At 45.0% G+C, this 57,671-nt stretch carries 57 protein-coding genes (2 of these 57 running past the window's edge); 21 read left to right on the top strand and 36 right to left on the bottom strand.

The window, feature by feature from the left end; all coding sequences use genetic code 11:
• Both bamC and dapA read right to left on the bottom strand, forming a co-directional pair.
• On the bottom strand, positions 1-519 hold the start of the coding sequence (gene bamC / locus AB4493_RS07320) for an outer membrane protein assembly factor BamC (protein WP_017060703.1). Its footprint begins 528 nt before the window's first position; only the first 519 of its 1,047 coding nucleotides appear in the window; the start codon lies at positions 517-519; the stop codon falls past the left edge of the window.
• A 48-nt stretch (positions 520-567) separates the two neighbouring features.
• Positions 568-1,446, bottom strand: coding sequence for a 4-hydroxy-tetrahydrodipicolinate synthase (gene dapA, locus AB4493_RS07315; RefSeq protein WP_017060704.1), 879 nt, complete (start codon positions 1,444-1,446; stop codon positions 568-570).
• Between the two features lie 374 nt (positions 1,447-1,820).
• Here dapA and AB4493_RS07310 point away from each other — a divergent pair, with 374 nt between their 5' ends.
• Together AB4493_RS07310 and bcp are read left to right on the top strand one after the other, a co-directional pair.
• Complete coding sequence (locus AB4493_RS07310; RefSeq protein WP_017060705.1) at positions 1,821-2,363, top strand: glycine cleavage system protein R; 543 nt, start codon at positions 1,821-1,823, stop codon at positions 2,361-2,363.
• Positions 2,364-2,375: 12 nt separating this feature from the next.
• Positions 2,376-2,846 carry a thioredoxin-dependent thiol peroxidase gene (bcp, locus tag AB4493_RS07305; RefSeq protein WP_017060706.1) on the top strand — a complete coding sequence of 157 codons (471 nt, stop codon included), beginning with the start codon at positions 2,376-2,378 and terminating at the stop codon, positions 2,844-2,846.
• Positions 2,847-2,982: 136 nt separating this feature from the next.
• On the opposite strand, the gene AB4493_RS07300 is transcribed toward bcp, so the two are convergent.
• Both AB4493_RS07300 and AB4493_RS07295 read right to left on the bottom strand, forming a co-directional pair.
• Positions 2,983-4,059: an AI-2E family transporter gene (locus AB4493_RS07300; RefSeq protein WP_372136847.1), complete on the bottom strand. Its 1,077-nt coding sequence runs from the start codon at positions 4,057-4,059 to the stop codon at positions 2,983-2,985.
• Positions 4,052-4,291 (bottom strand): sulfurtransferase TusA family protein, encoded by a 240-nt coding sequence (locus AB4493_RS07295; protein WP_017060709.1) that lies wholly within the window; start codon positions 4,289-4,291, stop codon positions 4,052-4,054. Before AB4493_RS07295 ends, AB4493_RS07300 begins: the two co-directional genes overlap by 8 nt.
• Positions 4,292-4,469: 178 nt before the next feature.
• On the opposite strand from AB4493_RS07295, the gene AB4493_RS07290 reads away from it, so the two are divergent.
• The 4 genes from AB4493_RS07290 to AB4493_RS07275 all read left to right on the top strand — a co-directional run bounded on the left by AB4493_RS07290 (position 4,470) and on the right by AB4493_RS07275 (position 7,431).
• Complete coding sequence (locus tag AB4493_RS07290) at positions 4,470-5,924, top strand: M48 family metallopeptidase (RefSeq protein ID WP_017060710.1); 1,455 nt, start codon at positions 4,470-4,472, stop codon at positions 5,922-5,924.
• A gap of 122 nt (positions 5,925-6,046) precedes the next feature.
• On the top strand, positions 6,047-6,397 hold the full coding sequence (arsC, locus tag AB4493_RS07285; protein WP_017060711.1) for an arsenate reductase (glutaredoxin): 351 nt from the start codon (positions 6,047-6,049) through the stop codon (positions 6,395-6,397).
• A 6-nt stretch (positions 6,398-6,403) separates the two neighbouring features.
• Entirely contained in the window at positions 6,404-6,997 is a 594-nt protein-coding gene (gene wrbA, locus AB4493_RS07280; protein ID WP_372154731.1) for an NAD(P)H:quinone oxidoreductase, read from the top strand.
• Positions 6,994-7,431 carry a DUF2069 domain-containing protein gene (locus AB4493_RS07275; protein WP_017060713.1) on the top strand — a complete coding sequence of 146 codons (438 nt, stop codon included), beginning with the start codon at positions 6,994-6,996 and terminating at the stop codon, positions 7,429-7,431. The genes wrbA and AB4493_RS07275 overlap by 4 nt, the downstream gene beginning before the upstream one ends.
• A 110-nt stretch (positions 7,432-7,541) precedes the next feature.
• Here the strand turns inward: AB4493_RS07275 and AB4493_RS07270 are convergent, their stop codons facing one another.
• Positions 7,542-8,801: a DUF2066 domain-containing protein gene (locus tag AB4493_RS07270; RefSeq protein WP_065583984.1), complete on the bottom strand. Its 1,260-nt coding sequence runs from the start codon at positions 8,799-8,801 to the stop codon at positions 7,542-7,544.
• Positions 8,802-9,078: 277 nt separating this feature from the next.
• Here AB4493_RS07270 and AB4493_RS07265 point away from each other — a divergent pair, with 277 nt between their 5' ends.
• On the top strand, positions 9,079-10,317 hold the full coding sequence (locus tag AB4493_RS07265; protein ID WP_017060715.1) for a uracil-xanthine permease family protein: 1,239 nt from the start codon (positions 9,079-9,081) through the stop codon (positions 10,315-10,317).
• A 141-nt stretch (positions 10,318-10,458) separates the two neighbouring features.
• Here AB4493_RS07265 and upp read toward each other — a convergent pair whose 3' ends face one another.
• Positions 10,459-11,085 carry a uracil phosphoribosyltransferase gene (upp, locus tag AB4493_RS07260; protein WP_017060716.1) on the bottom strand — a complete coding sequence of 209 codons (627 nt, stop codon included), beginning with the start codon at positions 11,083-11,085 and terminating at the stop codon, positions 10,459-10,461.
• A gap of 169 nt (positions 11,086-11,254) precedes the next feature.
• Between upp and purM the strand changes: the two genes are divergently transcribed.
• Both purM and purN read left to right on the top strand, forming a co-directional pair.
• On the top strand, positions 11,255-12,295 hold the full coding sequence (gene purM, locus AB4493_RS07255; protein ID WP_017071054.1) for a phosphoribosylformylglycinamidine cyclo-ligase: 1,041 nt from the start codon (positions 11,255-11,257) through the stop codon (positions 12,293-12,295).
• A gap of 132 nt (positions 12,296-12,427) precedes the next feature.
• Positions 12,428-13,102 (top strand): phosphoribosylglycinamide formyltransferase, encoded by a 675-nt coding sequence (gene purN, locus AB4493_RS07250; RefSeq protein ID WP_372122443.1) that lies wholly within the window; start codon positions 12,428-12,430, stop codon positions 13,100-13,102.
• A 109-nt stretch (positions 13,103-13,211) separates the two neighbouring features.
• Here the strand turns inward: purN and AB4493_RS07245 are convergent, their stop codons facing one another.
• Positions 13,212-14,057, bottom strand: coding sequence for a class II glutamine amidotransferase (locus tag AB4493_RS07245; protein WP_136973718.1), 846 nt, complete (start codon positions 14,055-14,057; stop codon positions 13,212-13,214).
• 67 nt (positions 14,058-14,124) lie between these two features.
• Positions 14,125-14,700, bottom strand: coding sequence for a D-sedoheptulose 7-phosphate isomerase (gene lpcA, locus AB4493_RS07240; RefSeq protein ID WP_017063379.1), 576 nt, complete (start codon positions 14,698-14,700; stop codon positions 14,125-14,127).
• A gap of 329 nt (positions 14,701-15,029) precedes the next feature.
• On the opposite strand from lpcA, the gene fadE reads away from it, so the two are divergent.
• Complete coding sequence (gene fadE, locus AB4493_RS07235; RefSeq protein ID WP_372154730.1) at positions 15,030-17,495, top strand: acyl-CoA dehydrogenase FadE; 2,466 nt, start codon at positions 15,030-15,032, stop codon at positions 17,493-17,495.
• Between the two features lie 128 nt (positions 17,496-17,623).
• Here the strand turns inward: fadE and AB4493_RS07230 are convergent, their stop codons facing one another.
• Positions 17,624-18,871: a TIGR03503 family protein gene (locus AB4493_RS07230; protein ID WP_372154729.1), complete on the bottom strand. Its 1,248-nt coding sequence runs from the start codon at positions 18,869-18,871 to the stop codon at positions 17,624-17,626.
• Between the two features lie 9 nt (positions 18,872-18,880).
• Positions 18,881-19,648 (bottom strand): DNA polymerase III subunit epsilon, encoded by a 768-nt coding sequence (gene dnaQ / locus AB4493_RS07225; protein WP_017060722.1) that lies wholly within the window; start codon positions 19,646-19,648, stop codon positions 18,881-18,883.
• Between the two features lie 56 nt (positions 19,649-19,704).
• Here dnaQ and rnhA point away from each other — a divergent pair, with 56 nt between their 5' ends.
• Positions 19,705-20,169 (top strand): ribonuclease HI, encoded by a 465-nt coding sequence (gene rnhA, locus AB4493_RS07220; protein ID WP_017060723.1) that lies wholly within the window; start codon positions 19,705-19,707, stop codon positions 20,167-20,169.
• A gap of 98 nt (positions 20,170-20,267) precedes the next feature.
• On the opposite strand, the gene AB4493_RS07215 is transcribed toward rnhA, so the two are convergent.
• The gene (locus tag AB4493_RS07215; RefSeq protein ID WP_017060724.1) at positions 20,268-21,050 is read right to left on the bottom strand and encodes a class I SAM-dependent methyltransferase; all 783 of its coding nucleotides are present in this window, start codon (positions 21,048-21,050) and stop codon (positions 20,268-20,270) included.
• 53 nt (positions 21,051-21,103) lie between these two features.
• On the opposite strand from AB4493_RS07215, the gene gloB reads away from it, so the two are divergent.
• The 3 genes from gloB to AB4493_RS07200 all read left to right on the top strand — a co-directional run bounded on the left by gloB (position 21,104) and on the right by AB4493_RS07200 (position 24,190).
• Complete coding sequence (gloB, locus tag AB4493_RS07210; RefSeq protein WP_017060725.1) at positions 21,104-21,862, top strand: hydroxyacylglutathione hydrolase; 759 nt, start codon at positions 21,104-21,106, stop codon at positions 21,860-21,862.
• A gap of 70 nt (positions 21,863-21,932) precedes the next feature.
• Positions 21,933-23,507: a LysM peptidoglycan-binding domain-containing protein gene (locus tag AB4493_RS07205; RefSeq protein ID WP_017063374.1), complete on the top strand. Its 1,575-nt coding sequence runs from the start codon at positions 21,933-21,935 to the stop codon at positions 23,505-23,507.
• Positions 23,504-24,190, top strand: coding sequence for a YIP1 family protein (locus tag AB4493_RS07200; protein WP_017060727.1), 687 nt, complete (start codon positions 23,504-23,506; stop codon positions 24,188-24,190). Before AB4493_RS07205 ends, AB4493_RS07200 begins: the two co-directional genes overlap by 4 nt.
• A 99-nt stretch (positions 24,191-24,289) precedes the next feature.
• Here the strand turns inward: AB4493_RS07200 and AB4493_RS07195 are convergent, their stop codons facing one another.
• The 21 genes from AB4493_RS07195 to rpsB all read right to left on the bottom strand — a co-directional run bounded on the left by AB4493_RS07195 (position 24,290) and on the right by rpsB (position 47,000).
• Entirely contained in the window at positions 24,290-25,132 is an 843-nt protein-coding gene (locus AB4493_RS07195; protein WP_372154728.1) for an endonuclease/exonuclease/phosphatase family protein, read from the bottom strand.
• A 61-nt stretch (positions 25,133-25,193) separates the two neighbouring features.
• Positions 25,194-25,532 (bottom strand): nitrogen regulatory protein P-II, encoded by a 339-nt coding sequence (gene glnB, locus AB4493_RS07190; RefSeq protein ID WP_017063373.1) that lies wholly within the window; start codon positions 25,530-25,532, stop codon positions 25,194-25,196.
• Positions 25,533-25,662: 130 nt separating this feature from the next.
• A complete protein-coding gene (locus AB4493_RS07185; protein WP_170791809.1) occupies positions 25,663-25,986 on the bottom strand; it encodes a cytochrome c in 324 nt (107 codons plus the stop codon).
• Between the two features lie 46 nt (positions 25,987-26,032).
• Complete coding sequence (gene tilS / locus AB4493_RS07180) at positions 26,033-27,367, bottom strand: tRNA lysidine(34) synthetase TilS (RefSeq protein ID WP_017060730.1); 1,335 nt, start codon at positions 27,365-27,367, stop codon at positions 26,033-26,035.
• A 125-nt stretch (positions 27,368-27,492) separates the two neighbouring features.
• Positions 27,493-28,452 (bottom strand): acetyl-CoA carboxylase carboxyl transferase subunit alpha, encoded by a 960-nt coding sequence (gene accA / locus AB4493_RS07175; RefSeq protein WP_017060731.1) that lies wholly within the window; start codon positions 28,450-28,452, stop codon positions 27,493-27,495.
• A 45-nt stretch (positions 28,453-28,497) separates the two neighbouring features.
• On the bottom strand, positions 28,498-31,977 hold the full coding sequence (gene dnaE, locus AB4493_RS07170) for a DNA polymerase III subunit alpha (RefSeq protein WP_017063372.1): 3,480 nt from the start codon (positions 31,975-31,977) through the stop codon (positions 28,498-28,500).
• 96 nt (positions 31,978-32,073) lie between these two features.
• Positions 32,074-32,694, bottom strand: a complete 621-nt coding sequence (rnhB, locus tag AB4493_RS07165) for a ribonuclease HII (RefSeq protein WP_372154727.1) — start codon at positions 32,692-32,694, stop codon at positions 32,074-32,076.
• Between the two features lie 33 nt (positions 32,695-32,727).
• Positions 32,728-33,924, bottom strand: coding sequence for a lipid-A-disaccharide synthase (lpxB, locus tag AB4493_RS07160; protein WP_102320145.1), 1,197 nt, complete (start codon positions 33,922-33,924; stop codon positions 32,728-32,730).
• A gap of 129 nt (positions 33,925-34,053) precedes the next feature.
• Positions 34,054-34,842 (bottom strand): acyl-ACP--UDP-N-acetylglucosamine O-acyltransferase, encoded by a 789-nt coding sequence (gene lpxA / locus AB4493_RS07155; RefSeq protein ID WP_017069381.1) that lies wholly within the window; start codon positions 34,840-34,842, stop codon positions 34,054-34,056.
• 1 nt (position 34,843) lies between these two features.
• Positions 34,844-35,296, bottom strand: coding sequence for a 3-hydroxyacyl-ACP dehydratase FabZ (fabZ, locus tag AB4493_RS07150; RefSeq protein ID WP_009847408.1), 453 nt, complete (start codon positions 35,294-35,296; stop codon positions 34,844-34,846).
• Positions 35,297-35,389: 93 nt separating this feature from the next.
• Positions 35,390-36,421 carry a UDP-3-O-(3-hydroxymyristoyl)glucosamine N-acyltransferase gene (gene lpxD, locus AB4493_RS07145; RefSeq protein ID WP_372154726.1) on the bottom strand — a complete coding sequence of 344 codons (1,032 nt, stop codon included), beginning with the start codon at positions 36,419-36,421 and terminating at the stop codon, positions 35,390-35,392.
• Positions 36,422-36,426: 5 nt separating this feature from the next.
• Positions 36,427-36,927 carry an OmpH family outer membrane protein gene (locus AB4493_RS07140; protein ID WP_017056311.1) on the bottom strand — a complete coding sequence of 167 codons (501 nt, stop codon included), beginning with the start codon at positions 36,925-36,927 and terminating at the stop codon, positions 36,427-36,429.
• A 27-nt stretch (positions 36,928-36,954) separates the two neighbouring features.
• Positions 36,955-39,360 (bottom strand): outer membrane protein assembly factor BamA, encoded by a 2,406-nt coding sequence (gene bamA, locus AB4493_RS07135; protein ID WP_372154725.1) that lies wholly within the window; start codon positions 39,358-39,360, stop codon positions 36,955-36,957.
• A gap of 48 nt (positions 39,361-39,408) precedes the next feature.
• The gene (gene rseP, locus AB4493_RS07130) at positions 39,409-40,767 is read right to left on the bottom strand and encodes a sigma E protease regulator RseP (protein WP_372154724.1); all 1,359 of its coding nucleotides are present in this window, start codon (positions 40,765-40,767) and stop codon (positions 39,409-39,411) included.
• Positions 40,764-41,972, bottom strand: a complete 1,209-nt coding sequence (ispC, locus tag AB4493_RS07125) for a 1-deoxy-D-xylulose-5-phosphate reductoisomerase (protein WP_017060737.1) — start codon at positions 41,970-41,972, stop codon at positions 40,764-40,766. Before ispC ends, rseP begins: the two co-directional genes overlap by 4 nt.
• A 51-nt stretch (positions 41,973-42,023) precedes the next feature.
• Positions 42,024-42,866: a phosphatidate cytidylyltransferase gene (locus tag AB4493_RS07120; RefSeq protein WP_017063365.1), complete on the bottom strand. Its 843-nt coding sequence runs from the start codon at positions 42,864-42,866 to the stop codon at positions 42,024-42,026.
• A 15-nt stretch (positions 42,867-42,881) separates the two neighbouring features.
• Positions 42,882-43,634 (bottom strand): isoprenyl transferase, encoded by a 753-nt coding sequence (locus tag AB4493_RS07115; RefSeq protein WP_017063364.1) that lies wholly within the window; start codon positions 43,632-43,634, stop codon positions 42,882-42,884.
• 98 nt (positions 43,635-43,732) lie between these two features.
• Entirely contained in the window at positions 43,733-44,290 is a 558-nt protein-coding gene (gene frr / locus AB4493_RS07110) for a ribosome recycling factor (protein WP_017060741.1), read from the bottom strand.
• 98 nt (positions 44,291-44,388) lie between these two features.
• Positions 44,389-45,120: a UMP kinase gene (gene pyrH, locus AB4493_RS07105; protein WP_017060742.1), complete on the bottom strand. Its 732-nt coding sequence runs from the start codon at positions 45,118-45,120 to the stop codon at positions 44,389-44,391.
• Positions 45,121-45,281: 161 nt separating this feature from the next.
• On the bottom strand, positions 45,282-46,127 hold the full coding sequence (gene tsf, locus AB4493_RS07100; protein WP_017063361.1) for a translation elongation factor Ts: 846 nt from the start codon (positions 46,125-46,127) through the stop codon (positions 45,282-45,284).
• Positions 46,128-46,268: 141 nt separating this feature from the next.
• Entirely contained in the window at positions 46,269-47,000 is a 732-nt protein-coding gene (gene rpsB, locus AB4493_RS07095) for a 30S ribosomal protein S2 (RefSeq protein ID WP_032546326.1), read from the bottom strand.
• Between the two features lie 457 nt (positions 47,001-47,457).
• Here rpsB and map point away from each other — a divergent pair, with 457 nt between their 5' ends.
• From map to AB4493_RS07080, 3 genes are all read left to right on the top strand, one after another.
• Entirely contained in the window at positions 47,458-48,336 is an 879-nt protein-coding gene (map, locus tag AB4493_RS07090; protein WP_372154723.1) for a type I methionyl aminopeptidase, read from the top strand.
• Between the two features lie 138 nt (positions 48,337-48,474).
• On the top strand, positions 48,475-51,096 hold the full coding sequence (gene glnD / locus AB4493_RS07085) for a bifunctional uridylyltransferase/uridylyl-removing protein GlnD (RefSeq protein WP_372154722.1): 2,622 nt from the start codon (positions 48,475-48,477) through the stop codon (positions 51,094-51,096).
• Positions 51,097-51,314: 218 nt separating this feature from the next.
• A complete protein-coding gene (locus tag AB4493_RS07080; RefSeq protein WP_004734354.1) occupies positions 51,315-51,698 on the top strand; it encodes a DUF3461 family protein in 384 nt (127 codons plus the stop codon).
• 125 nt (positions 51,699-51,823) lie between these two features.
• Here AB4493_RS07080 and truC read toward each other — a convergent pair whose 3' ends face one another.
• Both truC and AB4493_RS07070 read right to left on the bottom strand, forming a co-directional pair.
• Positions 51,824-52,573, bottom strand: a complete 750-nt coding sequence (gene truC, locus AB4493_RS07075) for a tRNA pseudouridine(65) synthase TruC (protein WP_372154721.1) — start codon at positions 52,571-52,573, stop codon at positions 51,824-51,826.
• Entirely contained in the window at positions 52,573-52,887 is a 315-nt protein-coding gene (locus AB4493_RS07070; protein ID WP_017063358.1) for a YqcC family protein, read from the bottom strand. The genes truC and AB4493_RS07070 overlap by 1 nt, the downstream gene beginning before the upstream one ends.
• Positions 52,888-52,974: 87 nt before the next feature.
• Here AB4493_RS07070 and AB4493_RS07065 point away from each other — a divergent pair, with 87 nt between their 5' ends.
• Positions 52,975-54,015 carry a DUF3549 family protein gene (locus AB4493_RS07065; protein WP_017060747.1) on the top strand — a complete coding sequence of 347 codons (1,041 nt, stop codon included), beginning with the start codon at positions 52,975-52,977 and terminating at the stop codon, positions 54,013-54,015.
• 84 nt (positions 54,016-54,099) lie between these two features.
• Entirely contained in the window at positions 54,100-54,408 is a 309-nt protein-coding gene (locus AB4493_RS07060) for a DUF3301 domain-containing protein (RefSeq protein WP_017060748.1), read from the top strand.
• On the opposite strand, the gene AB4493_RS07055 is transcribed toward AB4493_RS07060, so the two are convergent.
• The gene (locus AB4493_RS07055) at positions 54,374-54,892 is read right to left on the bottom strand and encodes a GNAT family N-acetyltransferase (RefSeq protein ID WP_372154720.1); all 519 of its coding nucleotides are present in this window, start codon (positions 54,890-54,892) and stop codon (positions 54,374-54,376) included. The genes AB4493_RS07060 and AB4493_RS07055 overlap by 35 nt on opposite strands.
• A 768-nt stretch (positions 54,893-55,660) precedes the next feature.
• Between AB4493_RS07055 and AB4493_RS07050 the strand changes: the two genes are divergently transcribed.
• Positions 55,661-55,948: a hypothetical protein gene (locus tag AB4493_RS07050; RefSeq protein WP_017069390.1), complete on the top strand. Its 288-nt coding sequence runs from the start codon at positions 55,661-55,663 to the stop codon at positions 55,946-55,948.
• 54 nt (positions 55,949-56,002) lie between these two features.
• The gene (locus AB4493_RS07045) at positions 56,003-56,446 is read left to right on the top strand and encodes a YaiI/YqxD family protein (protein WP_017063355.1); all 444 of its coding nucleotides are present in this window, start codon (positions 56,003-56,005) and stop codon (positions 56,444-56,446) included.
• A gap of 112 nt (positions 56,447-56,558) precedes the next feature.
• Here AB4493_RS07045 and AB4493_RS07040 read toward each other — a convergent pair whose 3' ends face one another.
• Positions 56,559-57,671, bottom strand: partial view of an AbgT family transporter gene (locus tag AB4493_RS07040; protein ID WP_372154719.1) — the 3' portion only. It continues 474 nt past the right edge of the window; the window shows 1,113 of its 1,587 coding nt (coding positions 475-1,587); its start codon lies off the right edge, out of view; it ends in the stop codon at positions 56,559-56,561.

Here is a 57,671-nt window from a genome sequence, read left to right as displayed (position 1 = left end):
ATCAATCAGATTAATCTTGAAGCCATGACGGTTGTTTGCTTGGAAGCGAGAGATAGAGTAACGACTACCAATCTCTACGTCTTCATCTTCAGAAACCCAAGTTACCCAATCGGTCTCAATCTCATTCTCTGATTGCTCACGAATACCAATACCACGTTGAGCCAGCATATCTACAGCCGTTTGCCACACGCGGTCTGCCTCTTCTGCGCGAAGAAGCCATAGTGTCACTTCACCGTTTTGACGCTCAGCACGAGCACCCGGGATCAGTTCAAGAACCTGTTGCGGTGGACGAATATCCACTTCACGACCAGTACCACCACTGAATTCACCGCTTGGGATGTCAAAATTTGGGTAGAACTGAGGCTGAGCATCTACAGGCAATTGCCATTGTGAAAACTCAGGTGTTTCTAAGTATTCGAAATCATCTTTGGCTTGGCGACGTTGAGTCGGGTTGCCAGAACATGCTGTAAGAACGAAAACAGCCAGTGACCCAATCACTAGCTGGTGAGAATACTTCATTTATACTCCTAAATGCCGAAGGTTCGCTTCGGCATCACTTCATACGTTTTAGTAAATGCACGCTTCAGTCATTGCTTGAGCAACAACAGGTTGAGCTGGCTCTGACAGTTCAGTCAGCGGTAGACGTAAGCCACCTTCAGCAATCAGACCCATTTTATGAACCGCCCATTTTACGGGAATAGGGTTAGACTCAACGAACAAATTCTTATGTAGAGGCATCAAACGCTCATTGATCGCTTCCGCTTCTTCAAACTTACCTTCTTTTGCTAGCTTGAACATGGTTGCCATATCAGCGGCTGCAACATTGTTCGTTACAGAGATCACGCCATCGCCACCACGCTTAACAAATTCTAGGCCTGTTAAGTCATCACCACTTAGTAAGATAAAGTCTTCGCCACAAAGTTCACGGTGAATTGCAATTCTGTCGAGATCACCCGTCGCATCTTTCAGTGCAACGATGTTTTCGATCTCAGCAAGACGAGCAACCGTTTCTGGCAACAAGTCTACCGCAGTACGACCTGGAACATTGTATAGAATTTGTGGAACGTCACTGACTTCAGCAATCGCTTTGTAGTGTTGGTACAAACCTTCTTGAGTCGGTTTGTTGTAGTAAGGCGTTACGCTCAGGCAACCAGCAATACCAGAACCATTCAACAAACGGCTGAATAGAACAGATTCATGAGTTGCATTTGCACCTGTACCAGCGATAACGGGAATACGACCATCAGCAAATTCAACGATCTTGTTGACGACTTTGACATGCTCTTCAATAGTGAGTGTTGAAGACTCACCTGTTGTGCCAACCGCAACCAGACCATCACTACCTGCAGCAATATGGTGCTCAACTAACTTTTTAAGGCTGTCGAAATCCACTTCACCATCTGTATTAAATGGCGTAACTAGCGCAACGATACTTCCTGAAAACATGTCTATCTCCCTTAATTTATTCTTTTTGCATGTTACTGTAAGCCAATCAATAAACACAAGACATTAAAGTGGCTTACCGGCAACATCTGCATTAAATATTGTCGTATGTTTGAGGTAAAACGACTTCTAACGGCGTTCTACCTAGAATTTGGGTAACCTGCACTCAATCTAGCGGATAGCACATCACTGGATGTCAGTAACAAGTAAGCTGTGCTCTCATCGCTCTATCTCATTTTTTAACGCGCTCGATATTCTTATCATTGGTTGCATGTTCGAAGCAAGGTCGCACATAAAAAGCCCCGCACGCACGCTTATTCCACGAGCTAACTGTGCTAACATGCATGAATCAATGGAATATAAAGAGACGTGATTTTATGACTCAACATCTAGTAATCACAGCTGTGGGCACTGATCGCCCAGGTGTATGCAACCAAGTGGTTCATTTAGTCACCCAATCAGGCTGTAACATTATTGATAGCCGTATCGCCCTGTTTGGCGAAGAATTTACGCTTATCATGCTGCTGTCTGGAAAGGCAAACAACATTACCCGCGTTGAAACCACCTTGCCCTTGCTTGGACAAGAGCACGACTTGATTACGATTATGAAGCGAACCTCAACTCATGATGTTATTGAGAACTCTTACACAGTAGAGGTGTTCGTTGAGTCAGACGATAAAATCGGACTTACTGAGCAGTTTACCCAGTTCTTCGCAGACCGAAACATCGGCCTCGATTCGTTAAGTGCACGAACCATCAATAAATCTAAGGTTCAACTCGACAACGACCAATTCCATATCTCTATTACCGCTTCTGTGCAATCAGAATGTAACTTGATGCAGCTACAAGAAGAATTCGATTCGCTGTGTCAGAGCCTATCAGTCCAAGGCTCGCTCAACTTTATCAAAAACAGTCTTTAAAAAGGAAATGTCATGAATACGCTAACGGCTGGTGTTCCAGCACCTGCTTTTTCTCTTCCAGATCAAGATGGCAATATCGTATCTCTTGGTGACTTCAAAGGTAAAAAAGTACTTTTCTATTTTTACCCTAAAGCAATGACTCCAGGTTGTATTGTGCAAGCGGAAGGCCTGCGTGATATCAAAACACAGCTTGATGACCTAAACGTGGTTGTTCTAGGTGTGAGTGTTGACCCAGTAAAACGTCTACCAAACTTCGTTGAGAAGAAATCTCTAAACTTCACCCTGCTATCTGATGAAGACCACAGCGTTGCTGAACAGTTTGGCGTTTGGGGCGAGAAAAAATTCATGGGTAAAATCTACGACGGTCTGCACCGTATTAGCTTCCTAATTGATGAAGAAGGTCAGATTGAACATGTCTTCAACAAGTTCAAGACTAAGACTCACCACGAAGTGGTTCTAGATTACTTCAATCAAGAAGCTTAAGGGCGATTTGAGTGAGTTAATGACTTAGATTCATCACTTTCTAAGGCAATAGCAACACTCATTAAGCTAATTATTAAGCTAAGAGCAAAAAGGCCGAACATCATGGATGTTCGGCCTTTTTCTATAACAAGATCAATTACTTTTGATGTTCGGGGTCATCGTCTAATGCGTGACTCGGTAAGGCATTCCAAACCGCCTTAACTAACGTTGCCAACGGGATAGCAAAGAACACGCCCCAGAATCCCCACAGTCCACCAAACACTAACACGGCAACAATAATGGCCACTGGGTGCAGGTTCACCGCTTCAGAGAAAAGAACAGGAACGAGCACGTTACCATCTAGCGCTTGGATAATACCGTAAGCGAGAAGCAACCAGTAAAACTGAGGTTCTAATCCCCACTGGAACAAACCGACAATCGCGACAGGAACGGTCACAGCCGCCGCACCGATATAAGGAATCAGTACCGAGAAGCCAACCGCGACAGCCAGCAGAGCTGAATAACGTAAATCTAGAATCGCAAAGGTCACGTAGCTGACACCACCGACGATCAAGATCTCAAGGACCTTGCCGCGAATATAGTTCGAGATTTGTTGGTTCATCTCAACCCAAACCTTGGTCGCTAGACGACGGTTTTTAGGCAACACGCCACTCGCCATGCTGATCATCTCTTCTTTATCTTTTAATAAGAAGAAGATCAGCAGCGGCACAAGAATCAAGTAAACCGCTAAGGTCGCTAAGCTCACAAGAGAAGCAAGAGAACCTTTGACAACACTTTCACCAAAACCTAACGCTTTGTTCTTGGCGTTAGACATAATGGACTCAACGATCTGCAGGTTAGCTAATTCTGGATAGCGTTCAGGAATCGTCGCAATGAAGTTTTGCAAGCTGCCATACATGCTTGGGATATCATTAATTAGATTGCCCACTTGTTGCCAAATGGTTGGTACCAAGCCAAAGATCGCAAGTAGCATCACGCTAAAGAACATCATGATCACCAACATCACCGAAGGCGTTCTTGGAACACCGAGTCTTTGAAGTTGGGTAACAGGCCACTCAAGCAAATAAGCCAACACAATCGCAACCAAGAGCGGTGCAATTAGGTGACCAAAGAAGTAGATCGTAATAAAGCCGAAGAGAATGATGGCAACCAAACTGACAGCATGGGGATCAGAGAAACGTCGTTTATACCAACGATTGACCATTTCAAGCATCTGACTGCAATTCCTTTTTAGTGACGAGGAGATGATGGTAATTAGAGCAAACCTCAGTGATGACGTCATAGGCTTGCTTAGACAAATAAGTAACAATATCTTTCATCGAACTGTTATCAGACACATAAATTGACAATGACTGCCCTACTTCTAACTTTACACTGTGACGCTTGGCTAATAATAGCGCCATTGGACAGCGCTCTTGGCGTAAATCTAGAATATTAGGTGTCATTCTTGAGCTCGATGCTTATTATAAGGGTCGTATTGTAATCTGTTTTTGAAAACGCGCCATCATTCATTCATCCTCCTTCATGATAGCGCACGCACTTGGCAAAGGTTAAATCAGATAAAGAACCAATTTCCATTGCACTTGTCTTACTGTCAGAAGAAACGGAGTATTACTGACTAATATGTTTAAACGCGCTCGCTCAATTGCTTGCTTATGCATCGCAGCTACATTAAGCACCCCAACTATGGCGAATACCAATAGTTTGGAGCTACCAGATATCGGTACCGCTGCTGGCGGCACACTCACTATCGACCAAGAGCTTATCTATGGTGATGCCTACATGCGCATCATCAGAAGTAGCCAGCCTATCGTAAACGACCCAGTTCTAAATCTATATATTGATACTCTTGGCCATCGTCTGGTCGCGAACGCAAATGATGTAAAGACACCTTTCCAGTTCTTTATGATCCGTGACCGCAACATCAACGCCTTTGCTTTCTTTGGTGGTTATGTTGCTTTGCACTCAGGTCTATTCCTGCATGCACAATCTGAAAGTGAATTAGCTTCTGTATTAGCGCACGAAATCGCGCACGTAACCCAACGTCACTTAGCGCGTAGTATGGAAGACCAAGCGCGCCGCTCTCCAGCAACCATTGCAGCGCTAGCAGCCTCTGTATTACTGGCAATTGCAGCTCCTGAAGCCGGCATTGCAGCCCTAACGGCAACGACTGCGGGTAATATGCAAAGCCAAATCAACTACACCCGTAGTAATGAAAAAGAAGCCGACCGCTTTGGTATCAACACGCTAGCAAAAGCTGGGTTTGATGTGAATGCGATGCCACGTTTCTTTGGCCGTTTAGCTGATGAATATCGCTATGCGAGCACACCACCGCCAATGCTACTGACTCACCCATTACCAGAAGACCGAATTACCGATTCACGTGCTCGTGCTCGTAGTTACCCGCCACTGAAACTGGCTCCCTCTCTGGACTACCACCTAGCAAGAGCCCGCATTGTTGCGCGCTATGCTGGCATTAATAATGATGCTGCTCTTGATTGGTTTGAGCGTCAGCTAAAGAAAGCCCCTAAAGCTTTGGTTCCGTCATTAGAATATGGCCAAGCACTGGTTTACCTAGACTCTAAAAAATTAGACAAAGCAGAGCCCATCCTGAACAAGCTGATTAACAGCGATCCAACCAACCTGTTTTATCTAGATGCTATTTCGGATCTGCACATCGAGAAGAAGCAGCCTGAGATTGCGATTAAAGAACTTAAATCGGCACTGGTTCGTCAACCAAACAACCCGGTTCTGACCATTAACTACGCCAACGCACTGATTGAAAATGAAGATCTTCAAGAAGCGGTTCGCGTATTGCAGCGTTACACGCACGATAACCCGAATGACACCAATGGCTGGCACTTACTTTCAAAAGTAAATACGAGCCTTGGTAATAGCGACGAAGAACTGGCTGCTCGTGCAGAAATTTTGGCACTGCAAGCCAACTGGAACAAAGCGATTCAGTACTACACGCAAGCAAGCCAAATCGCAGAATTAGGAAGCCTAAAACAAGCACGCTACGACGCTCGAATTGATCAGCTAATGATTCAACGAGAGCGCTTCTTGTCGCTACAATAGAGTGTTTACTGGTAACGCTCGTTGCCAGTATAAAAAGAAAGCTCAACGTTACACAAAAAAAGAAGTCACCTATGGTGGCTTCAGCTAAACAATTAAATCAAAAATAATAATGAGGAAGAACCATGTCTGTCGTGATTTATCATAACCCACGCTGCTCAAAGAGCCGTCAAACTCTAGAAGTGCTTCAGGAAAACGGCGTACAGCCAGAGGTCATCAAATACCTGGAGACTCCGTTAACAGTTGAACAGCTGAAAGTACTGTTCACTCAGCTTGGTTTTGACAGTGTTCGCGACATGATGCGCACCAAAGAAGCGGACTACAAAGAAGCAAACCTTGGCGATGCTTCAGTTACTGATGAAGATCTTTTCGCCGCGATGGCAACCAATCCAAAACTGTTTGAGCGCCCAGTCGTTGTCGCGAACAACAAAGCAAAAATTGGTCGTCCACCAGAGCAAGTGCTAGAGATTCTGTAATCCAATATGAGCATTAACATTCTTGTTCTTTATTACAGTCGCCACGGCAACACACAAGCTCTAGCAAGGCAGATTGCACGAGGGGTTGAGTCTATCCCAAACTGTGAAGCCATGTTAAGAACGGTGAACGACGTGTACACGGTAGAAGAGCAGCCTGATTCACGCTATCAACCAACCGATCCTATTGCCTCGTTACAAGAACTTCGATCTTGTGATGGTTTGGCGCTAGGCAGTCCGGTTTGGTTTGGTAACATGGCCGGGCCAATGAAGCACTTTTGGGATAGCACGACATCAATGTGGATCAATGGTGATCTCATCGATAAGCCAGGTTGTGTATTTACCTCTTCTTCATCATTGCATGGTGGTCAAGAGACAACACAACAAAGCATGATGTTGCCCCTGCTTCATCACGGCATGTTAGTCGTGGGCATCCCCTACTCAGAACCGGCGCTGCACACCACTCAAACTGGTGGTACGCCTTATGGTGCAAGCAGTACTGGAGAGAGCGCTTCACTTAGCAAACAAGAGATTGAGTTGGCGCAAAACCTAGGTAAACGCCTAGCGCGCATCGCAATAAATCAGAAGGGAATTTCTCAATGATGTATATGCCAGAGAAGGCTATGTCTCCCAAAACCAAGCTATTTCGCTACCTTGCTTTAGCGGGCAACTTGTCACTGTTATTCTGGGTGGTGGCTTGGCAGATGACGCTTTCACCGCACCCTCATCTCAGTAATGTCACACTGGCGATTGCTTGGGCTATCCCGCTGTTATTGCCATTACCGGGCATTTTAGCAGGAAAACCTTATACGCACGCATGGGCAAATTTCGTCTTGATGCTCTATTTCCTACACGCATTAACTATCTTGTATGTAGACGATGGTGAACGTTTATTAGCGGCTGTAGAACTGCTTCTGACGACTCTAGGTTTCGCGGGCAATATCTTATTTACTCGCTTTAGAGCCAAAGAGTTAGGCATCAAGTTGAAGCGCCTTTCCGAAGTAGAAAAGAGAGAGAAAGCTAAGTTCGAGCAATAATATTGAGCCCATGCTTTTAAACTGACCGCTTACAAACAAAAAGCCCTGCGAGATTGCTCTTGCAGGGCTTTTTTCAAGTTTTCATTTCAATCAGTCATGTCAGCTGACAATTATGAGCGAACCCACTCGTATACCAAGCTTGGCTTAGCATGTACTGGCGCAGTGATGGTTAGATCTTCTGTACTAGAATCCTCTAACGTTGCGTCAGGCGTATTCGTTAGCTCAGCATCCTCAGATATCTCGTTGCCCTTAATCACTTGTACGCCTGAGTCAGTTTCGTCACCAACGACTTCAGCAGCGTCTGTTGAATCATCACCTACAGACATTGTGTTGTCTTGAGTTTCAAATTCAGGGCTCACTTCAGGCTCAATGTAAGATTCTTCAACCTTCGCGACTTGTCGAATACTTGCTACTTCTTGCTCAAACTCTTGTTGAGTCGACAATAAGTGAATTCGGAAAGTGACTTCGTTGTTCTGAATCTTCAGAATATCTAGGCTTGCCACCGAGTTTAGACGCTTAAGTGCGTTCTCTAACTGGAAGAAGTCTTGAGCATTATTCAGGCTAATAAACTGCGTTAAAATCGATTCTGATGACTCACTCGCTACCGTCACAGCACTTTTTCCTGCGTAGTAGTTACTGATTTGGTCAACTAACTTCTTAGAAGTCGTGTCGCTGTTACCCGATAGTGAACCACTTACAGGCGATGTTGGTGCACTCGTCAATTGACTTGGCTTTTGATCGTATAGAGCCCAACGTAGGCCTGAAGATTGAGCCTTTATCACCAACACAGCATCAACAGGATAACGCTGACTCGCTTTACTGATTGGCGTAACAAAGCTACCCCACAAATCAGAAGTCGCAATACCCGTAATATCGTCAAAGTCACCCACAGGCAGCGTTAGAGGCAAGCCACGCTCTTTTGCGTTAGCTTGTAAGCTAGCTGCTAACTGTGAGTTAGAGTGTTCCCACACGATATTCTTGTCGTAGTTGTCCTCTTCCACCAGCCAAACAAGGATGTTTGAACGCGTGTCAGGCCAGTACGGTAACTGTGCTTGAGTCAATAGCGAACGGATTTGAGCACCGTTAAAACGCATACGCAATGTTGAGTGGTCATTGCTTTCACCAAAACTCATTTGAGACATGTACTGCGAACTCTTGCGCATCGCCTTTTGAATCGTCTCATTCGAAGCGACATCAGTTTGGCCGGTCGCACGTATCAATACCTGCTCCATACCTGTATTTCTTGCCACTTGTTCTGGCTGTTTGTCTTCAGCGTTAATCGCAACTTCAGCACTAAAGATATCTACTTGAGTTAAGGCATAACTCGGAGAGGCTAATAGTCCCATCAACAACAATGCTATGTAGCGCATACTGATCCTAATATTCAAATCTTGTGCCTAGATGATAAGCAACTATGGATTGAGGGGCAAGGTCGATAGAGCCCACTGTGTTTAATAACCACAAAATATCACCTGGCCATGATAAATCGCTCACTTATAAACTGAATTTCTAGGGCTTAGATGGATATAAAACATCATTAAGATAAATAAATTTGATCTATTTGGTGTGGCAATCGATTGCTAAGTGATAGAATCCCGCGAATTTTATTTTTCGCTTTTCATATAACGACCATTTTAAGGACATAACATGAAAAATGCTCTGCAAGGTGCGCAAATGCTGTTTGTAGCATTTGGTGCGCTTGTACTCGTGCCGCTACTAACAGGACTTGACCCCAACGTTGCACTCTTTGGCGCAGGTATCGGTACCCTTTTATTCCAACTTATTACACGCCGTTCAGTGCCAATCTTCTTAGCATCTTCTTTTGCATTCATCGCGCCTATCATGTTTGGTATTCAAACTTGGGGTGTCGGTGCAACCATGGGCGGCTTGATGGCGGCGGGTGTTGTGTATGTACTAATGGGCGCGTTAATTAAAGTTCGTGGCGTTGGCTTCATCCATAAACTGCTTCCACCAGTCGTTGTTGGCCCTGTGATCATGGTTATCGGTTTAGGTCTTGCACCTGTTGCAGTTAACATGGCGCTAGGTAAGACAGGCGATGGTGCGGTTCAGCTTGTTGATGCAGACGCTGCCCTGTGGATCTCTTCAATTTCACTGTTAGTGACGATTGTCATCAGTGTGTTTTCAAAAGGCTTCCTTAAGCTACTGCCAATCTTCGGTGGTATTGTTGCGGGTTACATCACCAGCTTGGTATACGGCGCGGTAGACTTCACTCCAGTAGCGCAAGCATCTTGGTTAGCACTGCCAAACTTCACAACGCCAGAGTTCAACATCAACGCTATCTTTTTTATGGTATTTGTCGCGATTGCACCTGCCGTTGAACACGTAGGTGATATGCTTGCGATATCTAACGTGACCGGTAAAGACTACCTTAAAAAACCAGGTTTACACCGCACTATTACTGGCGACGGTGTGGCAACAATTGCCGCTTCAATGCTGGGCGCGCCGCCAAACACTACGTACAGTGAAGTAACAGGCGCAGTAATGCTTACCAAAGCATTCAACCCTGTGATCATGACTTGGGCTGCAGTCACAGCCATCGTTCTTGCATTGGTTGGCAAGCTAGGCGCACTACTTCAAACGATTCCGGTTCCTGTAATGGGCGGAATCATGATTCTACTGTTTGGCTCTATCGCAACAGTGGGTCTTAACACGCTAATCAAAAACAATGTTGACCTACACAAATCACGTAACCTTGTGATTGTGGGCATTACTTTAGTCTTTGGTATTGGCGGCATGGCCTTTGGTATCGGTGACTTTAGCCTACAGGGCGTAAGCTTGTGCGGTATCGTTGCGATTCTACTTAACCTAGTACTTCCAGAAGAGCTAGGTGACAACACTGTGGTAGATAAAGCTCAAATCGATTAATGAGTCGGTAAGGCTAGATTCCAAAGAATCACAACCTAACAAGATCAAAAAAGGGAGAGCATCGAATGCTCTCCCTTTTTATTAATACGGTTAATTCAGCGAGTTAAGGAACTGTTTAGAGTCACTTAAGCTGAAACCGAATTACTTAGTACCGAAGATCTTATCGCCAGCATCGCCAAGACCAGGAACAATGTAGCCCTTGTCGTTTAGCTTCTCATCGATTGCAGCCGTGTAAAGCTCAACATCTGGGTGCGCTTTTTCTAGAGCAGCGATACCTTCAGGAGCAGCAACAAGCACAAGAATCTTAAAGTGCTTACAACCTTTCTCTTTCATCAGGTCGATAGTCGCGATCATAGAACCACCTGTCGCAAGCATTGGGTCTACCACTAGAGCAATACGCTCATCGATGTTAGATGCAAGCTTGTTGAAGTATGGTACTGGCTCAAGTGTTTCTTCGTCACGGTAGATACCAACAACGCTGATACGTGCACTTGGGATGTGCTCAAGAACGCCGTCCATCATGCCTAGACCAGCACGTAGGATTGGCACTACCGTTACTTTTTTACCTTTAATTTGGTCAACTTCTACTGGACCGTTCCAACCGTTAATCGTCACACGCTCAGTTTCAAAGTCTGATGTCGCTTCGTATGTTAGAAGGCTACCCACTTCTGTCGCTAGCTCACGAAAACGCTTAGTGCTAATCTCACCTTCACGCATCAGGCCAATTTTATGTTTTACTAGCGGGTGTTTCACTTCAACAACTTTCATTTCCAACTCCGGCAATATTTAAACAAACCTGTAGATTATACACGAACTCTAGGGTTATTTCAGAATCTTTATTCTAATAAAAAAAACCGCGCAAACGTTTGCTCTTCATATTCAAGCCCTGTTAGAATAGCGCCGTTTTCACATCCAACTTAAGTTCGAGGACTATCCCGTGAGTGGTAATACTTCTTCTCTAAGCTACAAAGACGCTGGTGTTGATATCGACGCAGGTAATGCACTAGTAGACCGTATCAAAGGTGCTGTTAAACGCACTCGTCGCCCTGAAGTAATGGGCGGTATTGGTGGCTTTGGCGCCCTATGTGAACTTCCAACGAAATACAAAGAGCCGGTACTTGTTTCAGGTACTGATGGTGTTGGTACTAAACTTCGCCTTGCTTTGGATCTGAAAAAACACGACACCATTGGTATCGACCTAGTGGCAATGTGTGTGAACGACTTAATCGTTCAAGGTGGTGAACCGCTATTCTTCCTAGACTACTACGCAACAGGTAAGCTAGATGTAGATACAGCAGCAGACGTTGTTTCTGGTATTGCTGAAGGCTGTGTTCAAGCTGGCTGTGCACTAATCGGTGGTGAAACTGCTGAAATGCCAGGCATGTACGAAGGCGACGACTACGATGTAGCTGGCTTCTGTGTTGGTGTTGTAGAAAAAGCGGACATCATTGACGGCACTAAAGTAGCAGCAGGCGACGCACTTATCGCTGTTGGCTCAAGTGGTCCACACTCAAACGGTTACTCTTTAATTCGTAAAGTCCTAGAAGTTTCTGGTGCTGATAAGAATGAAGAACTAGAAGGTCGCACTATCGGTGAGCACCTACTAGAACCAACTAAGATTTACATCAAATCAGCGCTTAAGATGATTGCAGAGCATGACATTCATGCTATCTCACACATCACAGGTGGTGGTTTCTGGGAAAACATCCCACGCGTACTTCCTGAAGGTACTAAAGCAGTCATTGATGGCAAGAGCTGGGAATGGCCTGCTATCTTCAACTGGCTACAAGAGAAAGGTAACGTGGAGACATTCGAAATGTACCGCACTTTCAACTGTGGTGTAGGCCTAGTTGTTGCTCTACCTAAAGATCAAGCAGACGCTGCTGTTGAACTACTGAAAGCTGAAGGCGAAAACGCTTGGGTTATCGGTGAGATCGCAAACGCTGAAGCTGGCGAAGAGCAAGTTGAAATTAAATAAGTGATACGCTCACTTACTTAGTTAATCAATGAGGACCTAATGGTCCTCATTTTGCTATTTAGCCCGCAGAAAACCTTAGTTTATGTAGGTACATTGTAAACAATTCAGTTAATCAATCGTATGACCCACTCTATGAAAAACAATCACTCAAATAAAACCAGTCACTCTAATAAAAACATCGTTGTGTTAGTTTCAGGAAGCGGAAGTAACTTACAGGCAATTTTGGATGCCTGTGATAACAATATGATTGATGCTTCAGTTAAGGCTGTCTTTTCAAACAAAGCAGAGGCTTTTGGATTAGAACGAGCGAAAACCGCAGGTGTTGGCGCACATTCAGTGAATCCAAAAGACTTTGGTTCACGTGAAGAGTTCGATCATGAATTGATGATTCAGATTGATGCATACCAACCCGATTTAATCGTACTTGCGGGATATATGCGTATCCTGAGTTCAGAGTTTGTTCGTCACTATGCGGGTAAAATGGTCAACATCCACCCTTCCCTGTTGCCTAAATACCCAGGCCTACACACCCACCAGCGTGCCATTGATGCACAAGACAAAGAGCACGGAACTAGTGTCCACTTTGTTACTGAAGAGCTTGATGGGGGTCCTGTGATCTTACAGGCTAAGGTACCGGTATTTGAAGATGATGATGCTGATATGCTGGCAAGCCGAGTGCTTACCCAAGAACACTGCATTTACCCTATGGTCTGTAAATGGTTCGCCGAAGATCGTTTATCAATGCTAAATGGGCAAGCTGTCTTAGACGGTAAGGCATTAGGTAAACACGGTTACGCAGAAGAGTAATTCTTCAGAAACTAAATCAAATCCAAAAAAAGGCCGCTCACTGATTCATTAGTTCAGTAAGCAGCCTTTTTTTTATAGGGTTCAAATAATACTATTCGAGACACTTAGCTCAGCTCAATGGTTCAGTTGGCGCTTGGCTTGCTACCTTCTTCGGCGCATAAGCGACATCTTCCAACGCTTTATGATTGTTGCCAATCAGCTCACCAAAATGAAACAGCGCATATTCGCCCGGCTTCATTCTAAACCACTGTTCATTGTCTGTTAGAGGCTGAGTTGCCACCACCGTAACCACATCATTAGGCGTAGTTTCTTCCTGGAAGTTTATCTCAACATCTTCATCAATCAGGCTCGCTTTACCAAAAGGTGCGCGCCTTGTTATCCAGTACAAATGGTTAGTACAGTAAGTCATCACGTACTCACCATCACTCAACAACATGTTGAAAACGCCTTTCTCTCGGAGCTGGTCACAACATTCCGCTACGAAGCGAAACATACCTTCCATATCTTGAGGTGGCTCAGGGAAACGCTCTTCAAGTTGTTTGAGTAGCCAACAGAAGGAGAGCTCACTGTCTGTCTCGCCAACCGGTCTGAAACGACCACTAATCAGATCGTCGTAATCCGTTAATTGACCATTGTGAGCAAAGGTCCAGTATCGCCCCCAAAGCTCACGAGTAAAAGGGTGTGTATTCTCTAGATTAACACCACCACGGTTCGCTTGACGGATATGACTGACAACGGCTTGGCTTTTAATTGGGTAGTTTTGAACCAACTCAGCGATCTTAGATTCACAGCTAGGGTTAGGATCTTTAAATGTACGAAAACCCTTTCCTTCATAGAAGGTAATACCCCAGCCATCGCGGTGCGGGCCAGTATTGCCTCCACGCTGCATAAGACCAGTAAAGCTAAAACAAATATCAGTTGGCACATTCGCGCTCATACCGAGCAATTCACACATGGTTTAATCTACTCCCTATTAAAACCAATGGAGCCACAAACCTGGGCTCCAAATGTCTGTAAAACTGTTATTCCATCTCTTTTTCAACAAGCTGAATCACAATATGGATGATCTTAATGTGAATCTCTTGGATGCGATCTGCGTAACCAAAGTGTGGCACTCGGATTTCAATATCGGCGCAACCCGCCATTTTTCCGCCATCTTTACCCGTCAATGCAATCGTCTTCATGCCTTTAGCTTGAGCAGCTTCAATCGCTTTTAGAATATTGGCAGAGTTACCTGAAGTCGACAGACCGAACAACACATCACCTTTACGACCGACCGCTTCTACATAACGAGAAAATACGTGGTCGTAGCCAAAATCATTACTCACGCAAGACAGGTGGCTTGGATCTGAAATCGCAATGCCAGCGTAACCTGGACGGTTTTCACGGTATCGGCCTGTAAGCTCTTCCGCGAAGTGCATTGCATCACAGTGTGAACCACCGTTACCACAAGAAAGCACTTTACCCTCTTGCTTGAATGAGTCAGCAATCAGTTTTGCCGCCGCTTCAATTTGAGCGATGTTATGGTCATCACTCAAGAACTTATTCAGAACGTCAGCAGCTTCGTTCAATTCACTTTTGATTAGGTCTTGGTACATAAGGCTTATCTCTTATTTTTTTTGACGCAGCTTAAAGTGCGTGAAATGAGAACTGAGGGTTTTCCCCTCTTTATAGCTGAGTTTACCCACAAACATGAAATAGTGTCGACACTTAAGCCCAAAGATTGCCACCTTAATTAACTTGTCGTTGTAAATCCGTCCAAATATTCGCCACCAACCTCTCACAATTAGAACTTTAACTCTATTGAGATCACTTTTTACTCACTTTGGAGTTTTACAAATATTTAATATTTTGTTTACACTTGACTGGTTAGACCTCTTACCTAAAACTTAATAACAATAAGTGATCTCTGAAAAGGAAATCGATCATGAACATATTGCTCTCCCTACTCGGCATGACCGTCATCTTAGGCGTCTGTCTTTACCATAGAGTTAGTCTGGTACGTGCATTAGTTGTATTAACCGGCGCAATGGTAGCATTAACTCTGTTTGGCGGCGTGGCTGTTACTGGCTGGCTTTGCTATCTATTAGCCGTTGCGATCTTTGCTGTACCGACCATTCGTCAGACACTGATCAGCCAAAAAGCACTCTCTTTATTTAAGAAAGTTCTACCGGCTATGTCTCAGACAGAAAAAGAAGCACTAGAAGCTGGCACAGTATGGTGGGAAGCAGAGCTGTTCAAAGGCAAACCTGAATGGAAGAAGCTTCAGAACATTGCTGACCCGAAACTCTCTGAAGCTGAGCAAGCGTTTTTAGATGGTCCAGTAAATACCGTGTGTGAAATGGTCAACGATTACCAAGTGACGCATGAGCTTGCTGATTTGCCACCAGAAGTATGGCAATACCTGAAAGACCATAAATTCTTCGCCATGATCATCAAGAAAAAGTACGGCGGCTTAGAGTTCTCAGCTTACGCTCAATCTTTGGTTCTACAGAAGCTAACGGGAGTTTCTAGTGTATTGTCATCAACGGTTGGCGTACCTAACTCATTAGGCCCTGGTGAGCTATTACAGCACTACGGTACAGAAGAACAAAGAAACCACTACCTGCCTCGCTTAGCGGAAGGTAAAGAGATCCCTTGTTTTGCTCTGACTAGCCCAGAAGCCGGTTCAGATGCAGGCTCTATCCCAGATTACGGTGTGGTATGTAAAGGCGACTGGCAAGGCGAAGAAGTACTCGGCATGCGCCTAACTTGGAACAAGCGTTACATCACTCTCGCGCCTGTCGCGACCGTTTTAGGTTTGGCTTTTAAATTGCGTGACCCAGATGGTCTGCTTGGTGACCAAAAAGATCTTGGTATCACTTGTGCGCTTATCCCAACGGATTTAAAAGGCGTAGAGATTGGCAACCGCCACTTCCCACTAAACGTACCTTTCCAAAATGGCCCGACGCAAGGCGACGATATCTTCGTGCCTATCGATTTCATCATTGGCGGTCAGAAAATGGCCGGTCAAGGCTGGCGTATGCTGGTTGAGTGCCTGTCGGTTGGTCGTGGTATCACACTGCCTTCAAATTCAACTGGTGGCATCAAGTCTGCCGCGCTTGCAACTGGCGCTTACGCTCGTATCCGCCGTCAGTTCAAACAGCCTATTGGCCGCATGGAAGGGGTTGAAGAGCCACTTGCACGCCTTGCAGGTAACGCTTATGTAATGGACGCTGCAAGTAACCTAACCGTTGCGGGCATCGACCTTGGTGAAAAGCCTTCGGTTATCTCTGCAATCGTTAAGTACCACTGTACTCACCGTGGCCAGCGCAGCATCATTGATGCGATGGATATCGTCGGTGGTAAAGGCATTTGTTTAGGCCCATCGAACTTCCTAGCTCGTGGCTACCAAGGCTCGCCTATCGCGATTACGGTTGAAGGCGCAAACATCCTGACTCGTTCAATGATCATCTATGGTCAAGGTGCGATTCGCTGTCACCCTTACGTACTGAACGAAATGGAAGCGGCTTATTCTGAAAGCAGCGATGCGCTTGATAAGTTTGATTCAGCGTTAGCAGGGCACGTTAGCTTTACGATGAGCAACCTAGTCCGCAGCTTGTGGTTTGGTTTAACCGATGGTCGTGGTTCTGATGCGCCAACACCTTCAAATAAAACAGATAAACAGACACAGCGTTACTACCAACAGCTAAACCGCTACAGTGCAAACCTAGCGCTACTGTCTGATATTTCAATGGCAGTTCTAGGCGGATCACTGAAGCGTAGAGAACGTTTATCAGCAAGACTGGGTGATATCTTAAGTCAACTTTACCTCGGTTCAGCAACGTTGAAGCGCTTTGAAAGTGAAGGCAGCCACGCTGAAGATCTACCGTTAGTACATTGGGGGATGCAAGATAGCTTACGTCAGACTGAAGTGGCGATTGATGAATTCTTAGCGAACTTCCCTAACCCTGTGATTGGTCGTCTGCTTCGTGTTGTGCTAATGCCATTTGGTCGTATCCGTCGTGCTCCAAACGACAAGCTCGATAGCAAAGTTGCGCACATTCTACAAACACCAAGCGAAACACGCTCTCGTATAGGTCGCGGCCAATACCTAGAAGCGACGGAATACAACCCAGTAGGTAAGATTGAAAAAGCGCTAGAAGTGATTCTTCAAGCTGAACCTCTGTTCGACAAAGTCTGCAAAGAGACACATCAAAAACGTGCCTTCTTACGACTTGATCTTGTTGCTCAGTTGGGACTTGAGAAAGGTATCTTAACGCAAGACGAAGCAAATCTTCTGATTAGCGCTGAGGAACATAGACTGTACACGATTAACGTGGATGACTTCTCACCAGAGGAGCTTGCAGCAAAATCTCAGTACCCAGACCAATCGATTGATAACGTCGCTTAAGGCCAGAAAAAGAAACAAAAACGGGACTACTATGAGTCCCGTTTTTTTGTTCATGATTTCGTTGCCACAAATTCCAATGCTTTATCTAGCAGCTTATTCTCTCTAGACAATCTAATCATCTAAGCGAGTTACTTGGGCGCCTTGAGCTGCATCTCAGGTAACGCTTTTTTCTTCGCCTTGACCTTACGAACCACAAACCAAATCAATAAGCCCAATAGAATAGCGACCACATTACCCACCGCAATAATGATCATACTGCGCTGTCTGTCATCTTCACGTTTTTGAAGGATCATCAACTCTGTTGCGATACGCTTCTGTTCAGCAAGAGCTTCTTCTTGAAGACGTCGTGACTCTGCTAAGTCGATATCTTCAACAACGCTGTACGACTGCTCGGTAATTGGAAAAATCAGCGGGCGCTGACTTGAAGCATCAGTGGCATAAACCATCCCTGACCAATTATAAATTCCTAAATCGCCATTATAAGGCACCTCTAAAGCGACTTTCATTGCGTCGACTTCAGCTTGCCCCTGCTTGTACATCACATATTCATCAGGAGCCTTGTGCTCAACATGAACCGCTAACGAGCTCGGTGCGATCATCCCCTGTTCACCAGACACCACAATAGTATGAGGTAAACCCTCTTTTCGTGATTGAATGAAAGTGCTAGTGATCGGTGTTGGGTAAACCAAGACTTCTTGCTCTTGCGCTCGCAGGAACACGCCATTACCAGAGGTAATACGCGCTCGGTATTTACCGGGCTCGATATCAATTGGCAAAGAGACAGTGAACACACCATCTCCGGCCTTTTCATCAAGATCAGCGCCATCATCGGCAAACTCGCCCATCACAACCGGCACCGGGCGCGCTTCTCTCACCAAAGACTCTTCGTTTTCAACAAACTTAGTAAAGGTAACCTTAAGCTTCACGCGATCGAGAAAATCGCGCAGCACCAGCGGCTTGCCATCAGAAGTCAGTCGAGCGGTAAATTTGATGCGCTCTGTTTGATACAACTTATCTGGGAACTCATTAGCATCCAAAACAAGATGAGACAGCAGCTTGATATTGTTCTTAGGGGAAACTTTACCTATCGCTTGCCAAGGGCCGGGCATCGGATTGTCGATAGAGATAATGTCCATGGACGATTCTTCGTACCAACGGACATTATCAGCATTGCGCCAAGAGTAGTATTTCTTGCCATCAGAACGAACCAAAACGACAGGTTTAGAGTTATCGGCTCGATAAATCACAAAGGTGACTTGTTCAATACTGGGATCAACTCTAAAACGGTTGTCCAATAAACTCATAACGGATTCTGTTGCTGCATGTAAGCCAAAACTTAACAGCAATAAGCAACCGGTAGCCAATACCCTTAACATACTTTCTCCCTACTGACGCCAGAGGCAGCTTCCGCTTTTCTCGACGAGATCTAAACGACTTTGATGCGCTTCTACTTCATCGGCCGTAGCTCGTAAAACCTTTAGGGATTTTCGACCACTTTCTACTCTTCGTATGCTTTCGGCTTCACCTTCCTGTTGACCAGCGTTAAATTGCAGCGAAGTTTGACCACCCGTCATCAATAAGTAGACGTCGGCTAGGATCTCCGCATCGAGCAATGCGCCGTGGAGAGTGCGGTGCGAGTTATCGATACCGTAACGGTCACATAAGATATCTAGGTTGTTTCTTTTACCTGGGAATATCTTCTTCGCCATTGCCAAGGTATCGGTAACTTTACAGTAGTCATCCGTTTTACCTATCGCTGGGTTGAGCTTCTCAAACTCATAGTCCATGAAGCCCGTATCGAAGGGCGCGTTATGAGCCACCAGCTCCGCACCTTTGATAAAGTCGAGAAACTCTTTATGAATGTCTTGGTATTCAGGCTTATCAATCAAGAATTCATCGGTAATACCGTGAACGCCAATCGCCTCTTCTTGAATCGCACGATCGGGCTTGATGTAGACGTGGAAATGACGCCCGGTCAGCCTACGGTTGATGATCTCTACTGCACCAATTTCAACGATGCGGTGACCCATATAGTGAGGGCCACCTTCTGTATTCATACCGGTGGTTTCGGTATCGAGTACAACAATGCGCTTATTTTCGTTCGAACTGTTTTTTTCGTTCGTGCTTTGTTCTGGAGTGCTACTGGTATTCATAAGGATAACTGTGTCAGACTATGCCGATAATGTGCTTGAGGTAATAGTATCAAATCATGACGAAACAAGTTGAAATTTTCACTGATGGTTCTTGTTTAGGCAACCCTGGTCCCGGCGGCTATGGCATCGTACTTCGCTACAAAAAAGTCGAGAAGACGCTAGCAGAAGGTTTCACGCTAACAACCAATAACCGTATGGAAATGCTCGCCGCTGTCGTTGCTCTCCAAGCCCTCAAAGAACCTTGCTCTGTGATTCTGACCACAGATAGCCAATACGTGCGTCAAGGCATCACACAGTGGATTCATAACTGGAAAAAGCGTGACTGGAAAACAGCCGACAAGAAACCGGTTAAAAATGCCGATCTGTGGCAAAGGCTCGATAAAGAAACCGCTCGCCATAGCGTTGATTGGCGCTGGGTAAAAGGACACGCGGGACACAGAGAAAACGAAATGTGTGATGATTTAGCGCGAAATGCAGCGGAGAATCCGACTCTAGAAGATACGGGCTATCAACCAAGCTAATCGTCTTTTTAATTAGACGCACATTTCAGAAAGCGATTTATAATTTCTTAAACTAATTGACAATTTCTCAATCGAATTGATAGATGAAAAGCCGACAACTAATCGGCTTTTTCTGTTTTTAGCGGATATGACGCTTTGGCTGAATCCATTGTACGGCGCGTATTGGTTCTAAAACTTGCCCCAACAGGCGAGAAACGTCGCTTGAGGTGCCAATGTGGTTTGATGGGTTTTAGCGGGTAAGTACGCTTACGAGCAACAATAAAGTATTGGCTTCCGGCGAAGGATGCACAACCACCTAAGCTGTTCTCCAACCACGTCCACATCGCTTGATACTTACTCATCGGAAACAGCGCGTAGGTGTCACAATGAATTACTTCATAGTTAAGTACACCTAACCAGTCTTTAATTCGACTTGGCGTGTACATACGCCCACTCCAAGGCAAGCTGTTCTTTCGCCAAGGCATCAAACTGGCAAGCCCAGTGACACTGATTGGGTTGAAGCCCGTGATAATGATATAGCCATCGTCCATCATCACTCGATCGACTTCTCTCAATAAGCGATGCGGGTCATTGCTATAATCTAGCTGATGACTCAGTACTACAACATCAAAGCTTTTCTCCAAAAAGGGTAAATTATAGCCATCCGCTATCACATTATGTAATGGGTTCTGGATATCTAGGTTTACTTGATGTTGAATGTTGCATGTGCAGCTAGAAATCTCACTACTGAGGCCACCGAGCTTGAGCATATGGTAACCAAATAGCTTTGGGCACCACTCATCGAGTCGAGTTTGAATAGATTCTCTCAACCAGTCTCCATTGTGCAATTGCGCCCAAGTGTAAGGACGTTCAAACTTCTTTCTGCTACGTGCTGGCTTCATCAATAATCTGTCTCACTTATTCTGTCGCACTAATAGTGACTGGAGAACCAATAATGTTACATATCAAAAGCATACCTGCATTTAACGACAATTACATCTGGCTGATTCAAAATAGCGATCGCCGTTGTGCTGTCGTCGACCCTGGTGATGCGGCTCCAGTATTAGAGTACTTGGCACACCATGAGCTAACTTTAGATGCAATCTTGATTACACACCACCACCACGATCACATTGGTGGTGTTCCAGAACTCGTTAGACAATTTCCCGGCGTGGATGTTGTCGGTCCAAGGAATGAACCTATCCCTACCTTAACTCATCCGGTCGATGATGGTGATCAATTAGAACTGTTTGGCGAAGTATTCCTCGTCCTAGGGCTCAGTGGCCATACTGCGGGTCATATTGGTTATGTGGGCGATGCCAAACTGTTTTGTGGTGATGTGTTGTTCTCTGCGGGCTGTGGCCGAATCATGGAAGGCACACCACAACAGATGTTCGATGCACTGAATAAGATCACGGCTCTGCCTCAAGAAACCGAAGTTTATTGTGCACATGAGTACACTGCAGCCAATATCGCTTTCGCATTAGCCGTAGAACCTGATAACCAACATTTGCAGCAATATCGCGACCAAGTGAACCGACTTCGCGCTCAAAATAAGTCGACCATCCCCACAAATTTGAGACAAGAGAAGTTTGTGAACCCCTTCCTGCGCTATACCGAGCCAAGTGTAGTGAAATCAGTGTCTAATCGCACCGAGCAGACCGATCCTTTATCGGTATTCACCGCTTTACGTGCGTGGAAGAACGAATTTTAACAAATACAGACTTGTCACTCATAGGGGGTGGCAAGTATTATCATCGGCCGTTAATTAAAAAGGCTGTAACATGCGAGTTAAGTACAGCTGGGCTTTGGTATTACTACTTTCTGGTTGCCAATTAACTCAGTCAGAGAATCCAGACCAAGCTTCCGAGCAAACCAACACATCTCCTACTAAAGAAGTTTCTCAAGCGAACGTTTCATCAGAAGCAACAGCCAAAGAAGATCAAAAAGTTGAAGCGCCTGTCGTTACTCCACAAACACAAGAAGATGTTTGGAAACGCATTGCGATGCAACTTGAAATGGAAGTGCCAGACCAAAAGAAGGTCGACTACTACCGAACTTGGTATCTCAAGCACCCGAGTCATCTAAAAACAGTATCAAAGCGTGCTGAACCTTTCTTGTATCTGATCACGACTAAGATTGAAGAAAAAGGCTTACCACTAGAATTGGCACTACTACCCGTTGTAGAAAGCTCTTTCGATGCGTTTGCCTACTCTCATGGCAGTGCTGCTGGTCTATGGCAATTCATTTCAGGCACTGGCAAAGACTACGGGCTTGAACAGAACTTTTGGTATGACGGCCGCCGCGATGTTGCCGCCTCTACCGACGCCGCATTGGACTTCCTCTCAGATCTTAACCGACGTTTCGATGGCGACTGGAATCATGCGATTGCTGCCTATAACAGTGGTGGTGGTCGAGTAAACAGCGCAATCCGCAAGAACAAGAAGCTTGGCAAGCCAATCGACTTTTTCTCTTTGGACTTACCAAAAGAGACCAGCAGCTATGTACCTAAACTGCTTGCTCTAGCAGATGTCATTGCCAACCAAGAAAAGTATGGCATCGATATTCCGGCGATCCCGAATAAGCCAGTGCTGACTCTGGTTAACCCTGAAGAACAGCTTGATTTAGCCATTGCTGCGAACTACGCAGGCATTCCTGTCAAAGAACTTCAAGGTTACAACCCGGCTTACAACCAATGGGCAACGGCACCAGAGAAACACCAACAACTATTACTTCCTTTAGATTCAGTTGAGAAATTCAACAAAGAAGTCGCTGCCAATAAAGGCAAAGGCATGAAGTTGGTGCGTTACAAGGTTCAATCTGGTGACAGCATTAGCGTACTGGCAAGCAAATATAACACCACCAGCAAAGTGATCCGCTCTGCAAACGGTTTGAGCAACAACAATATTCGTATTGGCCAGCACTTACTTATCCCAACATCCACCAAAGACGACAAGACATACGCCCTAAGCGCCTCAAACCGCCTAGCAAGCACACAGTCGAAGAGTCGTGGTCAATATAAGCTCAGCCATACTGTAAGAAGTGGTGACAGCCTATGGACGATTGCACGCGCAAATAAGGTCTCTCATCAATCACTGGCTAAGTGGAATGGCATGGGACCACGCGACACGCTTAGAGTTGGTCAAGAACTGGTCATTTGGAAGAACGGCTCAGACGGCGCCATCATCCGTACGATCTTTTATAACGTAAGATCAGGTGACACAGTCAGCGGTATTGCATCAAAGTTCAAAGTAAAAAGTACAGATGTTGTAAAATGGAACACTTTGCAGAACAAAAAATACCTACAGCCAGGACAAAAACTGAAGCTGTATGTTGATGTAACTAAGGTAAGTGTATGAACCCGTCAAGTAACCCACTCGTCATGCTGTTGGATATATTCCGTTCGCCAACAGCTTGTTTCTTAGCGCTTTATCAACGAAGTGCTTGGGGATGGCAACCCTACGTCGTATTAATGCTCAGCCCATTTTTGTTTTGGGGTGCTTATTTTTCGAATGTAGATTTTGCATGGTTAAGTGCAGAGCTCTCGCAGCAACTGGCTCAAACGAACCCTGACCAATTGGCGTTACTTGACAGCAATACCTTACTCGCAAGTGAAATCATCAGCGACGTATTTGGCCGAACATTAACCATCGTTCTATTGGCATTCTGGTTTAACCTAGCAACCAAGCCAAGCCAACATCAGCACAGCTTTTGGCGATGGTTTGCAGCGGCATCGGTTGTTATATTCCCAGCTGTTTTAGGTGATGTAGCAAGCTACGCAAGCCTGATACTCAAGCATGGACATGTGATGAACTACGCTGCCGACTTGAACAGCTTAAATGGCTTGATCAAGTTACCGCTAACTAATGATTGGTCACAGTTTGCTAGCTCATTACCACTGCTTCTGCCATGGTACATCGTGCTAGGTTATGCTGCGGTATTAACGTGGACTGAGTTTGAACGCGGGCAAGCGCTTGTGATTTCAGGCTTACCATGGGTTGGCTACTACCTAATCTGGGCGCTCTACATTTTAATCTTTTAAGTAGAAGAGATAAGGCTAGCGAAGACTCTCTAGCCTATTGTTCCGTTAGATTTCCCAAGGTAACCACCGTGCGAATGGTTAAGTTCCAATGACTAATCACTATTTAGCCTTAAAGGTCACTCGCATAGGGTTATGATCAGAAGCGTCCGTAATGGGCGCTTTTGCTTTTTCTACCTCTAGCCCTCGATAGAACACATGGTCGAGCACCAGTCCTGTAATGAACTGAGTTCTGTTATCTGGCTCAAAGGCAACTTCCGTCAAACCAACCTTCTCCAACGCATCTTTCAATATAGCAAAGCGAGCTTCACTCCAGCTATTAAAGTCCCCAGCAAAAATAACCGGCCCACGATACTTTTGCAGATTGTCAGTTAAGCTCTTGAGCTGAGCCTCGTAATCTTCCGTACCAAAGGTAAAGTTCACAGCGTGGATATTAATCACAGCCAGCTCTTCGCCATTGTTTAGTTGGTAACGCGACCAAAGCGCCGATTTAGGCAGTTGAAGCCAAGGTTCTTCATGAGTATAAGCACACGCTTCAATCGGTAAATGGGTTGCTAGGTTGAGTACCCCAGCACTTTGCTCAAAGGCCTCAAACGCATTAACACGTGTGCTTCCCCACTGTCCGCTCATTACCCATTGGCGAAGTCCTTCTGTCATACTAGCTTCTTGCAGCAAGACTAAATCGCTACCTGCCGACAGCTTATTTAACTCACTCTGCCAATTATTTCGGTTTTGCTTGTAGATATTCCACACCGTAATGTCTAAGCCATCAGACACATCAATCGCTTTCGGTGCAGAGTTTTGGTAGCAACTGTAGATGTCGTTACTGGTACTTTGAGAGGAAATGATCAGGTTGGGTTTATTCGGGATCACGAAGATAAAATGAAAACTAACGACAGCAAGCGTTATCAATAACGTGATAACAATGATGGTTTTCTTAAACATACAGCACCCTACCAGAGATGAAAAAGGAGCGATAAACGCTCCTTTTAGGGTAATAGTTTTTTTATACGGCGTCTTCGTCTTCTTCGCCAGTACGAATACGTACCACACGTTCAACTTCAGTAATGAAGATCTTACCGTCACCAATTTTACCTGTTTGAGCCGTCTCAATGATGGTATCAACACATTGGTCAGCCACTTCGTCGGTCACAACGATTTCTAGTTTCACTTTAGGTAAAAAGTCGACCATGTACTCTGCGCCACGGTATAGCTCAGTATGACCTTTTTGACGTCCAAAGCCTTTAACTTCAGATACTGTCATACCCGTAATACCCACTTCTGCAAGTGCTTCACGTACATCATCAAGTTTGAATGGCTTGATAATGGCTTCAATCTTTTTCATGTTCATCCCTTAAACTGTGCGAATGGCTCATTATCGGTTAGCTATAGTAAACATTCAATGAAAAAAGCCAGAGCTTTAAAGCTCTGGCTCGAAATTTATCATCTTGTTTAATCAGCGCTTTGAGAAGGTTTTACTTAAGGCTTGCGTAGTAAGCGGCTAGATTCGCGATGTCTTCATCACTCAGCATTGAAGCTTGAGCCTGCATTACAGCGGCCAAACCGCCGGTGCGCTGGCCATTCTTATAGGCCTTAATTGATGAAGCGATGTATTGCTCGTTTTGACCTTTAAGGTTTGGATAGCCAGGGATCACTGCGATACCGTCTGCACCATGACATGCCGCACAGATTGCTGCTTTAGCTTGACCCGCAGCAACATCAGCCGCCAGAGCGTTACCACTCAATAGTCCAAATCCAAGAACTAATCCTAGTGTAATTTTCTTCATTGCATATTCCATTAATTATTTTTATTAAAGTGACGGTGAATTGTGACATAAACTTTTTCTACTTGCTCCAAAGCGCTTCACAATCTTGACCTTCGTAGTTTTTATCTACGAATAAGCCTAAAACAGCGATCACTCGATCGCCATCCATTAATATCGGCGTTCTGCGTCTTAACCAACTGGGTACTTGGTACTCTTGAAACAACTTCTTAAGCTTCCTGCTATGACCGCGCCCAACAGGGTGTGCTGACAATCCCTCAGGGTTAAATATCACTCGCAGTGTTCCTCTCGTTGTGTTGAGACTAAAATGTTGCGCATCACAGTGGTTAGATACACCATCACTCGCCGCTGAAGTTAAGTGTAGTTCCCCTAAACCGTCAGGCAAAACTAAGCTCTCTTCCATCGAGATATCACTTTGCCAGTTCGACAAGTCTTTGGTCTCTTTTACGACATGGAGCTGATGATTAAAACGTCTAACCTCAACCTCATTCAACACCAGCTTAGGGTTGGCGTCTGCCTGAGCACATGCCACCTCATCCCATATAAGTTTGAGCTGCTTTTGGCTCGGCATCGGTTGATTACAGCGGCTCAGCCACATTCTTAATAAGCGTGCACGCAGTAAATCAGAGTACTGAGATAATACCTCAATACTTAAGCTGTGCTTCTCAGTCAAAGCTTGTTGTAAGTGAGATTCTAACAACTCATCCAACAGTAACTCTTGCTCTGCACATAGCTGAGCACTACGACTGACCGATTCTCGAAAACTAGGCCAACGCTCGGTCAGTGTCGGAGTGACTTGATGACGAATAAAATTACGGTCAAAGCGAACGTCTTGATTACTCTCATCTTCTACCCAAGTTAAAGCCATATCGCGCGCCGCCACTTCAATATCCGTTCTCGTCACCGACAGCAGTGGGCGAACGATATGAGCACCTGAAAATGGCATCACTTTCGCCATTGAAGAGAGCCCTTTCGGACCACTGCCACGCTTAAGAGCTAACAAGAAGGTCTCGACTTGGTCATCGATGTGCTGGCCTGTCACTAACACATCACCTTGTCTAATATGCTTTTTAAGGGCTTGGTATCGCGCGTCTCGAGCCAGCTTTTCAACGCTTTCTCCACGGCTAATATCTAGCGAGACTCGTTCAATGAACAAGGATACCGACAAAGCATCACACCATGTTTTGCACTGCTCTGCCCAATAATCAGCATTGTTGCTTAAGCCGTGGTGAACATGTACCGCACAGCAATCGATGTGATGGGACTTAGCGAATTGGGCAGCCAACTCCAACAACACTCGTGAATCGACACCACCACTGAAAGCGACGATCAACCGACAAGGCTTAAGCGCGCTTTGATCAAGTACAGATGTGAAGGTATCAATTAAGTGTGTCATGAGGCTAATAAACCAAGAGATCGTGTGTTAAGGGATAATGTTTTAATAATAAAAAAGGGTTGGCACTGAGTCCAACCCTTTCATCATTTGTTCGTATAGCCTAGCCTTATCGCTAAGGCAAGTTATCAGCAGTAGCCGTAGCTCATTAGACGCTGGTAACGACGCTCAAGCAGCGTTTCGTTATCAAACTGCTCTAGCTCTTCTAGCTGTTTAACTAACATGTCTTTCATGTTTTGAGCGGTTTGTGCAGGGTCGCGGTGCGCGCCACCTAGAGGCTCAGGAATGATTTCGTCGATAAGCTCAAGCTCTTTAAGACGAGGAGCAATCAGGCCCATCGCTTCAGCTGCTTGTGGTGCTTTATCTGAATCGCGCCATAAGATTGAAGCACAACCTTCTGGAGAGATTACTGAGTACGTAGAGTACTGAAGCATGTTCACGTAGTCACCAACACCAATCGCTAGTGCACCACCAGAACCGCCTTCACCCACAACGTTACAGATAACAGGAACTGAAAGGCCAGCCATCACTTTTAGGTTTTTAGCGATAGCTTCAGATTGACCACGCTCTTCAGCACCAACACCTGGGTATGCGCCCGCTGTGTCGATGAAAGTAATAATAGGCATGTTGAAACGCTCAGCAGTTTCCATTAGACGTAGCGCCTTACGGTAACCTTCTGGCTTTGGCATACCAAAGTTACGGATCACTTTCTCTTTAGTCTCACGACCTTTCTGGTGACCAATAACCATAACAGGACGGCCATTTAGACGAGCCATACCACCCACAATAGCTTTGTCGTCAGCGTAAGCGCGATCGCCCGCCATCTCTTCAAACTCTGTGAATGCATGCTCCAGGTAATCTTTGGTGTAAGGACGTTGAGGGTGACGAGCAAGTTGAGCTACCTGCCATGCACCTAAGTCACTAAAGATTTTCTGTTTAAGCTCTAAGCTTTTTTTCTCTAGTTGTTCGATTTCTTTGTCTAGATCTACCGCTGTGTCACCACCGTGACGCGAAACGTCACGTAGCGCTTCGATTTTTGCTTCAAGTTCAGCGATAGGCTTTTCAAATTCTAGAAAGTTCAGGCTCATCTATGAATCCTTGTTGATTCAGCTCCGCATTCGCGAAGCTAAATTTTAGTTAAATTCGAGTTCTACTTGGCTATTTCCAAGCAGCTGTTTTAATTCGTCTAGTAATGTATCACTTGGCGTCACGCGCCATTCTGTGCCCAATGTTAACCGCGCTCTAGCGTCGGCACGCTGGTAGTATACATTGACTGGGACCGTTCCGGCTCTATAAGGTTCTAAGATTTGACTAAAGCGTTCAAAAAATTGACCGTTAATTTGGGATTGGTCGATAGATATCGACACCCCACGAGCATATTTCTCACGGGCGCTTCCTAAGTCCATGACCTCGCGCGCGGACATTTTAAGCCCGCCATTGAAATCATCAAAGCTGACCTGTCCGGAAACGACCACAATTTTGTCTTTTTCGAGCAATTCTGCGTAGCGATCGAGCGCATCCGAGAACAACATCACTTCCATTCGGCCCGAACGGTCATCAAGTGTCATCAAACCAATTCGCGTGCCGCGCTTCGTCGTCATCACTCTCGCAGCAATCACCAAGCCTGCAATTGTTAGTGATTGGTCACGACGCGTTGGCGTGGCATCTTTCAAACGACAGCTAGTGTATTTCGCTAACTCTTTGATGTAAGCGTTAACCGGGTGACCCGTTAAATACAAACCAAGCGTTTCACGTTCACCTTCAAGCCAAACCTTCTCAGGCCATTTAGGCACTTGGGTATACTTGTGTTCAACCTCTTCCGGAGCGTCGGTCAACACGCCAAACATATCAGATTGACCAAAAGACTCGGCATGGTGATGTTGACTCGCCGCCTTCACCGCATCTTTCAAAGATGCCATCATTGCCGCTCGGTGAGGACCTAATCTATCTAAGGCTCCGGATAGAATCAACTTTTCGATAACACGTTTGTTGACCTTCTTCAGATCAAGGCGTGCACAGAAGTCGAATAAGTCTTTAAAGTAACCGCCTTTATTTCGCGCTTCAATGATCGCTTCAATAGGGCCTTCACCGACCCCTTTGATCGCACCGATGCCATAAACAATCGCGCCATCTTCATCCACGTTAAAGCGGTACAGACCCGAGTTGATATCTGGTGGTAAAAGCTTGAGCTTCATACGGAAACATTCATCAACAAGGCCAATAACCTTCTCGGTGTTATCCATATCTGCCGTCATTACCGCAGCCATAAATTCCGCTGGGTAGTGCGTTTTCAGCCATAGCGTTTGATAAGAAACCAGTGCATATGCTGCGGAGTGAGATTTGTTAAAGCCGTAGCCCGCAAATTTCTCTACCAAGTCAAAGATCTTCATGGCCAGCTCGCCATCAACACCATTGGCTTCAGCACCCTCTTTAAAGGTACCACGCTGCTTTGCCATCTCTTCTGGCTTTTTCTTACCCATCGCACGACGCAACATATCCGCTCCACCAAGCGTATAGCCAGCAAGGATCTGTGCGATTTGCATTACCTGCTCTTGATACAGGATGATGCCGTACGTAGGTTCTAGCGTCTCTTTCAGCGATTCGTGTTGCCACGTTTCATCAGGGTAAGAAACCGCTTCACGGCCGTGTTTACGGTCGATAAAGTTATCTACCATGCCTGATTGCAGAGGACCCGGACGGAACAGGGCTACCAATGCGATAATATCTTCAAAACAGTCGGGCTGTAGACGTTTGATCAGGTCTTTCATACCACGCGATTCCAGCTGGAATACCGCGGTGGTTTCAGAATTTTGTAATAGGTTAAATGACGCTTGGTCATCAAGAGGAATCGACTCGATACGAACCGGCTCTTTGCCTTCTTTCTTCAGGCGAGGGTTTACAAGGCCTAACGCCCAATCGATGATGGTCAGAGTACGTAGACCCAAGAAGTCGAACTTAACCAAACCGGCGGTTTCAACGTCATTCTTATCGAATTGCGTTACTGGGAAGTTACCTTCTGCATCGGCATAGATTGGCGCAAAATCGGTGATCGTGGTGGGTGAGATAACAACACCGCCCGCGTGCTTACCGGCATTTCGCGTACAACCTTCAAGGATGCGACACTTATCGATCAGCTCACGAACTTCTTCATCGCCATCGTAAAGCTCTGGCAATGCAGGTTCAGCAAGGAATGCTTTCTCTAGCGTCATACCCGGATCTGGCGGTACAAGCTTTGAAATTCGATCGACGAAACCAAACGGGTGACCCAGTACACGGCCTACATCGCGGATTACCGCTTTTGCCGCCATGGTACCAAAGGTGATGATCTGAGAAACGGCATCACGACCGTACATTTCAGCCACGTGATCAATAACTTGGTCACGCTTATCCATACAGAAGTCGATATCGAAATCGGGCATGGATACACGTTCTGGGTTCAAGAAACGTTCGAAAAGTAGATCGTATTCAAGTGGATCGAGATCGGTGATATCCAAGGCGTAAGCGACTAGAGAGCCGGCACCAGAACCACGGCCAGGACCTACTGGCACATCGTTGTCTTTTGACCACTGGATGAACTCCATTACGATCAAGAAGTAACCTGGGAAACCCATGTTGTTAACAACTTCGAGCTCAATCTTGAGTCGCTCATCGTATTCCGGTCTGCGCTCAGCACGCACTTTTTCATCTGGGAATAGGAACGCTAGACGTCGCTCAAGGCCTTCTTCAGATTTCTTGATCAAGAAGTCTTCAATCGCCAAACCTTCCGTTGGGAAGTTAGGCAGGAAGTACTCGCCCAGACGAACCGTTACATTACAACGCTTAGCAATCTCAACACTGTTCTCAAGTGCTTCAGGGATATCGGAGAACAACTCGCACATCTCTTCTTCGCTACGAAGATACTGTTGCGCGCTGTAATTTTTAGGACGACGAGGATCGACCATAGTGAAACCATCATGAATTGCCACGCGGATTTCATGGGCATCAAACAGGTCTTCAGTTAGGAATACTACTTCGTTGGTTGCAACAACAGGCAAGTCTTCCTGCTCAGCCAGTTCCAACGCAAAGTGCAGGTAAGACTCTTCATCCGGACGTCCGGTACGAATCAGCTCAAGGTAAAAACGATCAGGGAAGTATGTTTTGTAAAACTTGACATTGCTTGCAACCAGTTCACGGTTACCTTTCAGTAACGCTTTACCGATCTCACCTTCCTTCGCACCCGATAGAATGATCAGGCCTTCTGCATTCTCAATTAGCCACTCTTTATCAATAACAGGCTGATGCTGAACATGACCACGAAGGTAGGCTTTTGAGATGAGTAACGTTAGGTTGTTATAACCTTTATTGTCCGTTGCGATAACGGTGAGCTTGGTCAACTCGTCACCGAATTCCGGAGACTGCATCAAGAAGTCAGCACCAATAATAGGTTTAACCCCACACCCATGGGCAGTACCGTAAAACTTCACCAAACCACACAGGTTGGTAAAGTCGGTCAATGCTAGAGCAGGCATACCCATTTCAGCGACTTTTTTAACTAATGGTGGCACCTTGGATAGGCCATCCACCATCGAAAAGTCACTGTGTACGCGTAGGTGAACAAATTTTGGATCTGACATTATTTTTCCTGAGTTCTAGGTTTGAGCCTAGGATTACAACTGTGTGTATTCTATTTTTTTCTAATACAAGTTAGCAACTTTATTCGATGCTAAGCTCTAGTCTATGCCAAGAATACGTTTTACTGGCTTAAAGTTCTTTCGGTAATGCTCGGTTACACCATGTTTTTCAATCGCTTCGAAATGCGCTTTGGTCGGGTAACCTTTATGCTTAGCAAAACCAAACTCTGGATGCAGTTTGTCGAGTTCTTCCATCTCTTGGTCGCGAACCACTTTAGCGATAATAGACGCCGCACTGATCTCTGCTACTCGTAAATCGCCCTTTACAATAGCCAGACCGTCCATTGGAAGTTGAGGAACACGGTTACCATCGATCAGTGCCATGTCAGGCTGAACGCTCAACCCAGCGATAGCGCGCTGCATGGCGACCATGGTTGCCTGCAGGATGTTCAACTCATCAATTTCTTGTGGTGAACAACGACCAACCGACCACGCCAATGCTTTCTCTTTAATTTCAGGAAGCAGAGCAAGGCGCTTTTTCTCAGACAGTTTTTTTGAATCGTTTAAGCCTTCGATTGGGTTGTTTGGATCGAGGATAACCGCAGCAGTCACCACGTCGCCAACCAAAGGGCCACGTCCTACTTCATCCACGCCAGCAAACAGCTGGTAGCCTTGCGGGTATTCAAATGGAGGAAGCTCTTTTTTCTCTTTTACTGCCATAACTAATCTCTTAATATTCTGTAAGTAAGCGCTTTATGCTTCAACAAAAGGTCGGTCAATCAATTTCAATACTGCGTTAGCGGCTTGTTTGTCTGCGTCTTTACGGATCCAGTGATGCATCTCGGTAAAGCGTTCGATCAAGGCACTGTTATCGGCTGATAGCATTTTATCGACAGACGGGAACAAAAAGTCTGGGTGGCACTCTTCAAGAATATGCTCTTTCACGATCTCTTCACCAGCCAAAATATTCGGCAGTGACACAAACTCAGTGATCGCCAATTTCTTAACAATGTAACCCGTCAGCTTATTTACTTTGTAACCAACCACCATAGGGCGTTTAAGCAACATACATTCAAGAGCCACGGTACCTGAAGCCAAGAGCACAGAATCAGCGGCGGTAATCACGTTGGTTGCCGTATCTTCGACTAACGTGAATTCAAGCTCAGGTGCGGTCGATTGCCAGATTTCAGTAAACTGCTTTTTACGCTGTTCGTTAACGAGCGCAACAACAAAATTGATATCCGGATACTTCTGCTTGATACGTTGGCAAGTTTCGATAAATGGTTGAGCAATCAAACCCATCTCACCACCACGACTACCCGGCAATACAGCTAACCATTGCTTGTCTTGATCTAAGCCTAACAGCTCACGTGCATCTTGTTTGCTTGGTTCTAAAGGAATAGCATCAGCTAACGTGTGACCAACAAATTCACAGGCAACGTTGTATTTATCATAAAACGCTTTCTCAAATGGCAGGAAGGCCAAAACCAAGTCGGTTGCTTTGTCGATTTTAAAGATACGTTTAGGACGCCAAGCCCACACGGAAGGGCTCACGTAATGAACCGTTTTAATGCCGGCGTTCTTAAGATCGAGTTCAAGTCTTAGGTTGAAGTCAGGCGCATCGATACCCACAAACACATCTGGCGGGTTTTGAGTGAAATACTTTACCAGCTCTGCTTTCACTTTTAATAAGCGAGGTAAACGGCCAAGTACTTCAACTAAGCCCATGACAGCCAGCTCTTCCATCTCGAAAAGAGACTCACAACCAAGCGCCTTCATTTTTGGTCCGCCAATACCCACGAATTCAGCGTTCGGGTACTGCGATTTGATTGCTTTGATAAAACCTTCGCCAAGCGTGTCACCAGAGAGTTCTCCGACAACGATACCTACGCGCAGTGGTTCAATCGAAACAAAGTCCGTGCTGTTGGTTGCTGTTTCTTGCTGTGCCATAGTTTTCCAATTCCCTTCTTGCCTAAAACAAAAAAGATCGCCTAATGATTAGCGATCTTTTTGTTATACCAATCTGATTAAGTAATTATTGTCATACTTACGCGGATTGGTACATAACCACATCGAGTATTAACGAATAATACCGCGCTCAGAGTTCTCTAGCATTTCAAGCATAGGAACTACCGAAGTAAACTCTTTTGCCATTTCCACTAAAGCCGCTTTCGCTTCTTCAAGTGTTTTACCTGAACGGTATAGCTCTTTGTACGCTTTCTGTAGTGCACGAATTTCAGGTTTCTCAAATCCGTTACGCTTCAAGCCTACTAGGTTAAGGCCGAATGGAGCCGCGTGGTTACCCTGTGCAAGCACGTACGGCAGTACATCTTGAACAACTGCAGAACAGCCACCGATGTATGCGTAAGCACCAATTGAGCAGAATGGGTGAATCGCAGAAAGTGCCATAACACCAGCGTAGTCGCCAACCGTTACATGACCGCCAAGAATAGCGTTGTTACCAATGTGAGTGTGGTTACCAACAATAACATCGTGCGCTACGTGAGCATTAACACAAAGTAAGTTGTCATCACCAATCACTGTGGTTGCTTTGTCTTGAACCGTACCACGATGGATTTGAACCGCTTCACGAATTACGTTGCGATCACCGATCACAACTGTTGTGTCTTCGCCGCCGTATTTCTTATCTTGGTTTTCTTCACCGATAACAGCGTGTGGGAAGATACGGTTTTCTTTACCAATGGTTGTGTGACCTTTGATCACAACGTGCGACATCACTTCAGTGTCGTCACCAATTGTCACGTTACCAGCAATGTAAGTGAAAGGCCCAACCGTCACGTTAGCACCGATAGTTACATCACCTTCGATTACTGCTGCCGGGTGAATTTTCGCTGTTTCATGAATCATATTAAAACTCTCTACGAGCACATTTAAGTTCAGCTGAACATACAACTACGCCGTCAACCTTAGCAACACCATTAAACGATGCGATGCCACGACGTTCTTTTAAGAATTCAACTTCGATAACCAGTTGGTCACCAGGTACTACTGGCTTACGGAATTTTGCTTTATCAACACTTGCAAAGTAGTAAAGCTCGTTGCCAGAAGGCGCACCAAAAGATTTAAATGCTAGAAGGCCTGTTGCTTGTGCCATTGCTTCTAAGATCAACACGCCTGGGAATACAGGAAGTTGTGGGAAGTGGCCTGTGAACTGAGGTTCGTTAACAGAGACATTCTTAATCGCAGTCAGTGTTTTTTCTTTTTCAAAGCTAGTCACACGATCAACCATTAAGAATGGGTAGCGATGAGGTAATAGTTCCTGAATTTCAGTAATGTTCATCGTTGTCTGTTCAGTAGTCAAAGTCGTATTCCTATATATATTCTTTATTTAATTAGAAGGATTATAAACGAAAAAGACTCGCTGTACGCGAGCCTTTTATTAGAAATGCTGGAATTATGATTCCGCGCTCTTCTCGATAAGTTTTTCAACAGTTTTCAAACGCTTGTTCATTTCATCAATTCGATGAACACGCGTTGCTGTTTTACGCCAATCTTTATTTGGCTGTAAAGGAATACCTGAAGAGTACATGCCTTTCTCAGTGATGCTGCGCATTACCATCCCCATACCGGTGATTGTAACGCCATCAACGATTTCAATGTGACCATTAATCACACTGCCGCCACCAATAATACAGTACTTACCTATCGTCGTGCTGCCTGCGATGATAGTACCACCCGCAAGAGCAGAACCATATCCGATGTGAACATTGTGAGCAATTTGAAGTTGGTTATCTAAGATAACGTTATCTTCAATGATTGTGTCATCTAATGCACCACGGTCAATGGTAGTACACGCGCCGATTTCTACGCGGTTACCAATGCGAACAGAACCCACTTGCGGGATCTTAACCCACTCACCTTTCTCGTTCGCATAGCCAAAGCCATCAGAGCCGATAACCGTGCTTGATTGAATCAAACATGCTTCGCCAATCACAACTTCATGGTAAACACTTACGTTAGCCCATAGCTTAGTGCCAGAGCCAACTTTCGCGTTTTTACCAATAAAGCAACCAGCACCGATGATCACATCATCACCAAGTACCACACCAGACTCAATCACAGCATTTGCACCAATAGACACATTTTGTCCAATGGTCGCATCACTTGCAATCGAAGCTGAATCAGCAATAGCCGCAGCGGGTGCTGGAGTAGTATCAAGCGCTTGAGCAACTTTAGCAAAAGCAACGTAAGGGTCATTAACCACAATCACGTTCGTCTTACAAAGTTCACGCTCACTCTCTTTAACCATAATAGCGGATGCTTTACAGTCACCTAGGTGCTTGCTGTACTTTACGTTAGAAAGGAACGTAATGTTACCTTCTTGCGCTTTATCCATAGGAGCGACTGCTGAAACGGTAATAGTACCATCTCCGTGTAGCTCTCCCCCGGTAATCGTTGCCAATTCGGCTAAAGTTAGATTCTTCATAAAACTTATTTCAGTGCTTTAATTACTTTCTCAGAGATGTTGTATTCTGGCTTGCCGTATTGCAGAGCTTGAATATCAACGATCATATCGTAGCCTTCTTTCTCTGCAACTTTCGTTACAGCATCTTGAATCACTTTAAATAGCTTCTGCTTCTCTTGTGCTTCACGACGTTGGCTTGCTTTTTCTAGTGCTTGAGCTTTGATTTTGTACTTGCTGTCTAGTTGACCTACTTCGATACGTAGCTTTTCAACTTCGTCAGGACCTAGTAGCTCGCCATCACGCTTAAGCTTTTCAATCTTAGTCTTTGCTTCAGCTTGAATGCTCTGTAACTCAGCCGCTTTATCTTTGAACTCTTCCTGCATTTTTTGAAGAACAACTTCACGCTGAGGTAGAGCCTGGAATACTTGTGCAGTGTTTACATAACCCACTTTTTGCGCAGCTTCGGCAGCTGTTGCAAAGAAAGAAGAGCTAAGAACTACAAGGCCTAAACCTGCTGCTTTAATCATATTTTTCAAAATATTGTCCTTTAAATATTAGAAAGTTCTACCAATGGTAAATGTGAAGAATTCCTCATCATCACCTTCGTAAATTTTAACTGGTTTCGCTAAAGAGAAAACCAGTGGGCCCATCGGTGACATCCATTGCAGGGCAGCACCATAAGATGAACGGTAATTTGTTGGATCAGAGTAATCGTAGTAGTACTGACTGCCACTGTTAGGTGCGCCACGGTCTACGAACTCTGTATCCCATACACTTGCCATGTCGAAGAAGACACTGGTTCGAATCTGGCTGCGCGCTTCATCAGAAGCAAACGGCGTTGGGACAATTAACTCTAAACTGGCCAAAGCAACCGCGTTACCACCAACCGAATCATCGGTTGCAGAGCTGTATGTAGGGTTATTTCCTGTACTGCTTCCGTAAACGGCTTTCGGACCTGCTGAGTTAGAACCAAAACCACGTAGGGTTGTAAAGCCACCCGCATAGTAGTTCTCATAGAACGGGAACAAGTTATCGTTACCATCCGTTTGACCATAACCATTACCATAGCCTAATCGGCCACGCATCAATAGTGTGAACTCATGCTTTTTGGTCAGCGGGATGTAATGTTTTACATCGTACTGTGCTTTGAAGTACTTAGCATCAGAGCCTGGTACTGTCATTTTAGCGAAAGCACGTTGGTGGTTACCCTCAGTTGGGAAGAAACCACGGTTCAAGTTGTTACGCGTCCAAGAAATATTGATATCGAAGTCATCAGTTAAGATGTGCTCGTCACCATATTGGTCAATACTTCTCGCGAACTGTTCAACTTGGATATAGGTCGGAACGTTACCGATTTTGTTGTGTGTATAGCCAACACCAAACTCGATACGGTTCAGCTCATCCATAGGGAAACCCCATGTTAGGCTGGTACCATAACTTTGGTTGGTATAGTCGACAATACCCGCTTCAGAGGCTTCGAATTCGTTGTAGAAGATCTTACCGCCTAGACTCACACCATCAAGGTTCCAGTATGGGTCACGGTAGTCTAAGCTCACGTTCTTTTGGTAATCGTTCATCATGGCACTTACACCAACACGGTTACCTGAGCCTGCAAAGTTGTCTTGTTGTAAACCAACTTGGAAACTGACACCTGATTCCGTACCGTAGCCGACACCAAAGTTGATGCTGCCTGAGTTAGCTTCCTTAACGTTGTAAACCAAATCAACTTGGTCTTCACTACCAGGAACACGAACTGTTTGTACATCAACCGTTTCAAAGAAACCTAAACGGTTAAGACGGCTCTTACCAGTATCAATTGACTTAGAGTTAAGCCAACTGCCTTCCATTTGACGCATTTCACGACGAAGAACTTCATCTTTCGTTGAGTTATTGCCCGTGAATCGAATGTCGCGAACATAGATACGGCTACCCGCTTCTACATTGATAACTAACGACACTTCTTTGGTCTCATCATTGAATTCAGGAATCGTACGAACTTGTGGGTACGCATAACCAGATTCACCAAGAATTCGTTTTACGCTCTCTTCTAAAGACGTTACCGATGAACCGTTATAAGTATCACCGTCTTCAAATGGCACTAGCGCTTCAAAATCAGCCTCACGGCCGATGAGTTCACCACGAAATGCGACATCTTTAACGGTGTAGGCTTCGCCTTCATCAATACCAAGCGTGATATAAACGCCTTTCTTATCTGGAGAGATCGCAACCTGAGTAGAGTCTACCTTAAACTTAAGGTAACCACGGTCGAGGTAGTAAGATTTCAGCGCTTCGATATCACCCGCTAATACTTGCTTCTGATATTTTTCATCCGCAAGGAAGTTCCACCATGCAACATCAACGTTCAGATTAAAGCGGCTAAGTAGCTCAGCGTCTGAGAAGACTTCGTTACCTATAAAGTTGATTTGCTGAATCTTAGCAGATACGCCTTCAGTAAAGACAAACTTAAGGTCAGAACGATTACGAGGCAAAGGCGTCACAACCGCTTTTACTGTCGCGTTGTACTTACCAACACTGTAGTAAAAATCTTCAAGGCCTTTCTCGATGTTACTCAGCGTTGTGCGGTCAAGGGCTTCACCTTCACGAACACCAGATGCATCTAGGTTCTGCTGAAGTTGCTCTTCTTTGATCGCTTTGTTCCCTGAAAATGAAATGCTTGCGATGGTCGGTCGTTCTTTTACTTGAACAACTAAAACACCTTCATCGCGAAGGACCTTAACATCCTCAAAGTTACCTGAAGCATACAGTGCACGAATGATCTCAGATACATCGCCTTCATCCACTTCATCGCCAATACGCACTGGCATCTTCAGTAGAGCTGCACCAAGTGCAACACGCTGTAAACCTTCGATCTTGATATCTTGAACTACAAAGTTTTGTGCTCCGTTCGCAGCCACACTAGTGGCCAATAGACTTGCGAACAGAATTTGCTTAATCGCCATACTTATTCTAATTATTCCTTGCTACTACCAATGCCTGTGAGAAACCATTCACAGACGAGTAAAATCATTAAATATTGCCAGAGCCATCAAAGAGAAGAGGATTGCACCTCCCACTCTGTATCCCATTTCCTGAATTTTTTCAGGGACAGGTTTACGAGTAATGGCCTCAATAGCGAAAAAGAGCAAATGTCCGCCATCAAGCATAGGCAGCGGAACCAAATTAATAATACCCAAATTGACACTAATCAGAGCCAAAAAGCCTAAGAAGTAAACCAAACCGTAATCGGCGGTTGTACCTGCGCCTTTAGCAATTGAAATCGGGCCACTCAAGTTGTTTAAGCCGACATCGCCAACGATGAGCTTCTTGAGCATTGTCAGCGTCAAACTAATGATTTGACCTGTTTTATCAAATGCTTTTCCTACAGACTCAATTACACCAAATTGTAACTCAAAGCGATAATCTTCTGGCCATTCTGCGACTTCTGGAGCAATACCCGCATAGCCGATTATTGAACCATCAGAAAGCTCTCGACTTTTTGGCGTCATAGACAACGACTGTTCAAAACCATTACGCAGTACAATAAGGTTCATGGATTTCATCGGGTTCGAGCGAATTAACTCAACAACCGACTGCCACTGTTCAATTGGCTGCCCATTAATTTCAACAATTTTGTCACCAGCTTCTAGACCCGCAGAGTATGCAGCGCCATCATCAATAACTTGAGCAAGCACTGTTGATATCTCTGGAGAGTACGGTCTAAAACCAAGCGTTGTCATTGCAGATTCAGTTTCTGGGTTGAACGACCAGTCTGAAATATCCAATGTCATTTGTTGCTCAAAGCCGATGTCGTCTTGAGAAGCAACCGTCACTGTCATGGATTGATCACCAATGTGCGATATCAACCCCATATTGACTGATTCCCAATCTGCGGTTTTGATTCCTGAAATAGATTTAAGTTCCATTCCAGTTTCAATTCCGGCTTGTGCAGCAATAGATTGTGGAGTGACTTCACCAATCACGGGCTTAACCGCGGGTACGCCAATCAAAAATACTAACCAATACGCGAACACCGCAAAGATAAAGTTGAATGCAGGGCCTGCACCCACAATCGCCGTTCGTTTCCAAAGCGGCTTCTTGTCGAAAGCGTATTGCTGTTGATCTTCAGAAAGATCGTCAACACGACCATCGAGCATCTTAACGTAGCCGCCCAGTGGAATCACTGACAAGCTGTATTCAGTACCATCACGGCCCACTTTACTCCAGATCGATTTACCAAAACCAATCGAGAATTTTTCAACTTTCACACCACAACGACGAGCGACCCAGAAGTGTCCAAACTCATGAACAGCAACCAGAATGCCAAGCGCTACGATAAAAGATGCGAAGTTCCACAGAATTCCACTCATGCTAGCTGCTCTTTAATAAATTGAATGGCTATTTGACGAGACATATTATCGAGCTCGAGAAGGCTTTCCAAGCTATCTAAACCCTCAGAGTTATGTTGTTCACATACTTTGCTCATAACGTGTTCGTTAATGACAGCAATATCGGTAAACTTCACCTGATTGTTCAAGAAAGCGTCGACCGCGATCTCGTTTGCTGCATTAATGGCTGTTGTCGCATGCTGACCTAAGTAGCACGCTTCAATCGCTAACCTCAAACACGGGTAACGACTGAAATCTGGTTCTAAGAAGGTAAGCTCACCCACTTTAGTAAAGTCTAAAGGCTTAACACCCGCCTCGGTACGATTAGGGTAAGACATCGTCAAAGCGATTGGCGTTGCCATATCTGGTTCGCCCATTTGAGCAAGCACAGAGCCATCCTTGTACTGAACCATCGAGTGAATCACAGACTGCGGGTGAATGATGACCTTTAACTGCTCCTGAGAAGCATTAAATAGCCATTTCGCTTCAATGTACTCTAGCCCTTTATTCATCATAGTCGCAGAATCGACAGAGATCTTAGGCCCCATAGACCAGTTAGGGTGTGCAATTGCGCGTTCAGGAGTCACTGATTCGAGTTCAGCCACATCGGTATAACGGAAAGGACCACCAGAACCAGTCAGAAGAATATGGTTAATGCCGTTTTCTTCAAGGTTACAGCGGCCTAGGTTAGTTTGTACGTTCTGCGGAAGGCATTGGAAAATAGCATTATGCTCGCTATCGACAGGAAGCAGCTCTGCACCGTATTTTTCCACGGCGTCGATAAACAACTGCCCAGACATCACCAAAGCTTCTTTGTTTGCAAGCAAGATACGCTTGCCCGCTTTAACCGCAGACATAGTAGGAAGTAAACCAGCGGCACCAACAATCGCGGCCATTACCGTGTCCACTTCCTCTAGAGAAGCAACCTGACACATGCCTTCAGTGCCTGAAAGTACTTTTACGTTAGGGTAACTCACGGACAACACTTCAGTCAGTTGAGACGCTGCATCAGAGCAAGCCATAGCAACATAGCTTGGTTGCCACTTTTCAACTAACGCCAGCATCTTTTCAACATTCGAGCCTGCAGCCAGTGCAACCACTGAATAGAGATCTGGGTTTTGCTCAACGACTTTTAGTGTACTTGCACCAATTGAGCCGGTAGCGCCAAGGATAGTTAGATTTCGCATCACATATGACCGTAGAAATGTAATAAAGGGCAGAATCACTGCCCTTTTTTATTAGAATGCTAAATAAAGCAGAGCAAAGACAGGGAATGCAGCCGTTAAGCTATCTATTCTATCTAGTATACCACCATGACCAGGAATCAGATTACTGCTGTCTTTCACCCCAGAAACACGCTTAAACATGCTTTCAACAAGGTCACCTAGAACAGAAATAACAACGGTCACAAGGGTAATAACAATCATGTGAAGTGGGCTTGTGAATTGGATGTCAAACAAGTCAGCAAAGATCCAAGCCACGATCACCGCAGTAATAATGCCACCTATAAGACCTTCAATCGTCTTATTAGGGCTTACCGCTGGTGCCATTTTACGCTTACCAAAACTCTTTCCTGAAAAGTATGCGCCGCTATCTGCAGCCCAAACAAGCAAGCAAACAAACATCACCAGTTTAGCACCGTGGTAAGGATCAGCATCGATACCGTTAGCACGCAGGATAACCACACTCCAGAAGAATGGCAGCAGAGTCAGCACACCAAAGGCGTGACGAAGAAGAGAAGAGTCTTTCCATGCAGGCATAGACTTAGGATAAGTCACCGCCATGCCACTCGCGATTACCCACCAAATCGAGCCAATCGTTAGAATGGCGTAGTGAGCAGTAGACAAGTTATTAAGGCTAAATGCATCAAAAGGGATAAAAGCAAAACTTGCAGCACTTACCACAACCGTTGGAATCAACGCTACATAACGTGATTTGCTTTCAACAAACTGAGTCCACTCCCAAAAACCCAATAGCGAGATTACCGCTAGTGAAAGAATAAATGTAGGAAGTGATAACTCGAAAATACCTAGAATAACTAGGGGAGCTAAAATCAACGCCGTAATAATTCGTTGTTTCAAACCAAAAAATCCTTATTAACTGTCCATCAGAGCTTTAATTTGCTCACCGGTGCATCCAAAACGACGCTCACGGTTAACAAACCAAGTCACAGCTTCTACTAAGCTGTCTTCATTAAAGTCTGGCCAGAATTGTTCAGTGAAATACATTTCGGCGTAAGCCAACTGCCAAAGCATAAAATTACTAATGCGGCATTCGCCACTGGTACGGATAAGTAGATCGACTTCAGGAATATCTGCCATTGTCAGGTGCTGTGTAATCATAGCTTCATCAATGTCATCTACATTAATATCACCAGACTTTACCTGTTGAGCAATAGAGGTCATTGCTTGCTGAATATCCCACTTACCGCCGTAGTTAGCTGCAATATTAATAACCATACCCGTATTGGTGCTAGTCAAAGCTTCCGCTTCTTCTATCTTCTTTTGTAGTCGATCATTGAAACGACTTTTATCACCAATAACACGAAGTTGTAGATTATTTTTATGAAGCTTTTTAACTTCACTCGACAGCACTGAAATAAACAGTTCCATCAAGATACCGACTTCTTCTTCAGGACGACGCCAGTTTTCGCTACTAAATGCAAAAAGAGTAACGGCTTTAATGCCAAGTCTGGCTGCAGAAGAGATAGTTTTACGAACGGCTTGAACACCGTTTTTATGGCCAAAGACGCGAGGCTTGCCCTGAGCTTTTGCCCAGCGACCATTACCATCCATAATGATAGCAATGTGTTTAGGAAGAGAGTCTGTGAACGCTTGAGAATTATGCATAAAAGAGTGAATCAAATTCTAATAGTCGAACAGAGTAGCATAAAAAAACGCTGCACCGTGAGTACAGCGTTTTTCCGGAAAGAAAAGAATATGGAAAATTAAACTTCCATCAACTCTTTTTCTTTAACAGCTAGAACTTCGTCTACGTTCTTAACCGCAGCGTCAGTTAGCTTTTGAATTTCGTCTTGTGCTTTACGATCTTCATCTTCAGAGATTTCTTTATCTTTAAGAAGTGCTTTTAGATCGCCATTCGCGTCACGACGGATGTTACGGATAGCAACACGGCCACCTTCAGCTTCGCCACGAACGATTTTAACTAGGTCTTTACGACGCTCTTCCGTTAGCGGTGGAAGTGGAACACGGATAACCGTACCAGCAGACATAGGGTTTAGGCCTAGGTCAGATGTCAGGATTGCTTTTTCAACTAGAGGAGTCAGTGTTTTATCAAACACTGTAATAGCTAGTGTACGTGCATCTTCAGCGATAACGTTAGCTACTTGAGTCAAAGGCGTTGGAGCACCGTAGTACTCAACAGTAAGACCAGAAAGTAGGCTCGGGTGCGCACGGCCTGTACGAATCTTTTGCAGGCTGTTTTTTAGTGCATCAACACTTTTTACCATGCGCTCTTGAGCGTCTTTTTTGATTTCGTTAATCACAATTTCACCTTGATTATGTTCTTTCTTCAAGAAAGCTTTTTATTTGGAGTGATAAGGATAAGCTTACCAAGGTACAACACCTCAGTAAGCCCGAAAAATTAGTCAGCGTCGCTGATTAATGTACCTTCAGTTTCACCCATAACCACGCGACGTAGTGCGCCTGGTTTATTCATGTTAAATACACGGATTGGCATTTTGTGATCACGTGCTAGCGTAAATGCAGCCAAGTCCATTACTTTAAGTTCTTTATCAAGAACCGTGTTGTAAGACAACGTATCATACAACTCTGCGTCTGGGTTTGCTACAGGGTCAGAAGTAAATACACCATCTACTTTTGTCGCTTTTAGAACTACGTCAGCTTCGATTTCGATACCACGTAGACATGCAGCAGAATCCGTAGTGAAGAATGGGTTACCCGTACCAGCAGAGAAGATCACAACGCGACCTTGACGTAGTTGGCTGATTGCATCTGCCCAGTTGTAGTCGTCACACACACCTTTAAGAGGGATTGCAGACATTACACGTGCGTTTACGTAAGCACGGTGAAGAGCGTCACGCATTGCAAGGCCGTTCATTACCGTTGCAAGCATACCCATGTGGTCACCAACAACGCGGTTCATGCCAGCTTCAGCAAGACCAGCACCACGGAACAAGTTACCGCCACCGATAACAACACCAACTTGAACGCCTAGTTCAACCAATTCTTTTACTTCTTGAGCCATACGATCAAGGATCGTTGGGTCAATACCAAAACCTTCTTCGCCTTGTAGCGCTTCACCGCTAAGTTTTAACAGAATACGTTGATACACTGGTTTAGGGTTCGTAGTCATGGAGTTTACCTTCCAAAGAGTTGATGATTAACAGTCATGGATAAAAACTGAGTAAGTCAGTTTGCATTCATAACCACTAACGTTGCCTTCAAAAATAGTTCACTATTCATAAAAAGACCGCAGCATTTGCCACGGTCTTTTTTCAAACAATACGCTAAGGATTAACCTTTTTGTACCGCTGCAACTTCGTCAGCGAAGCTCATTTCAGCAGCTTTCTCGATACCTTCACCAACTTCTAGACGTACGAAGTTAGATACTGCAGCGCCTTTTTCTTTAAGGATTTCGCCAACAGTTTTCTTAGGTTCCATGATGAAAGCTTGACCAGTTAGAGAGATTTCGCCCGTGAATTTCTTCATACGGCCGATAACCATTTTCTCAGCGATCTCTTGAGGCTTGCCTTCGTTCATAGCGATTTCAACTTGAACTTCTTTCTCTTTAGCAACTACGTCTGCTGGTACGTCTTCTGGGTTAACAAACTCAGGACGAGAAGCAGCAACGTGCATAGCAACGTGCTTAAGAGTTTCAGCTTCGCCTTCACCAGCTACAACAACACCGATTTTCTCACCGTGACGGTAAGAAGCTAGTGCAGCACCTTCAACGTAAGCTACGCGACGGATGTTGATGTTTTCGCCGATTTTAGCAACTAGAGCAACGCGAGTTTCTTCGAACTGTGCTTGTAGCTCTTCTACAGAAGCTTTAGAAGCTACTGCTGCAGCTGCAACTTCTTCTGCAAACGCAGTGAAGCTAGCATCTTTTGCTACGAAGTCAGTTTGGCAGTTAACTTCAAGAAGAACAGCTACACCGTTCTCTTCTTTGATGATGATTGCGCCTTCAGCAGCAACGTTACCAGCTTTCTTAGCTGCTTTCGCTGCGCCAGATTTACGCATGTTTTCAATTGCTAGTTCGATGTCAGCGTTTGCTTCTACAAGCGCTTTCTTACATTCCATCATGCCAGCGCCAGTGCGCTCGCGAAGTTCTTTAACTAGAGCAGCAGTTACAGTTGCCATTCTCTATTCCTCGGTTGATTCGAAAATAAGGTAAAAATCAGGGGCCAAAATGAGGCCCCCAATCTAACTATAACTTAGCTTACATTTAATAAAGATTTCAAAATCTATATTAGCTAAGCCAAGCGTGATTCAGAGCCGCTATTATTCAGCTTCTACAAAACCATCTTTTTCAGCAGCTACAGCAGCAACGTCTTTGTTACGACCTTCTTTAACCGCGTCTGCAGCAGCGTTTAGGTAAAGCTGTACTGCACGGATTGCATCGTCGTTACCTGGGATAACGAAGTCAACGCCGTCTGGGTTAGAGTTAGTATCAACTACAGCGTAAACTGGGATACCTAGGTTGTTTGCTTCTTTAACTGCGATGTGTTCGTGATCAGCATCGATTACGAATAGAGCGTCTGGTAGGCCGCCCATGTTCTTGATACCACCAAGAGACTTCTCTAGCTTCTCCATTTCACGAGTGCGCATTAGAGCTTCTTTCTTAGTTAGCTTGTCGAAAGTACCGTCTTGAGCTTGCGCTTCAAGTTCTTTCAGACGCTTGATAGACTGACGAACAGTTTTGTAGTTCGTTAGCATACCGCCTAACCAGCGGTTGTTAACGTAGAACTGGTTGCTGTTTACAGCAGCTTCTTTAACAGCTTCAGATGCAGCGCGCTTAGTACCAACGAAAAGAACTTTACCTTTCTTCTCACCAACTTTAGCGATTTCTGCTAGAGCTTCGTTGAACATTGGTACAGTTTTTTCTAGGTTGATGATATGTACTTTGTTACGAGCACCAAAGATGAATGGCTTCATTTTTGGGTTCCAGTAACGAGTTTGGTGACCGAAGTGAACACCAGCTTTAAGCATATCGCGCATTGATACAGTTGCCATTTTAAAATCCTCTATGGGGTTAGGCCTCCACATCCCCCATGAATCCGACCCCTAACAACTAACCACTTTTCAGCCGTTATCTGTGTTGTTGAGGCACCCCGGAACATGTGTCGGAATGTGTGTGATTTAAAGAAATAAGTTAGTGGACATAAAGCTTGTTTCGCCAATTGGAGAAAACAGTCCTGATGTCCGGCGCGCTTTATACCATATTTTGTCTATCTATGGCTAGAAAAAATTCTAAAAATGGCGACTGCTATACTGATCTCTAAAGGTAAATTTTCTCTATAAAATAGTGTCTATATCAAGCAGGTTCTGCATCTGTTAACCGAACATTATTTAATCACGTTAACAGTATCCTCCAGTATTGTACGGACATGGTAATGTTGCGCTAAATTGCTGCACTGATAGAATAGCCCCAATATGCACACTTAGGTGCTACCAAATTAAGAGATATGCAATGGCTGTAAAAATTAAAACTGCTGAAGAAATTGAAAAAATGCGCGTCGCCGGCAAGCTGGCCGCTGACATTATTGAGATGATCGAACCTCACATCCAAGTGGGTACCACGACGGAAGAGCTCAATACGCTTTGTCATGAGTACGCTCTAGAAAGAGGTGCATACTCTGCGCCACTCGATTACCACGGTTTCCCTAAGTCTATCTGTACGTCTATCAATCATATTGTGTGTCACGGCATTCCCGCGTCACAAGACGAGACGGGTAGCACAGGTCAATTCAAACCTGCGGTACTCAAAGATGGCGACATTCTGAACGTTGATATCACAGTTATCATCCCTGATGACGCAAATGCCGATCTTAGTACTCGCCCTCAAGGCTACCACGGTGACACCTCTAAGATGTTCCTAGTGGGTGAGGTTTCACCTGCAAACAAGCGTCTGTGCATGGTTGCTCAAGAAGCACTTTACGAAGGCATGCGCCAAGTTAAGCCAGGTGTTCAACTTGGTCAAATCGGTACTGCTATCGAGAAGTACATCAAAACAAACAACAAGAACAACCCACGCGCTAAGTTCTCTATTGTTAAAGATTACTGTGGTCACGGCATTGGTTCTGAATTCCACGAAGATCCACAAGTAGTTCACTACAAGAACAGCGATCGCACCGTGCTAAAAGCAGGCATGTGCTTCACTATCGAGCCAATGATCAACGCGGGTAAGTTTGGCTGTCGTCTTGATGACGAAGATAGCTGGACAGTATACACAGCAGACAACAAGAACTCGGCTCAATGGGAGCACACTCTGGTTGTAACTGATACTGGTTGTGAAGTACTAACACTGCGCAGCGATGATACAATCCCACGTATCATGAAGAACGCTTAGTTCACCGAACTGAGCGCATCAGCCTTTTAAAAATATCCTCGCATTGTCGAGGATATTTTTTATCCACTCAATTTCGATTTTCCATCAGCTTCTGTTAAATTGTTTACTATTCTCATTTGCTTGCACGGATAGCAGACTATGCCTTATCAATGCCCTCTTACGTTCAATGACGAACAAATTGAAATCTGCGAATTAAAAAATCAGCTCGAGATCTTCACGCAGTATCAAAAAAATGAATTTCTGAACCACCATCCCGTCACCGATTTGGTTCTACTGCGCTCCGAATACATGGATTTACTTCTCAATCGTTTGTGGGAAAATTTCGGATTCAACAAACTGCCTCATATTTCACTTGTCGCAGTGGGTGGTTATGGTCGTGGCGAACTGCATCCTTTGTCTGACATTGATATTCTCATTGTCTCGCAAAAAACACTACCACCAGCTCTTGGTGAAAAGGTCAGTCAATTCATTACTCTACTTTGGGATTTAAAGCTCGAAGTTGGCCATGCTGTGCGAACTATTACTGAGTGTCTCGATATCGGCACCGATGATTTAACCGTCGCGACCAACCTACAAGAGTCGCGATTGTTATGTGGTAGTGAAGACACTTTCCAAGAACTAAAACTGAAGATTCATTCCGATTCATTTTGGCCAAGTGAGACGTTTTACAAAGCCAAGATTCAAGAACAGAGAGAGCGTCATGCTCGCTACCACGACACCACCTATAATTTAGAACCGGACATCAAATCGACTCCGGGAGGGCTCAGAGACATCCATACCCTGAGCTGGGTTGCGCGTCGCCACTTCGGCGCGACCTCTTTGTTAGAGATGAGCAAATACGGCTTTCTGACCGATGCTGAATATCGTGAGCTCGTTGAGTGCCAAGATTTTTTATGGCGTGTTCGCTTTGCATTGCATATTGAACTGCGCCGTTACGACAACCGTTTAACGTTCGCGCATCAAGCTCAAGTCGCTGAACATCTGGGTTATACGGGTGAAGGAAACCGTGGTGTTGAGATGATGATGAAAGAGTTCTACCGAACCCTTCGTCGTGTTGCTGAACTGAATAAGATGCTGCTTAAGCTGTTCGATCAAGCGATCATCAATGGCGGTCAAACCCAAGACGCTGAAATTCTCGATAGTGATTTCCAACGTCGAGGTTCGTTGATCGAAGCGCGCAAGCCTGCCCTATTCCAAGCAAGACCAGAAACCATTCTCGATATGTTCATCCATATCGCCAATGACTCGACTATCGAAGGGGTAAGTCCACCAACATTGCGACAACTGCGTACGGCACGCCGTCGATTGAACCGATTCCTGCATACCATTCCTGAAGCTCGTGACAAGTTCATGGATCTAGTTCGCCACCCTAATGCCCTGCACAAAGCCTTTAGCTTAATGCACAAATTGGGCGTGCTCTCTGCGTACTTACCGCAGTGGAGCCAGATCGTTGGTCAGATGCAGTTTGACCTATTCCATGTTTACACCGTGGATGAGCACAGTATCCGCCTGCTCAAGCACATCAACCGCTTTGGTCAAATCGAAAACCACGATAAGCACCCTATCTGCTGTGAAGTCTATCCTCGAGTACAGAAGAAAGAGTTGCTGATCCTTGCCGCTATCTTCCATGACATCGGCAAAGGCCGCGGCGGAGACCACTCTGAGATAGGTGCGGTTGAGGCTTACTCTTTCTGTATTGAACACGGGCTATCGAAGCCTGAAGCCAAACAAGTCGCGTGGTTGGTACAAAATCACCTATTGATGTCAGTAACGGCTCAACGTCGTGATATCTACGATCCGGACGTAATCACAGAGTTCGCCAAGAAAGTACGCGACGAAGAGTCGTTAGAACTGCTGGTGTGCCTAACGGTAGCCGATATCTGTGCAACCAACCCAGAACTATGGAACAGCTGGAAACGTACCCTACTCGCAGAACTGTTCCATTCTACGCAGCGCGCACTGCGCCGCGGCTTGGAAAACCCCGTCGATGTCAGAGACCGTATTCGTCATAACCAGCAAATGGCATCTGCACTGCTGCGTAAAGAAGGCTTCACGGCTCGTGAGATTGAGGTGTTGTGGCAGCGTTTCAAAGCTGACTATTTCTTGCGTCACACACATAAACAAATCGCTTGGCACTGTGAGCACTTACTTCGCCTAGAAGACCCAAGCCAACCGTTAGTGCTGATCAGTAAGAAAGCGACGCGCGGTGGCACAGAAGTGTTCGTTTATTGTAAAGACCAAGCAGCACTGTTTGCGACCGTGGTTGCCGAACTCGACAGACGTAACTTTAACGTTCATGACGCGCAGGTCATGGTTAGCAAAGATGGTCATGTTTTGGATACCTTTATCGTACTGGATCAGCACGGCGAAGCGATTGATGAAGCAAGACACAAAGCCGTCGCTAAGCATCTAACTCATGTTCTGGCTGATGGCCGCCCAACTAAGATTAAGACTCGTCGTACGCCACGTAACTTGCAGCATTTCAAGGTGAAAACCTTAGTTGAGTTCCTACCAACCAAGAGTAAGAAACGCACCTTGATGGAGTTAAGAGCTCTTGATACGCCAGGGTTGTTGGCTCAAGTCGGTGCAACCTTTGCAGAATTAGACATTAACTTGCACGGTGCGAAAATCACCACCATAGGTGAGAGAGCTGAAGATTTGTTTATTCTGACCAGTGACGCGGGAGGAAGACTGTCTGAAGAACAGGAACAAGCGCTAAGAGAAAGGTTAACTGAGCATGTTTCAGAACTCGCACCTTAGAAAGCTAATTTAGTGCTAGAAGTAAGTTATTACTAGGAAACAAGTTTAGCTCTAGGAATAGCTTTAATAGCCAAATAAGTGTGGGCAAAGATAGAGAGCGATCTTGCCCACAACTTACAATCAATTCACAGATATCAACTATCTAGCTCGTCGTTAGGCTGCTACATTGATCAAGTCAATTACATAAAAGTATTACATTCATAACCTAGAGGTCGCTTATGTATCCAAACCTCACTGGCTTAGGTATCCACGAACCTAAACAGATTGAACGTTACTCCCTTCGCCAAGAAGCTCATAAAGATATCCTGAAGATTTACTTTCGTAAGCAGAAAGGTGAACTTTTCGCGAAAAGCGTTAAGTTTAAGTACCCACGACAAGTAAAAAGTGTGCTTGTTAGCGGTGGCAATAATCAATACAAAGAAGTGACTGAGATTAACCGCAACCTCACTCTTGTGATTGATGAGCTCAACAAGATCACCAAACCGACGCCAACCGCTGAGGTCGATGTGAAGCAGAAGATCCTTACCGACTTACGCCACTTAGAGAAGGTTGTATCAAGTAAGATCGCAGAGATCGAAGCCGATCTAGAAAAGCTGAAATGATCCCGCGATGAGCGACTAACTAACATTAGTTTTACCGCTAAGATTGCATAGACACAAAAAGGGCTGATATCACTATCAGCCCTTTATTTTTATTCTATTTTCTATGTTTACTAAACGCCTGGTCTTTACTTAGACGACCGTGCTTCAGCATTCACCAAGCTGGTATCCCACTCAAAGGTTTCAAACAACCTTAGCCAAGTTTCATCCAGGTTCGCCTTCATGACCAACTCTTCTTTAGTGAAAGGATGAATGAAGCGCAATTCAGAGGCATGTAGCAACAAACGGTGCGAATCTAAATCATCACGAAACAGTCGGTTGTGTTTACCATCACCATGTGAGGTATCACCCACGATTGGGTGTCTTAGGTGAGCCATATGACGACGCAGCTGATGTTTACGGCCTGTTTTTGGCATCATCTCAACCAAGCAGTAGCGGCTCGTTGGGAAACGTCCTGTTGAATAGGGTACTTCGACTTTTGCTAGCGGTTCATAAACCGTCACAGCCTCTTGCGCTTCTTTGTCTTCTTTCGCGAACTTATCTGCGATCTTATCCAGCTCAACCTTAAGTGCGTAATCAAGCGTATCGCCCTCTTCTATCCAACCACGAACAATTGCATGGTAAGTCTTTTGCATCTCATGGTTAGCGAACATTGGCATCACCTCAGAGGCGACCTCACTCGATAGCGCAAACACCAATACGCCAGACGTTGGGCGATCTAAGCGATGCAGAGGAAATACGTGCTGACCAATTTGATCACGCAGTGTTTGCATCACAAATTGCGTTTCGTGTTTATCCAACCATGAGCGATGCACCAGCATGCCAGCGGGCTTATTCACCGCGACAAAATACTCATCTTGATAAATGATCTCTAACATTACGCGCATACCTCATCAATGCTCTGAATCGTCACTAGCAGTTCGACTTTGTCTGCCTCATTTTTCCACACTTCACCAAAATAAGGATGGATAGCAAAGCCTTTCGGTAGGCTCATTTGGGCATCCATCATTGCGTTGATCTTAACGATAAAGATCCACTGCAACCACTCTTCCGGTTGTAACGAATCAATCCCGAAAGGTTCAACGCTCGCCAGAGCTTCATCCGAAGGCGGAAGCGTGCTCCATAGCGAACATTGGCGCATTTGTTCTTCTAATTGTTGAAGTAAAAGAGGTAACTTTGTGGCTGCTGTCATTTTTCACCAAGTTATTTATCTAGTGACCTTGAAATTGGGGCATAGAGTACCATCTATTTAGGAAAGAAAGTTAGGAGCTTTATTACTATGGAAACGATTCACACGCTCACTCAGTTACTAAAGAATAGCGGTTGCCAGTACGATATCTACGACCTAGGTCGCCGTATTCAGAAGATCGACAACACCTTATTCTCTGATGTTGAGCAAGGGAAACAGCCGTACCCATTTCCACTTCAGAAACAAGCTCACTTAGCGATTAGTTACTGGAACGAACACAAGCAACCTTGGATCTGGTTCCTAAAATTCAAACTGGACGAAAGAGGCCTATTACATCAAGGTGATGTCGGCAATTTCCTTAAGTTTGTTATCGAAGCGATGGGCACACGTTTGAACGGTGAGATCAGCGAAGAGCAACAACAAAAGCTGTCAAACAACCCATATACCTTCAAGCCTTCAGAAGACAAAATGGCCGTGTTCCATAGCCAAGTAAGAGCAGGTTTAGACCTTGCAACGAGCCAATACTACGAACACGCTCAACACTACTTCACAGGCGATCTAGGCTGGGACAACTGGAAAACCGTTGGCCTACAAGGCATCACTGATATGTGTGCTCGTTTAGGCAGCCAACAAAATGGTGTCGCGATTCGCAAAGCATTGAATAAGCTGCCTTCAGAACCTCTATACGCGACTCTCGGGGCGCTTGAGCATACGCAAATCAATGACAAGCTCGCTCAACGCTTACAAGAAATGGCAGAGAATGAGATTAACAGTCAAGAGCCAGATCTGTTCTTACTGTCAGCACTGGTACGTGCCCTTTCTGGCGCAGAGCAAAGCACAACCAACGCCGTAATTAACCAAGTTCTGGCTAGCCCGCGCTTAAGCCACCAAGAAGTATTGATTGGTTTGGCTGGTCGCAGCTGGCACGCACTGCAAGATCCTGCGATTGCTGAGCAGTTCTTGCTGCGTCTCGCACAAACGGGCAACCAAAACTTGTTCAATCAGTTATTTGCAGATTTAGTGATGATTCCGACACTGAGAATGGTATTTTTACCATTATTGAACTCGAACCCATCACCAGAACTCGCCAATGCACTTGTAGAATTACAACAAGCGGCTAAGTCGCAATAGATACCAGACAGAACAGCTCAGTAGCTCATAACAAAAAGCTCAAATCACGAACGGAATAGAGAGATAAAAGGAAGTATGGATTAAATGATAGATAACTTATTGGCTATTTTGATGCTGTGCTTCTTTTGCTTTCTGTTTTGGCAACAGCGCAGGCAATCCGAGCTTGCGAAAGCTGCCATTGCGAGAAAATGTAAAGAGCTCGACTTACAGCTATTAAGTGTTGCCTTTAGTGGTCATAAACTTAAGATGCGCCATGAGCTCACCACCATTTGGCGCTGGCACACCGTGTATCAATTTGAGTTTTCAGCGTTAGGTGATGACCTGTACCAAGGGAAACTGACCATGGTGGGCTTCCGTTCTATGCGGTTTGAGCTACAACCTCATAGAATGTAACGTCGCAATACGCGGTATAGCTATATTCATGATAAGGGCCAAACTGATCTTGTTTGGTCTCTTTAAATGCAAAGCCTAACTTTTCAAGTAACTTAATTGATGGGTTATGACCAACATTAACGGTCGCGACAACATTCGTTAGGTGTTCTTCAAAACAAACCAAACTAAAGAAAGGTTTTAGCACTTCACTAGCAAGGCCTTGATTCCAAAACTCCTTGTCCAGAATAAATCCCAGTTCATGCTTCCCTTCTTCAGACGAAACAAACAAATGCCCGAGGTATTCGCGGGTTTGGTTGTGGATAATGGCTCGGCAAAAACCAACGTTGTCGTTCAGTATTTCTTGAAATAGGTGTTTTGCAGAGGCAATAGAATGCGGCCCGTTCATTTCAGCACGATTGATGGGGCAGCAATTCAACTTGATAAAGTCATGTTCTAACTGCTCGGTATAAGGTACCAACAGCGTTCTTGAGGTTGCTATCGTCATAAAACACTCCTTGTGTTGACCATTAGCAGAAAAGCAGATGTCGCGTGCTTAGATAAAAGCTCCTGAATTAAAGAGAGCCCCTAGATAGAGAAAAAGCCTTAGGAAAAGAAAAGCCCCGACACCGAAGTGTCAGGGCTAGGGTCTTACTCGCAGCAGTCCGGCTACTAATTAATGCTCCATGCATCATCCATAATAGTGGCTGTAATCCTTCAGCTCTTTCCTTTACTTCGCCGTCCTAGCGGTGTCCAATCATCCTGAAAGCTAACAATCCTAGTTAGCGCACATCACTTGTTCCGTGAGCGGTGTCCTTTACATCGTCCTGATGCTAATCCAACCCTTTAATCCTAAAGGTGTCCATTGTCATTCCGTTGCAGCTAACTTCCTGTTAACTGACTGTATCCCTACAATGTCCTTACGCTCCATGCTTGATCACTCAATCCTAAGTAACCAAATCTTCATCCTGAAGATAACCAAATCCTTGGTGCTTTCCTGTTCCGTGTCAGAATCCTTCCGACAAGGTTTAATTTACGCGATTTAGGATTTCGGACAATAGATTTGCATCACATTTTGAATTCAAGAAAGTTGTTAATTATATAAAACAATTAAAATTCAACAACTTAACCATGTGCACATCAATCTCTCTAGCGATGTATTCGTGTTATCTCACAACCTTTGTAAGAGATCTCTCACAAGCCATGGGCGGTTTTATGATTCGCTATCATTCACCAGAGCGAGTAAAATGACTAAAGACTAAAAATGGAGATCAACATGCTGACAAAAGATGTTTCTGAAGAGTTGAAATCAGTGCTTGAAGGACTGCAAGCGCAAGGGAAAGAGCCGACAGTTGCTTTAGTTAAGGCTCGTATGAGCACATCCGTTCCGATGCCCGCTTTAATCACGACCATCAAGAGCTGGAAAAGCGCAAATCGTGTTCCTAAAGTTGAAGTCGCGACACAAGAAGAGCCAGCACTTGATCGTGTTAGCCAACTGGAAAAGCAAATCCTTGAACTCACTGCTCGCGTTGCCATGCTTGAAGCTAAACTAACTGATCAATAAGGCAACTGAGCAATAAGTTGACCGATAAATAAGCTAACAGAGAAATAGAACACTATGAAGATATGGGTTGATGCGGACGCTTGTCCAAAGGTTATCCGAGAAACAATCGTACGCGCAGCTGAGCGCACAGGGGTTGAATGTACCTTTGTGGCAAACCATCTGGTTCCCGTTCCTAAACGCAATAACATTCACTCAATTCAAGTGCCAAGCGGGTTTGATATTGCTGATGATGAAATCGTAAAGCGCACTGAACCCGGCGATCTTGTGATTACATCCGATATCCCTCTGGCTGACGAAGTGATCACTAAAGGTGGGCAAGCACTCAGCTCTCGTGGTGAGCTTTACACCAAAGAGACCATTAAAGCGCGTCTGAACATTCGTGACTTTATGGATACCATGCGCTCAAGTGGCATCCAAACGGGTGGACCAAGTGCCCTTTCTCAAACCGACCGTCGTGAGTTTGCCAACCACTTAGATAGAATTCTAGCCAAACGCTAGCTGGCTCATCCGAGCTTAACCTAGTTCTATCTCTCCATAAAAAATCAAAAAACCTGCAAACAATGCAGGTTTTTTTAATATCAATTAGAAGAAGGTTTCCCCTACTCTACAACTAAGGCGTGTAGTACGTTGCAGCACCTGGACCTACTGGTAGGCCAAATACGAATACCCAAACGTAGAACATTAAGCTCCAACCAACCAAGAATACGATTGAGTATGGAAGCATAGTTGCAATCAGAGTACCGATACCTAGGTTCTTCATGTAACGCGTCGCTACAGCAAGGATAAGACCGAAGTAGCTCATCATTGGAGTAATGATGTTCGTTGTTGAGTCACCGATACGGTAAGCCGCTTGAATCGTTTCTGGTGCGTAGCCTACTAGCATTAGCATTGGAACGAAGATAGGTGCTGTTACTGCCCACTGAGCAGAAGCCGAACCGATCATTAGGTTAATGAAGCCACACATTAGGATGAATGCGAAGAACAACATTGGGCCCGTTAGGCCGATATCCTGTAGGAACGTAGCACCTGCAACTGCGAATACTTGACCGAAGTTAGTCCACTTGAAGAAAGCAACAAACTGAGCAGCAAAGAACACAAGTACGATGTACATGCCCATTGAAGACATAGACTTAGACATTGCATTGATAACATCACGGTCTGTTTTCATTGTGCCGGTAACTTTACCGTAAACAAAACCAGGAACTGCGAAGAATACGAAGATGAACGCTACGATACTTTTCAGGAATGGAGAACCTGAAACCGTACCTGCTGCTGAACGTAGAACACCATCAGCTGGAACAATCGTCCATGCAAGAAGTGCAGAAACCGCTAATACTGCGATACCCGCAAGCTTAAGGCCATTCTTCTCAACGTCTGTTAGTTTACCCATCGAATCATTTGATAGGTCTTCAGACGCTTCTTCATCGTTGTATTTACCCAGTTTTGGCTCAACAATCTTCTCAGTTACAAATGCACCTGTAATCGCAATGAAGAAAGTCGAAACAAACATGAAGTACCAGTTTGATTCAGGACCGACGCTGTAAGTCGGGTCGATCATTTGTGCTGCTGTTTCTGTAATACCAGAAAGCAGTGGATCAACCGTACCGATTAGAAGGTTTGCAGAGTAACCACCAGATACACCAGCAAATGCTGCCGCTAGACCCGCTAATGGGTGGCGACCCAAAGAGTGGAAAAGCATTGCTGCAAGAGGGATAAGTACTAC

The organism is Vibrio sp. 10N.222.55.A1, assembly GCF_041473835.1.
Lineage (GTDB): Bacteria > Pseudomonadota > Gammaproteobacteria > Enterobacterales > Vibrionaceae > Vibrio > Vibrio crassostreae_C.
Note: the sequence above shows the minus strand (reverse complement) of the source record. Positions and strands in the feature narration are given on the sequence as shown.

Excerpts from the sequence above, each read along its gene's own strand:
- dapA (WP_017060704.1), bottom strand. The coding sequence starts at position 1,446 with ATGTTTTCAGGAAGTATCGTTGCGCTAGTTACGCCATTTAATACAGAT.
- AB4493_RS07310 (WP_017060705.1), top strand. The coding sequence starts at position 1,821 with ATGACTCAACATCTAGTAATCACAGCTGTGGGCACTGATCGCCCAGGT.
- bcp (WP_017060706.1), top strand. The coding sequence starts at position 2,376 with ATGAATACGCTAACGGCTGGTGTTCCAGCACCTGCTTTTTCTCTTCCA.
- AB4493_RS07300 (WP_372136847.1), bottom strand. The coding sequence starts at position 4,059 with ATGCTTGAAATGGTCAATCGTTGGTATAAACGACGTTTCTCTGATCCC.
- AB4493_RS07295 (WP_017060709.1), bottom strand. The coding sequence starts at position 4,291 with ATGACACCTAATATTCTAGATTTACGCCAAGAGCGCTGTCCAATGGCG.
- AB4493_RS07290 (WP_017060710.1), top strand. The coding sequence starts at position 4,470 with ATGTTTAAACGCGCTCGCTCAATTGCTTGCTTATGCATCGCAGCTACA.
- arsC (WP_017060711.1), top strand. The coding sequence starts at position 6,047 with ATGTCTGTCGTGATTTATCATAACCCACGCTGCTCAAAGAGCCGTCAA.
- wrbA (WP_372154731.1), top strand. The coding sequence starts at position 6,404 with ATGAGCATTAACATTCTTGTTCTTTATTACAGTCGCCACGGCAACACA.
- AB4493_RS07275 (WP_017060713.1), top strand. The coding sequence starts at position 6,994 with ATGATGTATATGCCAGAGAAGGCTATGTCTCCCAAAACCAAGCTATTT.
- AB4493_RS07270 (WP_065583984.1), bottom strand. The coding sequence starts at position 8,801 with ATGCGCTACATAGCATTGTTGTTGATGGGACTATTAGCCTCTCCGAGT.
- AB4493_RS07265 (WP_017060715.1), top strand. The coding sequence starts at position 9,079 with ATGAAAAATGCTCTGCAAGGTGCGCAAATGCTGTTTGTAGCATTTGGT.
- upp (WP_017060716.1), bottom strand. The coding sequence starts at position 11,085 with ATGAAAGTTGTTGAAGTGAAACACCCGCTAGTAAAACATAAAATTGGC.
- purN (WP_372122443.1), top strand. The coding sequence starts at position 12,428 with ATGAAAAACAATCACTCAAATAAAACCAGTCACTCTAATAAAAACATC.
- AB4493_RS07245 (WP_136973718.1), bottom strand. The coding sequence starts at position 14,057 with ATGTGTGAATTGCTCGGTATGAGCGCGAATGTGCCAACTGATATTTGT.
- lpcA (WP_017063379.1), bottom strand. The coding sequence starts at position 14,700 with ATGTACCAAGACCTAATCAAAAGTGAATTGAACGAAGCTGCTGACGTT.
- fadE (WP_372154730.1), top strand. The coding sequence starts at position 15,030 with ATGAACATATTGCTCTCCCTACTCGGCATGACCGTCATCTTAGGCGTC.
- AB4493_RS07230 (WP_372154729.1), bottom strand. The coding sequence starts at position 18,871 with ATGTTAAGGGTATTGGCTACCGGTTGCTTATTGCTGTTAAGTTTTGGC.
- dnaQ (WP_017060722.1), bottom strand. The coding sequence starts at position 19,648 with ATGAATACCAGTAGCACTCCAGAACAAAGCACGAACGAAAAAAACAGT.
- rnhA (WP_017060723.1), top strand. The coding sequence starts at position 19,705 with ATGACGAAACAAGTTGAAATTTTCACTGATGGTTCTTGTTTAGGCAAC.
- AB4493_RS07215 (WP_017060724.1), bottom strand. The coding sequence starts at position 21,050 with ATGAAGCCAGCACGTAGCAGAAAGAAGTTTGAACGTCCTTACACTTGG.
- gloB (WP_017060725.1), top strand. The coding sequence starts at position 21,104 with ATGTTACATATCAAAAGCATACCTGCATTTAACGACAATTACATCTGG.
- AB4493_RS07205 (WP_017063374.1), top strand. The coding sequence starts at position 21,933 with ATGCGAGTTAAGTACAGCTGGGCTTTGGTATTACTACTTTCTGGTTGC.
- AB4493_RS07200 (WP_017060727.1), top strand. The coding sequence starts at position 23,504 with ATGAACCCGTCAAGTAACCCACTCGTCATGCTGTTGGATATATTCCGT.
- AB4493_RS07195 (WP_372154728.1), bottom strand. The coding sequence starts at position 25,132 with ATGTTTAAGAAAACCATCATTGTTATCACGTTATTGATAACGCTTGCT.
- glnB (WP_017063373.1), bottom strand. The coding sequence starts at position 25,532 with ATGAAAAAGATTGAAGCCATTATCAAGCCATTCAAACTTGATGATGTA.
- AB4493_RS07185 (WP_170791809.1), bottom strand. The coding sequence starts at position 25,986 with ATGGAATATGCAATGAAGAAAATTACACTAGGATTAGTTCTTGGATTT.
- tilS (WP_017060730.1), bottom strand. The coding sequence starts at position 27,367 with ATGACACACTTAATTGATACCTTCACATCTGTACTTGATCAAAGCGCG.
- accA (WP_017060731.1), bottom strand. The coding sequence starts at position 28,452 with ATGAGCCTGAACTTTCTAGAATTTGAAAAGCCTATCGCTGAACTTGAA.
- dnaE (WP_017063372.1), bottom strand. The coding sequence starts at position 31,977 with ATGTCAGATCCAAAATTTGTTCACCTACGCGTACACAGTGACTTTTCG.
- rnhB (WP_372154727.1), bottom strand. The coding sequence starts at position 32,694 with ATGGCAGTAAAAGAGAAAAAAGAGCTTCCTCCATTTGAATACCCGCAA.
- lpxB (WP_102320145.1), bottom strand. The coding sequence starts at position 33,924 with ATGGCACAGCAAGAAACAGCAACCAACAGCACGGACTTTGTTTCGATT.
- lpxA (WP_017069381.1), bottom strand. The coding sequence starts at position 34,842 with ATGATTCATGAAACAGCGAAAATTCACCCGGCAGCAGTAATCGAAGGT.
- lpxD (WP_372154726.1), bottom strand. The coding sequence starts at position 36,421 with ATGAAGAATCTAACTTTAGCCGAATTGGCAACGATTACCGGGGGAGAG.
- AB4493_RS07140 (WP_017056311.1), bottom strand. The coding sequence starts at position 36,927 with ATGATTAAAGCAGCAGGTTTAGGCCTTGTAGTTCTTAGCTCTTCTTTC.
- bamA (WP_372154725.1), bottom strand. The coding sequence starts at position 39,360 with ATGGCGATTAAGCAAATTCTGTTCGCAAGTCTATTGGCCACTAGTGTG.
- rseP (WP_372154724.1), bottom strand. The coding sequence starts at position 40,767 with ATGAGTGGAATTCTGTGGAACTTCGCATCTTTTATCGTAGCGCTTGGC.
- ispC (WP_017060737.1), bottom strand. The coding sequence starts at position 41,972 with ATGCGAAATCTAACTATCCTTGGCGCTACCGGCTCAATTGGTGCAAGT.
- AB4493_RS07115 (WP_017063364.1), bottom strand. The coding sequence starts at position 43,634 with ATGCATAATTCTCAAGCGTTCACAGACTCTCTTCCTAAACACATTGCT.
- pyrH (WP_017060742.1), bottom strand. The coding sequence starts at position 45,120 with ATGACTACGAACCCTAAACCAGTGTATCAACGTATTCTGTTAAAACTT.
- tsf (WP_017063361.1), bottom strand. The coding sequence starts at position 46,127 with ATGGCAACTGTAACTGCTGCTCTAGTTAAAGAACTTCGCGAGCGCACT.
- rpsB (WP_032546326.1), bottom strand. The coding sequence starts at position 47,000 with ATGGCAACTGTATCAATGCGCGATATGCTTAAAGCTGGTGTTCACTTC.
- map (WP_372154723.1), top strand. The coding sequence starts at position 47,458 with ATGGCTGTAAAAATTAAAACTGCTGAAGAAATTGAAAAAATGCGCGTC.
- glnD (WP_372154722.1), top strand. The coding sequence starts at position 48,475 with ATGCCTTATCAATGCCCTCTTACGTTCAATGACGAACAAATTGAAATC.
- AB4493_RS07080 (WP_004734354.1), top strand. The coding sequence starts at position 51,315 with ATGTATCCAAACCTCACTGGCTTAGGTATCCACGAACCTAAACAGATT.
- truC (WP_372154721.1), bottom strand. The coding sequence starts at position 52,573 with ATGTTAGAGATCATTTATCAAGATGAGTATTTTGTCGCGGTGAATAAG.
- AB4493_RS07070 (WP_017063358.1), bottom strand. The coding sequence starts at position 52,887 with ATGACAGCAGCCACAAAGTTACCTCTTTTACTTCAACAATTAGAAGAA.
- AB4493_RS07065 (WP_017060747.1), top strand. The coding sequence starts at position 52,975 with ATGGAAACGATTCACACGCTCACTCAGTTACTAAAGAATAGCGGTTGC.
- AB4493_RS07060 (WP_017060748.1), top strand. The coding sequence starts at position 54,100 with ATGATAGATAACTTATTGGCTATTTTGATGCTGTGCTTCTTTTGCTTT.
- AB4493_RS07055 (WP_372154720.1), bottom strand. The coding sequence starts at position 54,892 with ATGACGATAGCAACCTCAAGAACGCTGTTGGTACCTTATACCGAGCAG.
- AB4493_RS07050 (WP_017069390.1), top strand. The coding sequence starts at position 55,661 with ATGCTGACAAAAGATGTTTCTGAAGAGTTGAAATCAGTGCTTGAAGGA.
- AB4493_RS07045 (WP_017063355.1), top strand. The coding sequence starts at position 56,003 with ATGAAGATATGGGTTGATGCGGACGCTTGTCCAAAGGTTATCCGAGAA.